The organism is Lutibacter sp. (assembly GCF_041562875.1).
GTDB lineage: Bacteria > Bacteroidota > Bacteroidia > Flavobacteriales > Flavobacteriaceae > Lutibacter.
Map to the genome: position 1 here is coordinate 1 of NZ_JBFFOE010000004.1, position 57,671 is coordinate 57,671.

Here is a 57,671-nt window from a genome sequence, read left to right on the forward strand (position 1 = left end):
AACAACACTCATCGTTCCAGTTTTTGTAACTTTTACAACTCCATTTTGGATGACTCTTAATGTAAAGCTAGACTCAGCACCTTCAGTTACACAATAGTCATAATAATTAACCCAATATTCATAAGTTCCAGATGGAGCGCTACCATTTGCCCAATAAATATTTTCATTTGGACCTTGAGGACAATCTGCGCATAAACAGTCCACATCCAATGTACCTAAATCTGCCTCTGGATTTGAATAATAAATGATTGCTCCGCTAGGAGTTTTAACATATAAATCTAAATCAACATTGTCGGGATTTGTAAATTGTAAATTAAATCTAGGGTTTCCATCCATACCAACCAAAACAGGTTCATCTGGGTCATTGTTTTTGTCTTTACTACAAGAACTTAATAAAAAAGTAAAAGATAAAATAACTAGAATTGATAAATAAGTTGTTTTCATAATAATTAATTTTAATAATTTTGTATCTTAAATTTAATTAAAAATAATTTAATTAGACTATAATTTAATTAAATTATAGTCTAATTTATATTGATTATCAATAGTTTACCAACTATTATTATGATCTATCTAGAATAATTATTAAATTTACTATTTATTGTATTAAACAAAATACTCTCCAAAATTAAATCAGTTTTGGAGAGTATTTTATAATTTATGGTATAAAGTTAAGCTAGTTAATCTTAAATTTTTTCTTTTTAAAATAAGCAGCAACACATAAAATAATAACAGATGCAACAGCATAATAAACCCAATTAGGAATTGGAATCGGATCTCCAGTTGCATACGAATGTAAACCAGATAGGTAATAATTTACTCCAAAATAAGTCATAATAACTGTTGCAAGACCAAATATAGTAGCAACATTATATGAAAATAAACCAAACAATTTTGGTATAATTCTCATATGTACAATAAAAGCATACACAAGTGAAATTACCAAAGCCCAAGTTTCTTTTGCATCCCTTACCCAATTATTTCATTTATTTTGATTAAGCATTCAGATATTAAAATGGCACTCTTGTTATTTTTAAAATTAATATTAAAGTGTAGATTTGTTATTTAATAAATAAAAATGAAAAAAGTACTTTATATTTTAGTTGGAATAAGTTTATTATTCGCATCATGTTCAACAGAAGATCATACCATAAATTTCACTTTTTTGCAGTTAAATGATGTATATGAAATTGCGCCTTTAGAAGGCGGAAAAGTAGGAGGGATGGCAAGAGTTGAAAAATTGCATCAAGATTTATTAAAAGAAAATCCGAATACATTTATGTTTATGGCGGGAGATTTTTTAAATCCATCTTTGCTAGGAACTTTAGAATATAAAGGTCAGCGAATTAAAGGTAAACAAATGATTGAAGTAATGAACGCTATGAATTTTGATTTAGTTGCTTTAGGAAATCATGAATTTGATTTAGAGGAGCAAGAATTTCAACAACGCTTAAATGAATCTACATTTCAATGGATAGCAACCAATCCTATGCATAAATTAAATGATAGCACCACACAACGGTTTGCGGTTATTAAAGATAGTGTAAGAAATGAATTACCAAAAACAGTACTATTTAATGTAAAAAATAAAGATGGAAAAGAAATTAATATAGGTTTTTTTAGTGCTATTTTAAATGCAAATCCAGTAGAGTATGTAGATTATGGAGATTTTTATGAGTCTGCTAAATATGCCTACAATTCCTTAAAACCAAAAACAGATATCGTATTTGGATTGACTCATGTTACAGTTGAGCAAGATAAAATGATTGCGAATATGCTACCAAATGTACCTTTAATTATGGGAGGTCACGAGCATGTAAATATGTCTGTACCTGTTGGAAATGCTAAAATAACCAAGGCTGATGCCAATGCAAAAACAGTCTATGTTCATAGAATTTCATACAATACAAAAACGAAAGAAATAATAATAAATTCTGAATTAGTTTCAATAACTAAAGAAACGGGTATAGATGAAAAAGTAGCTAAAATTGTTCAGAAATGGACTATTTTATTAGATGAAAAAATAAAAGATGTAATACCCAATCCAGATGAAGTAATTTATACCGCAGTTGAACCATTAGAAGGAAGAGATACTCCAATTAGAAGTGAACAAACCAATTTAGGTTTATTAATTGCTAAATCTATGGCTTTTTCTTTTAACAATGAAGTTGATTGCGCAATTGTAAATGGAGGCTCAATTAGAATAGATGATCAATTACAGGGGGATATTACGGGAATTGATATTTTTAGAGTTTTACCATTTGGAGGGGAAGTTTTAAAAGTAGAATTAAAAGGAAGCCTGCTAAAAAAAGTATTGAATTATGGTAGATTAAAAGCTGGAAAAGGTGCTTATTTACAGCATTATAATGTGGTTTATGATGAATCTTCTAAAACTTGGTTCGTCAATAATTCATTAATTATTGACTCAAAAGTATACAAGGTTGCTTTTAGTGATTATTTACTAAAAGGATATGATATTCCATTTTTAAAAGAAGATAATAAGGATATTCTTAAAGTTTATAAAAATGAAAAAACGGATATAGCAAAAGATATACGAAAAGCTATTATTATGTATTTAAAAAGTCTTCAATAAAATAAAAATAGGTATTTAATATAAATAGTGTAAATTTGCTCGCAATTAAATTCTAAGTTAATTGTACTATGATTTCATACTCTTCAAAATTCGTAGGAGAAGGTTTAACCTACGACGACGTATTACTAATTCCAGCATTTTCAGAAGTATTGCCACGTGAGGTAAATATTCAAGCAAAATTCACTAGAAATATCACATTAAATGTACCAGTTGTTTCAGCAGCTATGGATACCGTAACGGAATCTGAAATGGCAATTGCTATGGCACGTGTTGGTGGTATTGGTGTTTTGCATAAAAATATGTCTATTGAAAAACAGGCTAATGAAGTAAAAAAAGTAAAGCGTTCAGAATCAGGAATGATTTTAGAACCAATTACAGTAACCAAAGATGAAACGGTTCTTACTGCAAAAAACTTGATGCGCGAATATAGTATTGGTGGTATTCCTGTAGTTGATAAGAATGGAAAATTAATTGGTATTATTACCAATAGAGATCTACGTTTTGAAGGTGATAATACACGAAAAATTGAAGAAGTCATGACTTCAGAAAATTTAGTGACTGTTGCTGAAGGGACTTCATTAAAACAAGCCGAACTAATTTTACAAGAAAATAAAATTGAAAAATTACCTGTAGTAAATGCAGATTATAAGTTAGTTGGCTTAATTACATATAGAGATATTATTAAAGTAATTGAGAATCCAAGTGCAAATAAAGATCAATATGGCCGTTTACGTGTTGCTGCAGCTATTGGAGTTACCGGTGATGCATTTGAAAGAGCAGAAGCTTTAATTAAGGTTGGTGTTGACGCATTGGTTATTGATACCGCTCACGGACATACAAAAGGTGTGGTTACTGTATTAAAAGAAATAAAAGCAGTATATCCTAATACAGATATTGTTGTTGGAAATATTGCTACAGGCGAAGCTGCAAAATATTTGGTAGAAGCAGGTGCTGATGCCGTAAAAGTTGGTATTGGACCTGGATCTATTTGTACTACACGTGTAGTTGCAGGTGTGGGTTATCCACAACTTTCAGCTATTATTGAAGTTGCTGAAGCTATTAAAGGTTCTGGCGTACCAGTAATTGCAGACGGAGGTGTAAGATATACAGGAGATATTCCAAAAGCTATTGCTGCAGGAGCAGACTGTGTTATGTTGGGTTCTTTATTAGCGGGAACAAAAGAATCTCCAGGTGAAACTATTATTTTTGAAGGAAGAAAATTTAAATCATATAGAGGAATGGGTTCTGTTGAAGCGATGCAAACGGGTTCTAAAGATCGTTATTTCCAAGATGTTGAAGATGATATTAAAAAATTAGTACCAGAAGGAATTGTTGGAAGAGTGCCTTATAAAGGTGAATTACAAGAAACAATGCATCAATTTATTGGAGGTTTACGTGCAGGAATGGGCTATTGTGGAGCTAAAGATATTGAAGCTCAAAAAGGAGCTAAATTTGTAAAAATAACTTCTGCAGGTATGCGTGAAAGTCATCCCCATAATGTTACAATTACTAAAGAATCACCAAATTATTCGAGATAATAAATATCTTCATAATTATACAATTAAAAACCGAAAAGAAATTTTCGGTTTTTTAATAATCATTTTTAATGTTTATGAGTCCTATTTTGGTCAATCCTCTTTTGTATTGGCTTTCAACACACACACACACACACATTTATTGAAAAGAATTCATAATATAGGGTTCAATCCCTAAGTTAAAGAGTACAATATTTTTTAAATAATTTGTTAAAATATAATTAATTTAAAATGTAAAATCACATTTTAGATTGCTTGAAAACTCTCTTTTAAATTAGGGTGAATCACCTAATTAATCACAAAATTGTAACTATTACGATTTCGCATTTTTCTATACTTTATCCATTAAAAAAAGGTGTAAATTCTTAAATTTGTTGACAGTAGTTAATAAAAAAAATAATTTAATCTTTTCAGTTATATTTAGGATTATTTTACTGCTTATATGAAAAATCATGATTGTTGAATCCAAATGTTTCATATGTTAATAATTATTTTTAAACAAGTCGATAAATAGATAATTTATGGACTTAAATTTTTATAGATGAAAATAGATAATAGACTAAGCGAAGAACAAGAGATTAGAAGAAAAAAAGATACTGTTAGATATATAAATCTTCAATTGGCTTCTTTAGGACAGCCAATATTTGGTGATAATGAAGATGATGAACTAAAACTTTGTAACCCTAAATTTATGGAATTGACCAATGGGTTAATTAAAAGTTTTAGAGAAAAATCTAGATTGCTTTCACACCATCTTTCACCAGTAGATTCAAGAATTCAAAACTTTTTAAATGACTATTTAAAAGATGTTAAATTCGAAAAATCTTATGCCTTACCTAATAATACATTGGTTCTAACACAAAAGGGGCATGCAAGAGAGATTAGTTTACCGCCTAATGGAAGCACTTTTATAAGTGAGAATATAACTTCACATAGAATAAAACAAGGAATATTAAATAATCCTATTCATGATAAAAGAACTACTATTGGAACATTTCATATTGTTCAAGGGGATTTACCAGTTCCTTTAGATAAAAAGGAAGTTCCAAAAATAACTTTTGCTCATTTTTTAAATGCAGCTCTAAATCCATCAGATGAATTAAAAACGTTGCCTTTTACTGCCAATCAAAAAGATAAAGCAAAATTAATGGTTTCATTATTAATGCGTCCAACTGTTTGTCCAGAAGCTAAAGGAATTACCTCTAAAAAGAGTTTAGAAGTTCGTTTTTTTGTTCCAGGAAGTTTGGTAAGTAATTTAGACTTTGTAGAGTCTATTTTTGGAAATGCAGGAGATCCAAATTTAGCTCAAAATGATGCTGCATTAGATACGGAACACTGGACAGGGCATACAGGTTGTATTATTTTGGCTCCACATTTAAAAACACTTAAGAAAAAGGATGTTGGCTTACCACATTTTGATTATGCAACTGACCGTCAAAAAAAGGATGGGATGTGTTGGAAAAATGAGAATGAGTTGTATAATGATGGAGGTGCTTTTAAAGTGTCTTGCAGAGATGACCGAGGAGTGGTTGTAACTCTAATTGCGGATAATTATTTTGGATATTCTAAAAAAGAAATTAAAACTCAAATTAGTTATTCTGCAAATTTATTTGGATTGGTTGAGGAAGAACATTCTGGAGGTGCTATCGCATTTTCAAGAGCTATAATGGGTGATATTGTTGATGGAAAAGAATTTTCTTCAAAATTTGGTGATAAATTCAATTTTGAAGGGGTAAAAATGTTTTTGGGGGACAGAATAGATGTTAAGCCAGAATATTATGCTGTGGATAAAAAATATCCAAATATTATCTATTTACCTGAATTTGCTTATATCAATATCAGTACAAATAGTATTACCTGGACACATAACAATCAGGATCAAAAATTAATTTTATCTCCTGATAAAACGTATGTACATCCAACAGGAAATAAATTTAAGTTGGAGAGACATGGAGCCATTTCCATGTGGAGAATTTTGAATACTGCGGCGGAAGGTGTATTTTGCCATAAGCCTTGTACTGTTTCAGGTGGTGGAAAATCAGAAATATCTAAATCTATGCAAAACGCCATTACTTATAGTGCATTTAACATAGTTGATATTGATGAAGATTTTAAAAAGGCCGATGAGTTAATAGAATATAATTATTCAACAAGATGGGCTAACTATAACCCTGAATTAACTCCTTCGAGATCGTTTTTAAGCCCAGAAAGAACTTTGGGATCAGCAGTTAAATTATTAACACCTTCTGATGAAAATAACGAAGAATTTAATGAGTTCCTAAGAAATATACCTGTTCACATTAGATCTTTGGTTTTATTTATTAAAAGATTGTATCGTCAAGACCATGGAGCACTAAACTGGAAAGACTATATGTCGGTTGAAATCATTAACGGTCAAAATGGAACGGGTGTTAGATATAATAATAACCCTGTAATTGGTAGCTATGTTCGTATTGGTTTTAATCAAAAAGGTACTTGGTTACTAAACAAGTTACGATCTGATTTTGCGCCTAGTCAAAAAATACAAATGGAGGATGATATTTCGGCAACTATTACATTGCCAAGAAATAAATTTAAAAACTTAAACGCTCAATATTCAAACAAGAGTTTTAAAGTTGTAGCTAACTGTGAAGCTCATTTGTTTCAGCGACCAGATGAAGCAATTGTGAGAGGCTATGATAAACAAGCTGAACTTGATTTAGTTTCACCAAATACATATTTAACCAATTATGAGCTTTTAAAGAAGAAAGATGCTATTGAAATTTTTGAAGATGCAATAAACTTTGATAAATACACGCAGCCAGTAAAAGATTTAATTTTAGAAGTTTTAGATAGCTCTAATGAAGAAGAATATTTTGCATTACCATCTCATACACGTATTGTTGATGGAGAACCTACAAAAAACCCTCGCTATTTAGAACGTAATATTCAGGTAAATGAAACAGAAAACAGTTATTTAGGTGAAATAGGTGTTCGTTTAGCTAGAAAAATGAAATCAAATGATCCTGTAATAAATGTTGTAAATGCAGTTTTACCAGGAAGAAGAAATAATCCGGTAGATAAAGAAGCAGGCATTCGCCCTTTAGCTGTATATAATCCTATACACTATCAGGAAGCTCCTGAGTTATTTATGGACTTTATTTCTAGTCTTACAGGGAAATCACCATCCACAACAGGAGCTGGATCTGAAGGTGCTTTAACAAAAGGTCCTTTTAATATGCTTTCTCCAACAACCGATTTAAACAATGCATTACTATCACATATTTTAACTGAGTCTGATGCATTTAGTACAGCTGCTGGTAATATTGGAATTGAAAATAAGGTTGATCACGATATAAGTATACTAATTCCAGAAATTTGGGCACGTTTATCTGTAAAAGATAGAGATCCTAAATTACTTATTGAAAATGGTTCTCTTGAAAAACTTAAAGACTTTGACTATAAAGGAAACAAAGTTTTAGCAAGTCGTTTAGGGTATAGAATTACAAGTACTTTTGCCGTATTATGTTTAAATCGCTTATTTGATGAACCAATTGCAGTATTTAATGAGAAAATGTTAAAGCCTGAATTACAAGGTTTAGAAGATTTTGTTGATGGAATTAATAATATTGTTGAAACTCAGAAAAAAGTAGCACTTCGTTATTTTGAAGATGGAAGTATTGATGCTGCTATTCCACCATTAAAAATACTACTTCATGTAATGGCTTATGGTAATTTTGAAGGAAAAGATATAAGTGATTTAGAGTTAAGAAAATATTTTGATAGAGATTATATAATCAATAGCGATTGGTATAAAGAAAGACTGTTATTGAAACAACAAAAGGATGTAGCTTTTTACAAAAAGCAAATAGCATATCTAGAAAACTTTATTTCGAATACGAATAATGCATCAATAGTTTCTGAAATGAACATTTCAGGTAGACTTGAGAATGTTAAAAAAATGTATAAAGAAATAAATTCAACCAATTATTTAGAAAGCTTAATTGGAACAATAGGAGCAGATCCTTTGCATCGAAAATAAAATTAGTATAAAATAATTTATGAAAAGCTTGAAAATTAATTTTCAAGCTTTTTTGTGATTTTAATGTTAGGTTTTAAAAATATTTAGCAAATATAAAGGGAGACAATCAAACAGATTTAATCCTATATTTGCAGCCTTGAAAATAAAATTTATGAAGCAAATAAATGAGGATGTGAATGATAAGGTAAGTCAAGAGCAAATAGAGACTTGTATTTCAATTTTACAAAAACTGGTTGAAGATACAGATCAAGTATTTGAACTTCCTGAAGAAAAACGAATTGCTTTAATGACAGCGGCTGGATTGCTCACTAGACCGAATCGTGATGAATTTTCTCGTAGAAAAAAAGATGCTAAAAAAGCTGTCAAAAGAAAAATGATAGCACGTGATAAGCATTCAAGAAAAGAAACAGGAATTAGAAGCGCTCGTGAAGCAGCTGTTTTTGTAGCTCCTTTATTAATAAATCTTACAGGAGAAAATAACGATAAAGAGTTAAAATTAGAATCTCCTAGGAATTGTTACGTTTGTAAAGCAGTTTACACAAAATTGCATCATTTTTATGATACAATGTGTACTGAATGTGGCGATTTTAACTATGCAAAACGTTTTCAATCAGCTGATTTAACGGGGCAAGTTGCAATTGTAACAGGTTCTCGTTTAAAAATAGGATATCATATTACACTCATGTTGTTGCGGTCTGGAGCTACTGTGGTTGCAACTACAAGATTTCCAGTAGATTCTGCATTGCGATTTTCTCAAGAAGATGATTTTAGCAAATGGGGAGATCGTTTAAAAATTCATGGCTTAGATTTAAGACATATTCCAAGTGTTGAGATTTTTTGTAATTTTATTGAACAGCAATACGAACGATTAGATATTTTAATAAACAATGCAGCTCAAACAGTAAGAAGACCTGCCGGATTCTTTCATCATTTAATGGAAAAAGAAGAATTGCCATTTGAAGCGTTGTCAAAATCTGCAAGAATGTTATTATCTGACCATAATAACTGTTTGGAAGAATTAAAAACCTTATCAACGGGTGCTATAAATAATCAAAATAATGCGTTACCTGTTACTTGGCATGGTCCAGAGCCAGGAATTGGTATACGATCTTCAGCTAAATTATCTCAAATACCTTATAGTTTTGATAATTCATTAAGTGCAAAAGAAGTTTTTCCTGAAGGAGAATTAGATGCAGATTTACAACAAGTAGATTTAAGAAAAACGAACAGTTGGCGTTTAAAATTAGGAGAAATTGAAACAACTGAAATGATTGAAGTTCAGTTAGTTAATTCTATAGCGCCATTCGTGTTAAACAATCGTCTTTCTAATATTATGAAGAAAGAAAATACAGGTCAAAAACACATTATTAATGTTTCTGCAATGGAAGGGAAGTTCCACCGTTTTAAGAAACAAGATCGCCATCCACATACAAATATGGCAAAAGCAGCGTTAAATATGATGACACATACCTCTGCAGCTACACTTGCAAAAGATGGTATTTATATGAATGCAGTTGATACAGGCTGGGTTACTGATGAAGATCCTGTTGAATTATCAAAGAAAAAAGTTGAAATTCACGATTTTCAACCTCCATTAGATATAGTTGATGGTGCAGCGAGGGTTATGGATCCACTTTTAGACGGAATAAATACAGGAAAACATTGGTGTGGTAAATTTTTAAAAGATTACCGCCCAATAGATTGGTAAAATATTAATTATCAATAGGTTAATGTAATTTAATTATTATTGTAATTGTTTAATAAATTTTTATAATTAAACATAATTTTAACTTATTTTTAAGTTTAACAAGAATTTGTTATTTTAAACCTAATAAAGGCGGTACTTTTGCAATCTATCAAAAAATCATTTACGTGTCAGAAAAATTAATAGAATTAGAAGAAAGAAAAGCTGGAAAAGATCTTTATAGCTATCAGAAAGAAGCTATTAATAAAATTTTTAAAAGTTTTGAAGAATCTCCTGAGGATTATCATTTACTGTATCAACTTCCAACTGGAGGTGGTAAAACAGTGATTTTTTCTGAAATGGTTCGTCAATATTTGAAACACCACAAGAAAAAAGCGCTGGTATTAACACATCGAGTAGAATTAAGTAAGCAAACTTCTAAAATGCTAACTGAGTTTGGTGTAACCAATAAAGTGGTAGATAGTAAGGCAAATTTAGATGATCAAAATGAATATAGCTGTTTTGTAGCTATGGTTGAAACGCTTAATAATAGGTTAAATGATAATAAATTTGATATTTCTGATATTGGTTTAGTTATTATTGATGAAGCGCATTACAATTCATTTACTAAATTATTTGAGTTTTTTAATAAATCATTTATTTTAGGTGTTACTGCAACTCCATTGAGTTCAAACATGAAGCTTCCAATGAAAGACAATTACAATGAGTTAATTGTTGGAGAAACAATTGCTTCATTAATTGAAAATGAATTTTTAGCACGTGCTGAAGTTTTTTCATATAATGTTGGGTTAACTTCTTTAGAAGTGGGTGCAAATGGAGATTATACTGTAAAATCTTCTGAAGATTTATATACGAATAATGAAATGCTTAGCATGTTAGTGCAGGCTTATGAATTACATTCCAAAGAAAAGAAAACATTAATTTTTAATAATGGAATAAACACCTCTATTCAAGTATTTGAAACTTTTAAAGCCGCTGGTTATCCTATTGCTCATTTAGATAATACCTATAGCAAAAAAGATAGAAAAATGGTATTGAAATGGTTTAAAGATACGCCACATGCAATACTAACATCTGTAAGTATTTTAACTACTGGGTTTGATGAGCCAACTGTTAAAACAATTATATTAAACAGAGCCACAAAATCATTAGGATTATATTATCAAATGATTGGTCGTGGTTCACGTATTTTAAAAGATAAATCTACATTTTCTGTAATTGATTTAGGGAATAATACACATCGTTTTGGTGATTGGGGAGCAGATTTAGATTGGCAAAAAATATTTAAGTCACCTAATTATTATTTAGATAAAATTTTAAGTGATGAGGAGTTAGAAAGTAATTTTAAATATGAAATGCCTGCTGATTTAAGAGTTCAATTTTCAAATTCTTCTGAAGTTTATTTTGATATTAAAAAGTTCTATGTAGAATCCATTAGTAATGGAGAATCTTCTAAAGTTGTGTTAGAGAATTCAATAATACAGCATGCAAAAATATGTATTGAAAATAGTGAAGATGTTTATGACGCGTATGATTTATCAAAAAAATTAAGTGATGATATTGATTATAGAATAGATAAATATACGAAATGTATTTGCAGAAGTACACATAACTTTGTGACTTGGTTAAAAGAGGATTATAGAACAAAACTTCGCTTGTATTTAAGAGATAATTTTGATAGAGATTTTGAAATTATTCACGGAAGACCACCAGAAGAATAATATACAATAATAGCTTATTTTATAATTACTTTTCTAAATAAACCTATGTTCATATAATGGCAAATAACATTAAACATCAACAGCTTATTTTAGATAAGTTAGGTATTGAAAATTTAAATTCAATGCAAGAAGAGGCCGCATTAGTAATTAATTCTACTAACAATGTTGTCCTGTTATCACCAACAGGAACAGGAAAGACACTTGCTTTTTTATTGCCAATTATTAAAAATTTAGATGCTGATTGTCTAAATGTTCAAGTGCTAATTTTAGTACCTTCAAGAGAGTTAGCAATTCAAATTGAACAAGTTACACGAGAAATGGGAACTGGTTTTAAAGCTAATGCAGTTTATGGTGGACGCTCAATTTCTAAAGATGAAATAGATTTAAATCACACTCCAACAATTTTAATTGGAACACCTGGAAGAATTTCAGATCATTTAAGAAGAGGCACTTTTTCAACAGAAAATATTAATACTTTAGTTTTAGACGAGTTTGATAAATCTCTAGAAATAGGGTTTAAAGATGAAATGATTGAAATTATTGCTTCGCTTAGAATGGTTAAAAAAAGAATTTTAACTTCAGCAACAAAAGGATTAAAAATTCCTGAATTTGTAGGATTAGAAAACCCAAAAACCATTAATTATTTAACAAAAGAAACGACTCTTTTAAACATTAAAACTGTAATTTCTCCAACCAAAGATAAACTTGAAACATTGGTAGATTTGGTTTGTTCTTTAAAAAATGAACCCGCAATAATTTTTTGCAATTTTAGAGACACTATTGAAATGGTAAGTGATTATTTGAACGATAATCATATTAGTCATGGATGTTTTTATGGTTCAATGGAACAACAAGACAGAGAAAGAACATTGATAAAATTTCGTAATGGAACACATCAATTAATAGTAGCTACAGATTTGGCTGCTAGAGGTTTAGATATTCCTGAAATAAAATACATTATTCATTATCAGCTTCCATTAAAAAGAGATGAATTTACACATAGAAACGGACGAACTGCTAGAATGAACAGTAAGGGAACTGCCTATGTGATTCAATGGAAAAATGAAAAACCTTCAGATTTTACTCAAAATTCTGAAATTGAAATGATTGAAAAACATGCTACACCAGAATCTTCTAAATGGAAAACTTTATTTATTTCAGGTGGAAGAAAAGATAAAATTTCAAAAGGTGATATTGCAGGTTTGTTTTTCAAAGAAGGAAAATTAAATAAACACGAATTAGGAACCATTGAATTGAAAAGTGATTGTGCTTTTGTTGGTGTGGCTGCTTCAAAAGTAGATGAATTGATTAAACGTTTCAATAATACCCATCTTAAAAAAAGAAAAATTAGAGTATACGTAATCTAAATTTGGTTAATAAGCGGGTAGAAGTGTATTTCAGAATTTCATTTTGTCTGCAATTATTGATTTTAATAAAATAATTTATTTACTTCAAGTTATTTATTTTTTAGACTAAAGACTCATTACCTTTGCAAAAATTAAAAATATGTCAAAACAATTCTCTGATTTAGGAATTTCAGCACCCATATTAAAAAGTTTAGTTGATTTAAAGTTTTCTGAGCCTACAGAAATTCAAGAGAAAACAATTCCAATTTTACTTACAACAACTGATGATTTTGTTGGTTTAGCTAAAACAGGAACAGGAAAAACAGCTGCTTTTGGGCTACCTGTATTACAATTAATAGATTTGAATAAAGAGTTTGTTCAAGCTGTAATTTTAGTTCCTACAAGAGAATTAGGGCATCAAATATTTAGTAATATGGAAGCATATGCTACATATTTACCTGAAATTTCTATTGCTGCAACTTGTGGGGGAATTCCTATAAAACCACAAATTGAGCGTTTATCTAAAACAACACATATTGTAATTGCAACCCCCGGGCGTTTAATTGATTTGATAAAACGTAATGCAATTGATATAAAACAAACCAACTTTTTAGTTTTAGATGAAGCTGATGAAATGGTCACTTCTTTAAAAGAAGGTTTAGATGAAATTATTGCTGAATTGCCAAAGAAGAAAAGAACTTTCTTGTTTACAGCAACCTTACCTGGTGCGGTTAAACAATTGGTACAGAATTACATGTCTAAACACGTAACACAAGTTAGTGTAGACATGAATATTGTAGGAAATTTAGGTATTGATCACGAATATGTTGTTGTAGAACCTATTGAAAAGTTAGACGTATTAATGCATTTTTTATCTTCAAAAGAAGGAGAACGAGGTATTATATTTTGTAAAACAAAAGCAGCAGTTAATAAATTAGCAAAAAACTTAGCCATTCATAAATTCTCATCAGGTGCAATTCACGGAAGCTTAACACAGCCTATTCGTGATCGGATTATGGGACAGTTTAGAGAAGGTTATATCAATATTTTAGTTGCTACAGACTTAGCCGCAAGAGGAATTGATGTAAAAGAAATATCATATGTAGTAAATTATCATTTACCTGATGTTGCTGAAACGTATGTTCATAGAAGTGGAAGAACAGCAAGGGCAGGAGCAAAGGGACTTTCATTAATTGTTTTACAAAAAGAAGAAACACCTAATTTAGCTGATTTTCAAAAAGAGCTGGGAATAACTTTTAAAGAATTTAAAAAGCCAAATGTACAAAGTATTGAAGAAAATAACATGTTATTATGGGCTAAGAAACTTTTTAAAACGAAACCAAATAATGAAATTTCTCAAACTTTAAAAGGTGAAATAAAAACTATTTTTCATCATTTAACAAAAGAAGAATTGGTAGATAAATTAGTAGCTAATTATGTATTGCAACATAAAAATGAACTAATTTCAAAAACAGAAATTACTCGTAAAAAGAAACAGTAGTTTGTATCTGTTATAGTACGAATTATAATGTTATTAGATAAAGTAAAAACCTCTTTGGAAGATTAATTCTATCTTCCAAAGAGGTTTTTTAAAATATTAATTTCACTTTTAAATATTATCTATCTCCAAAAGACATTCCTATTCCTCTTGCAGTATGTACTAATGATGAATCTGGTTTTACAATATTGTATTTACTAATTGCCTCTAAGAAAGGGACCGCTACAATACTTGGGTGTTGATAAGCTACCATTTTCCCAAAATCTCCTTCTAGCGCTAGTTCCATTGCTTTTACGCCAAATTGAGTAGCTAAAATACGATCAAATGCAATTGGCACACCACCACGTTGTAAATGCCCAAGAACAGTTTCTCTCATGTCCGCATCACAACCAGCAGCTTTTAAATCTTGCAATAATTTATGGGCAACTCCTCCTAATCTAATATTAGCATTCCCAACTTCATCATTTTGTTTAGATAAAATATCACCATCTATAGGTTTAGCACCTTCTGCAATAACAATAATTACATGTCCTTTACCATTTTTGAAGCGTTTATTAATAACTTTAAGAACGTTATTTACATCATATGGAATTTCAGGAATTAAACAAATCTCAGCTCCTCCAGCAATGGCAGAACTTAAAGCTATCCAACCTGCATCTCTACCCATAACTTCAAGTATAATTACACGGTTATGTGAAGCTGCCGTTGTTACCAATCTATCTACAGCTTCAGTTGCAATTTGCACAGCTGTTTGATACCCAAAAGTGTAATCTGTTGCAGATAAATCGTTATCAATAGTTTTAGGAACACCTATAATGTTAAGACCTTTTTCAAATAGTGTTTGTGAAATACGTTGAGAACCATCACCACCAATACTTATCACAGCGTCAATTCCTAAATGTTTTAATTTACGAATCATTTCATCTGAACGATCAATAAAAGACCAAGTACCATCATTTTCTTTAACAGGCCAAGCTAATGGACCTCCTTTATTAGTAGTTCCTAGTATTGTACCACCTTGATAGTGAATTCCTGATACTCTTTTTTCACTTAACTCCATTAATTCAGTAGGTTCACGTAATACGCCATCAAATGATTGTATACTACCCACAACTTCCCAATCTTCTGTTTGAGCAGCACGTTTTACAATTCCTCTTATAACTGCATTTAACCCTGGGCAATCTCCTCCACCTGTTAATACTAATGCTTTTTTCTTCATTATTACCTATATATTTTTATATTATTGACTCTTTTAAATAAAAATTAATCACCAAAACTAACTCCAATTCCTTTAGCCGTGTGGATTAGATTATGTGATAATTCAACTTTATTGTATTGATTAATTACTTGTTTCAATGCGATATCGGATAATTCAGAACTTTGATGAATAGCCATAGTTCCAAATTTCTTTTCTAGCACCAATTCAAATGCTTTAACTCCAAGTTCTGTTGCTAAAATTCGATCAAAAGCTATTGGAGTTCCTCCTCGTTGTAAATGGCCAAGAATAGTTTCTCTAACATCAGCTTCAAAATTTACTTCTTTTAATTTTGTTGCAATTTTTCGAGCAATACTTCCGTCTATAATTTTACCTTCTTCATCTTTAAAATGTGCACCTTCTGCAACTACAACAATTGCATAGCCACGTCCATAACTTGAAAACCTTGAAGTTAATTTTTTTAAAACTTGATCCATCTTAAATGGAATTTCTGGAATTAAACAAACACTTGCTCCTCCTGCAATTGCAGCATTTAAAGCTATCCAACCGGCATCCTTACCCATAACTTCCAAAATTATAACACGATTGTGTGATCTTGCGGTTGTTATTAATTTATCAACAGCATCTGTTGCTGTTTGTGAAGCTGTTTGAAACCCAAATGAATAATCTGTAATAGCTAAATCGTTATTTATAGTTTTTGGAATTCCAACAATATTGACTCCTTTTTGAAATAGTTTAAGAGAAATTTTATGAGATTCATTTCCTCCAATGTGTATTACAGCATCAAAACCAAAAACTTTAAGATTATAAATTAATTTATCGGAAACATCTTCATTTACGATAGAGCCGTCTGGTTGTTTTACTGGATAGTTAAACGGATTACGCTTATTGTTGGTAGATAAAATAGTTCCTCCTTGCGTATGAATACCTTCAACATCTTTTTTTGTAAGTGGTATTATTTCAAGAGGTTCTGATAAAATACCATCAAATCCATTAATACTCCCTATAATTTCCCATTTAGATTCTAGATTGGCACGCTTTACAATGGCTCTTATTACAGCATTCATTCCAGGGCAATCTCCACCACTATTAACAATTAAAATTCTTTTTTTCATTCTGTTTCCCAATTCAAAGGGCAATTTATATGTGAAAATTTATTTTATTTTATTGTAGAAAAATATGATTCTTGAAGAGGGCAAATTTATAAAAATATTAGATTAATAACAATGTTTTTGAGCTTAAATTAGCAATATGATTTATTTTTATAAAACCAACCCTATTATTTTTAAAACTAAAAAATCTAAAATTAGCATTTATTCAAATTTAAATGAGTTATAATCAGTTTGAATTTGTTAATATTGACATCTTTAAAAAGATTAAAAAATTTATGGAAAAACCTCGAAATCTTGTAATTATTATTGTTGCTTTTTTTGCTATTTATGTGATTTGGGGTTCAACATATTTGCTTAATAAAATTGCAGTTACTGAATTGCCTCCATTTATGTTGGCTTCAATGCGTTTTATTACTGCGGGTTCTTTAATTTTTATCATAGCAAAAATTGTAGGATTTAAAATTGCTATAACTCGAAAACAGTTATTTAATACAGCGGTAGCAGGTTTTTTATTTTTAAGTTTTGGGAATGGTGTAATTGTATGGGCACTTAAATATGTTGATAGCGGTTTTGCGGCTCTTGAAGTTTCTGCACAACCTTTAGTGGTTTTATTGATGATGCGTTTTTTTGAAGGTAAAAAAATTAAATTAATGTCTATAGTTGGTACTATTTTAGGAGTTATTGGTATTTTTTTATTGGTAAGTCAAAAAGAGATTGTAACTCAAGAAGGTACTATATTAGGAGTTGTTATGATATTTGCTTGTATGGTAAGTTGGAGTTATGGAAGTTTGTTTGTAGCTAAAGCTGATTTGCCTTCTAATTTTTTTGTAAATACGGGCTATCAAATGATTACTGGAGGTATTATGTTATTAATTGCAAGTTTGCTATTTGGTGAAGTATGGATTTTTCCAACGGAATGGAGTCAGCCAGTTCAATTATCTATGGTGCTACTAATTATTTTTGGTGGAATTGTTGCATTTACAGCTTTTAACTACCTCTTAAAGACGGTTTCTCCTGATAAAGTGGCAACTTCTACCTATGTGAATCCTATTATTGCGCTTGCTTTAGGCTGGTATTTTTTAAATGAACAAATTACTACGCAATCCATTATTGCAGCAACTATTCTTTTAATAGGAGTGTATTTTATTAATACAAAGAAAAAATTGGTTATTTACTCAAGGTTTAGAAAATAATTGTGAGTTTGCCCTTTATAATACTTTTATTAAATAAAAAAGTTAGTAATAATTAGTGTCTTTTATTAAACCCTTTTAAAAGTTAATACCACATATAAATAATATTTATTCATCTTCTTACACAATAATTCTTTAATTTTTTTATGTAAAGAGTTCTTTCATTAATTAAAGATGGAAATTTGGGTCAATATAAGTTGATTTTGCACACTACATTAATTTTTTTAACAAAACAGAAGCACTACAAAATATTTGTGATTCAATAGTTAAGCACTACTATTGTTTTGTAAAATGATACATATCAAGTATCTATAAATATTTTAGACACTACTTAAATTTATCTGAAATTACACTATGATTATTATCATATTATTGAGTATGTTTTATATTTAATTTTGAGTTTTAAGTAATTAAGCAAAATTTATAGGATGATAAATATATTTAAAACTTCAAAATCTGTAGCATTAAGTATTGATGATTTTTTTGATAAAATTGATTTAGGAATTTTAAATTTTAAAAAAGGAATTAATAGTTATATAAAAGGAAATAGCGAAGAATTCGATTTAAATTTAAAGACACTTAATTTTTTAGAAAAGGATGCGGATTCAATAAAAAGAAAAATTGAGAATGAATTTTATCTACATTCCTTAATGCCAAATTATGCAAGTGATATTTTAAATTTATTGGAAAGTGTTGACGATATTATTGATAGAGCAAAAGATGTAATAAATCAATTTGATGTTGAAAAACCTCATTTACCAGAAGAAATTATAAATGATTATTTAGAGCTAGTTACTTTATCTGTTAAATCTGTTGAGAATGTAATTCCTGCTGCTAGAATATTTTTTACTTCTCCAGACCAAGTAAAAGATAAAATTCAAAAAGTACTTTTTTATCATAGAGAAACAGATGTACTATCAAATAATATTAAACGAAAAATATTTCAAGAGCTTGAGACTTTAAAATTAAGTGAAAAAATTCATTTACGCTACTTTACGTTTCATATAGAACAAATTTCTGATGCCTCTAAAATTGTAGCTCAAAAATTATCTTCACTAGTTATTAAAATTAAAATGTAATTAAATACAAAAAGCTATAGAATGTTTTTATTTTTTCTTACAAGCGGACTTTTTTTAGGATGGACATTAGGAGCTAATGATGCTTCAAATGTTTTTGGTTCAGCTGTAGGGTCTAAAATGATTCGTTTTAAGCAAGCTGCCATAATTGCTTCAATTTTTGTGGTGTTAGGAGCTGTTATACAAGGTTATGGAGGCTCTGAAACTTTGGGTAAATTGGGTTCTGTTGATGCTTTAGGTGGTGCATTTACAGTAGCTTTAGCGGCTGGTGTATCTGTGTTTTGGATGACAAAATTAAAACTTCCAGTTTCAACTTCACAAGCTATTGTAGGTGCAATTATTGGATGGAATTTTTTTACTGAAAACCCAACAGATCTTAATTCGCTTACAAAAATTGTAACAACATGGATCTCAGGTCCTATTTTAGGAGGAATCTTTGCCATTTTACTTTTCTTGTTATTGCAATATATTTTAAAGAAAAGTAAAATTCACATAATTAAACTAGATGGTTATATAAAATTTGGATTATTAGTTGTTGGTGCATTTGGTTCTTATAGTTTAGGTGCAAATAATATTGCAAATGTTGTTGGTGTATTTGTTCCATCAGTACCTAATATAATATTAGATTTTGGTTTTTTTACACTGAATGGGATGCAATTATTGTTTTTAGCTGGGGGATTGTCTATTTCTTTAGGTATTATCACTTATTCTCAGAGAGTGATGATGACGGTTGGGAATTCACTTATGAAATTAAACGCCGAAACAGCAATAGTTGTAGTGCTGGCACATTCATTGGTTTTATTTGTTTTTTCTTCTCAAAGTTTATCAGATTTATTTGTAAGAATTGGGCTTCCAGAAATACCACTTGTGCCAGTATCTAGTTCACAAGCAATAGTAGGCGCTATTCTAGGGATAGGATTATTAAAAGGTGGAAAAAATATTCAAATAAATGTGATAGGAAAAATAGCATTTGGATGGGTTGTAACACCAATTATAGCAGGTTTAATAGCGTTTTTTGCGTTATTTTTTATGAGTAATGTTTTTAACTTGAAAGTATCTGAAAATACTTCAAAATTTATAAAAAATGATATAACCATTAGGCATAATAATATAACAGATACTACTGAAACAAAAATCATTGACAATTTTGATGTTGTTTCTAATGAAGTTACTAAAGTCAATATTTATAAACCCCTTGTTATTATAATAATTGTGCTTCTGTTAGTATTGATTCTATATCAACTATATGTCATAAATAATTTAAAAGATAAAGATAAACTTGAAGAATATCAAGAAAGTATTGAAAGATATAATATTCAACAAAAATTATTAGAGAATGAATTAAAAATTACCACTGATGCAAATAGTAAATTAGAAAAAGAAATTGAAGACAAAGAAATAGAACAAAAGAAAATTGCATTAAGTATTATTAGAAAAAATGAAATTTTATCAAAATTAAAGGCTGAAATAGAAAATTTAAAATTAAAACCAGAAGGAAAACTCAAGTTTAGTGATTTAAATAGTTTAAAAATGTTAATACTTGAAAATTTAAATGTAGAAAAAGAACGTAAATCATTCAATAAATATATTAAAGAATTAGACCATGCATTTTACCAAAATTTAATTAAGAAATATCCAGATTTAACAGATAATGAAAAAAAACTTTGTTCTTTATTACGATTAAAATTAACGTCAAAAGAGATAGCTTCTATATTAAATATAACCCCTAAAAGTGTTGAAGTCAATAGATATAGGTTACGTAAAAAAATGAATATAAATAAATCAGAGAAACTTTCTAAAATAATAAGAAATCTATAAGTCTAAAATTAATTTTTAAAAACAAGTATTAAAATAAATATATTATGAGAAACAAATTTTACACATTGCTAGTAGCATTGGTCCTTTATAGTATTGGATCCTTTGCTCAAGAAGACAAAAAAACTGATTCTATCAGGGTTAATCAGTATGGTCAGGAAGTTAATTTTCAGCCTTTAACTGGTGAAGCACAAGATGGCATTTTGAAATTTACTTCAGCTGATAAAAGTTATTCTATTTGGATGGATAACAGAGTTCAATTTGACGGCGCTATGTTTTCTAATAATGTATTAAATCCAATAGGAAATGGAGTAACTATTAGAAGAGCACGGTTTGCTATGAAAGCAATTTTATGGGAAAACTGGTATGGAGAAATAGATTTAGACTTTTCTGGTTCAGCAACTGAGTTAAAAGATGCTTATGTGAAATATACTTTTGATTCTGGGGATTGGAATATTAAAGCGGGTCATTTTAAAGAAAGTTTTGGTATGGAAACCACTTCTACTTCAAGATATCTAACTTTTATGGAACGCTCTTTACCTTCAGAATTTGACCCATCACGTCATCTAGGTGTTCAAATTAATCATTCAGCTGATAAATATTTATTAACGGCAGGTATACATTTTAGTACAGTTGGGGATATAGAGGAAGTAACATTTACACAAGATAATAATAAAGATAATGGAATAGATGACGGATATTCTTTAACTGGTAGAGCTGTATTTATACCAATAAATGATGCTGATAAAGTACTTCATTTAGGTATTGCTGGAACTTATAGAACTCCTAAAGTTGATTTGGAAGTTCCTAATTCTTATAGATTTAGTACAAGATCTCATTCTGGAATTAACAGAAAAAAATATGTGGATACTGACGACATCTTAAATGTTGATAATAATACCATGGTAAATTTTGAATTAGCAGGAAGATATAAAGGATTTATGTTTCAAAGTGAATATAAATTAAATACTGTGAATAGAACTGATGATTTAGACGCTATTAAGTTTGATGGTTTTTATGTGCAAGCTGCCTATTTATTATTTGGAGGACATCATAACTATAATGCAGAAGAAGGGGAATTCACAAGAGTTACAAGAGGAAAAGAGTATGGTGATTTGGAAGTTGCACTAAGATATGATTTTGTAGATGCAAACGATTTTGATAATGAAATTTATGGTGGTTCGGCTGAAGGCTACTCATTTGGTCTAAATTATCATTTTAATCCAAATGTTAAATGTATGCTTAACTATGTTTATAATAACAATGATAGATATGCAAATGGAAAATACAAACTATTTGTTGGAGAAGATATTAATGGTGATTTAACAAAAGATCCTGCAGAAGTTGTTTATACTAAAGGTAACGGTGGTGATGACTTTGGAATGGTTTCTTTCAGAATAGAAATTGATTTTTAATAATTTAAAAAAGCTATACAATGAAAAATATAAAATATTTATTAGTAATAATAGTAACTTTAGCAACAACGTTTAGTTGTGTTGAAGATGAAGTGCTAGTTGATAACTCAGGGCCAGTAGTTGCTGCTGAAGTTAAAATTAATGAAGTAATGTCAACTGGTGATCCAGATTGGGTAGAATTATATAATGCTGGTAGTCAAGCAATTGATTTAACGGGATATGCATTAAAAGATAGTAGTACAAAATGGACAATTCCAAATATTTCAATTCCTGCAGGAGGTTATATTGCTTTTGATTGTGATGGTTTAGACTCAAACGGATCTACAAATTTTAAAATATCATCTGGAGGTGAATCAATTACATTATTTAACTCTTCTGATGATATTATTGATGAAATTATGACTCCGGATATGGCTGCACAGGTAGGATTGACATATGGTAGAGAAGTAGATGGTGGGGATGTTTGGGTTGTTCAAAGTCCTTCAAAAGGAACTGCTAACAGCAATGTAAATAATCCTCCTGTAATTAATGCAGAACCATTAACTGAATTTGACAATCTATATACTGTTACAGTTTCTGATGCTGGAGGAGTAGCAACAGTAAAATTGGTGTTTATGATAAATGAAGGTGTACAATCAATTGATATGGCATTAGTGGAAGGAGAATATAAAACTTCAGTGCCTAAAGCCAATGTTGGTGATACCGTACAATATTATATAGTAGCAACAGACAATACCGGTTTAAAAACCTACTATCCTGAAAACGGCAATAATGTACCTGCAATTTTTACAGTTGTTGGAGGGATTGATGAATTAGAAATAGTAGGGGAAAGTGCTGGTTATAGAGGTGAAGTAACTTTTACAGCATATCCATATTATCCAGAGCAAGTTAGTGAAATTAGATTGTACTACTTATTGCCAGGTGAGTTACAAGATGATGTAAATGATGATAAAACTAAAGTGGTTTTAACTCAAGTTGGTGATACTTTTGTAGGTGTTGTTCCTGAACAAAATACAGATGATGTAGTTAGTTATTACCTTAGAGTTGAATATGTAGATGGTACTCAAACTTATTATCCTGTAGAAAACGGAGGAGATTTTAATCACGATTTAGGTACAACTTGGCCAAGTTATACTGTTGAAGAAATTGTATATGATGAAGTTGTTGAAACAACAGTAAATTCAACAGAAGGACCTTTAACAAGCTTAACGTTTCCAACAAATCCAATACCTGGAACAGATATCAATCTTGTTTTAACATACATTAGTTCAGAAGAAATTATAGAAGCACGTGTTTATTTTGCAGTTGGTGATACGCCAGTTTATATAAAAGAAAATAAAGTTTCGGGTGAAGATGATGCTTCATTTACACAAACGGGAGTAACTATTAATTTAAAAGATGTGGTTACTGATATTGATGGTTTTTCATTAAGTGAAACTGGTGCAAAAATTTCTTTCTATGTGCGTATTGCAACAGCTACAGCTGAGTATTACTATGCATATGATGGAACTATGTATTTAGATAATACTCCAGGAGGAGGAACAACAGATGAGTCTGATACTTTTAAAGCAGACACTTCACTTTGGAATGTATATAATGTTCAATAATTAAAATTTAAATTTCAGCTTGTGAAATGAATCACAAGCTGAAATTTTTAATAAATGCTACAACTAAAAAAAAATATAGTTATTGCTATTTTAAGCATTTTCTTGGTTTTTAGTTCATGCAGTAAAAATAACGATGTTTCAATAAACAATCAGTTAGAATTAATTGCCAGTTATAAAACGAATGTCTCAGAGCCGTCAGGATTAGCAATAAATAGTACCGGAACAGTTTTATATACAGCAAGTGATAATACGAATAAAATATATAAGCTTTCAATAGCTGGAAATATCCTTCAAACATTTAATTATATAGGGAATGACTTAGAAGGTGTTTCATTATTTACTGATACTAAATTATTACTTGCTGAAGAAAGAACGAAGGAAATAGTAGAATATGATATGAGCACAAGTAGTTATCAAAAACATAAAATTGAGTATGAAAACAATGATGAAAACAGTGGTATAGAAGGAGTTTCTTTTAATTCAAATGACAATACCATTTTTATATTGAATGAAAAGAATCTAGGATTGTTAATTAGATTAAGATCCAACTATTCAATTATTTCAACCTATGAATTAAATTTTTCTTCTGATTATTCTGGAATTTTTTATGAAAGTTTATCAAATAATTTATGGATTGTTAGTGATCAAAATAAAACCATTAATAAATGTAATCTTGTAGGAGAACTCATAAAAAGTTATCCAATAAGTGTTACAAAAGCAGAAGGAATTGCAGTAACCAATGATAAAATTTATATAGTAAGTGATTTAGATTCAAAACTATATATTTTTAAAAAACCAATTGAATAATAACCCAACAAAGCAAGAATAAACCTAATTATTATGGGAAAACCAGAAATGAAAATAGGAGAAATATCTAAACCCCGATTTGAGTTTAGAACATTCGGTCAAAATTTTGAAGAATCGGCTAAAAGAATGGCAAGATTATCAGTTCCAATTCCAGAAAAAGTTTGGGAACGGGAATCGGTAGAAATTTATATCTTGTCAAAAACAAATGACATCAACAATACCAAAATACGTGATGGTAAAATGGATATTAAAACATACATAGAAACCGTTGATGGATTAGAACAATGGAATCCTTTAATGAAAGGAGAATTCCCAATTGCAAAAGAAGTATTAGAGAAAGATGTATTTCCTGCATTTCAAGTAAAAATGCCTAAGCTTACAAAAGACACTTATACTGTTGAAGAATTTTTAGCAATGATTGACGCTCATCCAGATTTACAAGGTGTTCGTGTTTATAAACAACGTTTTGGTTATATGGTAAATAATACCTTGTGCGAAGTTGGAAATGTTTTGATAAATGGAGCTAAAGTTGTTACCATTAATTCAGAATCAACTGAAATTGAAGATATTAAAAAAACAATAGCAGATTGTAAATTAGATGGTGTTGAAAACATAAACTATTTACAAGCAATTAAAAGAGTAATAGGTTGGATTAATAAACCATTAGCAAATTAAAATAATATGGCACAAGAAATAGAACGAAAATTTTTAGTGAAAGGTGATTATAAAAATGTAGCAACAAATAGCACGAAAATTGTTCAAGGATTTATTTCAACCGTTCCAGAAAGAACTGTTCGTGTTCGAATAAAAGGAGATAAAGGGTATTTAACCATAAAAGGAATTGGAAATAAAAGTGGCGCTTCAAGATACGAATGGGAAAAAGAGATACCTATTAATGAAGCTAATGAACTCATGGCTATTTGCGAGCCGGGTGTAATTGATAAAACACGTTTTTTAGTTCCAGCAGGTAATAATTTAGTCTTTGAAGTTGATGAGTTTTATGGAGACAATGAAGGTTTAACAGTAGCTGAAATTGAATTACCCTCAGAAGATACAGTTTTTGAGAAACCAAGTTGGTTAGGAGAAGAGGTAACAGGACAAGTAAAATATTACAATTCTATGTTAATGAAAACTCCGTTTAAAAATTGGTAAAAATAAATTAGTAGAAGCTATCTAAAAAGTAAAAATAACTGTCAACCTTAACTTGTTTCAGGTTGAGGGTTCAAGACTTTTAAATTTTTAAAATAAGATAATTATGATAAAAAATGTATTGGATATGAGTAACTACCGAATGGAAAAGCTTCCAATTCGTAAGCTAACCAAGGTAGAAAAAGTATTAAGAATAATTGGAGGACCTTTAGCAATTTTATCATTTATACTTATTATGTTTGTGTTAGATATTTCATTTTTAAAAAATTTTAATGTAGAAAGTTTAAGTAAAAGTGCGTTAAAAAATTATAATGAAATTGGATTGGTAAATTTTATTCAATCAAATAGAGCCATGTTAGCAATATTTGTTGCTTCTCTTATTTTATGGATTACAGAAGCAATTCCAAATTATTTAACTTCTTTAATTTTAATTATTTCATTAGTATTAACTGGTGTTTTACCGGAAAAAGTAGCATATGCTCAGTTAGGACATGAGGTAATGTGGTTAAATATATTGTCGTTTATTTTAGCAAGTATGCTGGTTGCAACAGGTGTAGCCAAGAGATTTGCACTTTGGTTTATTTTAAAATTCGGTAAAAATGCTTCCTCCATATTTTTAAGTTTTATAGTTATTAACGTTCTCTTATCAATTTTTATATCAGCAACTACAGCAAAAGCAGCTATTTTATTGCCAATATTTATGGTAATTGCTGCAGTATATGGTGCTTCAAATGGAAACAGAAATAACTTTGGGAGAAATATAATTTTACAAAATTTATTTCAAATTAACATGGGAGCTAGCGCTTTTTTAACAGGTTCTGGAGCCAACTTATTAGCAGCTTCATTAATTGCTGGGGCTATTGGAAGTGACATATTTTTTGCAGATTGGATGATAGCTGCATTTCCGGGAGCAATGATTTTAATGATTTTAGGTTGGTTTATTGGAACTAAAATAATATTTCCTCTTAAAAAAGAAGAAAGAACACCATCTATTGAAGGAGGGATGGATACTTTAAAAAAAGAATTAGCAAGTATGGGTAAAGTTTCATTTAATGAAATAAAATCTATTGTAATTTTTGTTTCAATATTGGCTTTATGGGTTACCGATAAATACCACGGAATTAGCCCAACAGCTGTGGCTTTTGTGGGAGCAATTGTTGCATTGTTGCCGAAAATTGGGATTGTATCTTGGAATGAAGTTGATATTCCTTGGCATTTATTACTATTCTCCGCAGGTGCTTATACGCTAGGAGCAGGATTTAATGTTACAGATTTACCAAGTATTTCTGTAAACTCAATGTTTGATGGTTTAGGAATTAGTGATCATACACCTTTTTGGGTTTTATATGTAATTTTAACTTTCGGAATGATTTTTAGCGCATTGATATTTCAAAGTAAAACAATGCGTGCCATGATTTTTATTCCAATTGCTATTGGAATTGCACAACGTTTTGGTTTTGAAATTATTAGTTTAGCATTGCCTTTAGCTTTTTTAATTGAACACGTTTATACACTCCCTTTTAATAGTAAACCTGCATTGTTACTGTATTCAACAAATCATTATAGCTGGTCTGATACTTTTAAGTATGGAGTAACGATGCAAATTTTAGCTTGGATACTTTCAATAGTAATGGCAATGACTTATTTTAAATGGCTAGATATTACACCAAATGGACTCTTTTAAAAAGAAATATTAATTATTAAAATATACTTTAATTTAAAAAAGGCACACTGCAAAACTCTTAGGTTTTGATAATGAATAAATTAATATATGTAAATGATTGAAGATAGTGTTAAAATTCATGATAATTTTTCTTTAGAAATTAAATCGATATATGAGAATATTTCAAAAAGAAAAAAAACTAAATATGATACTATTACCTATCTTTTTATTCCTAATGGTTTAAATATTAACAACCAAACCTATTCAAATTCAAAATTTTATAATGATGTAAAAGTTTATATTCGTTATAATGCTTCAGAATATTTATTAGAAGAAATAATTAATTTAAAAACCGGGCCTTTAAATCTTTTCATAAAAAGTGTAAAAAGGATTGTTAAGGAAAAATCATCCAAAAAAAACAGATTAGATTTTGAGTCTAAAGTTAAAATGCTTGGAGCAATTTTAAATAACTCTTTAAAATTAAAAGCTAAATATTTTAAATCTCAAAAACAATCTGATTTACAACTTTCTGATCAGGATTTTTTTATTCAATTAAAAGAAATTTTACAAATTTATAGAACCCAAATTCCACTCATTGAAAACTCTATTTTAGACGAAAATGTAAAAAATATTATAAAATTGGGAGATGAGTATTTAAGTAATATTTCAAACTACTACGCTATACAGTTGCTAGAACATTTTAAAAAATTAAGTACTGAAAAGTCAGATTTAAAAATTAGTATTCAGTTTATAAAAGAAGAACAAGAATATCGTAAAATACAAAATTTCGATGCTTCTAGAGATGATGATTATTTTGATGAAATATTGCTTTATAAAAGAAGTCAGCTTAAAAAATACATTGAAGGAGTTTTATTTTTAAATAGGGATATTAGAAAAGATGGTGCTTTTGTAGAGCAATCTGTTTTTGCAATTGCCGCTGGCTTAGCTATGATTTTTTCAACAGGAATTGCATTTTACTACCAGCAAGTTTATGGAAATTTCACTCTCCCTTTTTTTATTGCATTAGTTGTTGGATATATGTTTAAAGATAGGATAAAATCATCTATTGGTCAATTATTTATAAGTAAAGCAAGTTCGTTTTTTTATGATTATAAAATAAAAATTAAAGATCACGAAAATAATTTAATTGGTATCACAAAAGAGAATTTTGCTTTTGTACCATTTGAAAAATTGGGGCCAAAAGTAAAAAGAAATCGTGTTAAAAATGGATATTTAGATGCAGATTACGATTTTTACGGAGAACAAATAATTCAATATAAAAGAAAGATTGAGATTTATCCGAAAAAATTTGGACAAGAAATTTCTGATAATCGTTTAAAGAGTTTGGTTGATATTACCCGAATTAATTTCTATCGTTTTGTAGCTCAAATGGATGATCCCAAAAAAAGTTATTCTATACTAAAAAAAGGAAAAATTATAAATAGAGTTGGAAACAGAATTTACCACATCAATGTTGTCCAAAAATTTTATACTGAAAAAGGTATTGAGTTTAAAAGATACCGAGTAATTATGAATAGAAAAGGAATTAAAAGAATTGAAACTATAGCGCTTGATATGTTATAGTTTGTAATTTGTTTTTGGAATCTAAAAATCATCATAAAATAAAATGAATATCAAATAAAAAATCGCCTAAAAGTATAGTTTTAGGCGATTTTTTTTATTAATAACTTAATATTACTTCTTATCTTTTGATAAACTATAAGATAAACTAAAAATTATCTGCTCTTGTCTAGAATCTAAAGTATAATTGGACGTATTTGTAATATTTTCATCAATAAATAGAACTTCATTATTACTTAAACCTCTTTCATATCTAACATCAATACCCAATCTTCCTAATTCAACAGAAGCTCCAATATTAAGACCAACAGTGAAATCCTTTTCAATCTTATCAAAACTTAATCCTTTCAAATTATTATCTAAATAGTACTGAAAAGCAGGACCTGCAAATATGTCTACAGGGCCAATTAGTTTAAAACCAACCAAAACAGGCATATCTAATTTTGAAACTTTATAATCTGAAACTGTTGTTGAGTTTAGGTCATATTCACTAGTAGTTTTTGTATATACCAACTCTGGTCTTAAAAAAACAGGGCCTAAGTCTAGTTTTCCATAAAAACCAATGTTAAATCCTGATTTTCCACTTCCTTTATTATCAATGAAAGTGCTAATGTCGTTACCAACATCTTTAAGCTCACCATTAGTGTTATAACTTAAACCTGCTTTAATACCATAACTGCTTTGTGCGTTTACAAAATAAAGTGTTGATAAAAAAACGATTGAAAATAATACAATTCTTTTGTTCATATCTAATTTAAATTTAGGGTTTATAATATATCATAAACGCAATAATTATACCGTTATTTTCTTGAAATTACTTTTTTAACTGCTGCAACAATATCATTATCAGTTAAACCATATTTTTCCATGAGTTGAGCAGGTGTTGCAGATTCTCCAAAACTATCATTTACAGCCACAAATTCTTGAGGTACTGGATTGTTTTGAACTAAAACACGTGAAACACTCTCTCCTAAACCGCCAATAATATTATGCTCTTCAGCTGTAACAATACAACCTGTTTTTGCAATAGATTTTAAAATAGCTTCATTATCTAAAGGTTTAATCGTATGAATATTTATAACTTCAGCACTAATGCCCATTGCTTCTAATTTTTCAGATGCTTGTAATGCTTCCCAAACCAAATGACCTGTTGCTACAATAGTAACATCTTTTCCTTCAGTTAATTGAATTGCCTTTCCAATAATAAATTCTTGATCTTCAGGCATAAAAACGGGTACAGCTGGTCTACCAAAACGTAAGTATACAGGGCCAACATAATCAGCAATAGCAATTGTTGCAGCCTTTGTTTGATTGTAGTCGCAAGGATTTATAACAACCATACCTGGTAACATTTTCATTAAACCAATATCTTCAAGAGTTTGGTGTGTTGCACCATCTTCACCCAGCGTTAAACCTGCGTGTGAAGCACATATTTTTACATTTTTCCCTGAATACGCAATAGCTTGACGAATTTGATCGTAAACTCTTGCTGTTGAAAAGTTTGCAAATGTTCCTGTAAAAGGAATTTTACCACCAATTGTTAATCCAGCAGCAATTCCCATCATATTTGCTTCAGCAATACCTATTTGAAAAAATCGCTCAGGATGATTTTCAATAAATTTTTCCATTTTTAATGAACCAACTAAATCAGCGCAAAGTGCCACTACATTCTCATTAGTATCTCCTAATTCCGCTAATCCTGCACCAAAACCAGATCTGGTATCTTTCTTTTCTGTAAATGTGTATTTTTTCATTTTATTATTTATTAAAAATCGTTCAAAATTAAGGATATTTAATCATACCAAACTACATTTTTAGTAATTCTTCATACAATTTATGCACAGGTAATCCCATTACATTAAAATAACTACCTTCAAGCTTTGTAACACCTATAAAACCTATCCATTCTTGAATTCCATAAGCACCTGCTTTGTCAAAAGGCTTATAATTTTCAACATAAAATTCTATTTCTTCAATTGTTAAATGTTTAAAATGAACAATTGTAATATCAAAAAACACCTTTTGAGAAGTTGATGTTTTAATACAAATAGAAGTTATTACCTTATGGTTAGTTCCTGATAGTTCTTGCAGCATCTCAATGGCTTCTTCCTTATTCTTAGGTTTCTCTAATGGTTTGTTATTAAGCCAAACAATAGTGTCAGAAGTAATAACAATATCATTTTTAGCTAATTCACCTTCAAAAGCTTTAGCTTTCAATTCTGCTAAATAATTGGTGATTTCTTCTTCATTTAAATTGGAAGGATAATTTTCTTCAATAGATTTTACTTTTATAGTGAACTTTAAACCGAGTTCTTTAAATAATTCTTGTCGTCTTGGTGAAGCAGAAGCTAATATAATATGTTTGTCTTTAAATTTTTCTGAAAGCATTTTTATGTATTTAATGAAAATATGATAAGTGCATTAATTCCTAAAAACATACTAATTTTTAAGATGGTACTTAATTTTTTATAATCTTTTATTGATTTTGCAGCTACTAATTTTAAGGCAATATATAGCAATGGAATTATTGTAAATACTACTAAATATAAAGAAGTAAATTTATAGATTGAAGCAAATCTTATAACAATGTATACTGACAAACTTAGTGGAAGAAGACATAATATTGATGCTATTTTTGAAGTTCTTTTTTTTCCAATTAAAATTGGTAATGTGTTTATTTTTAGACTGTAATCTCCATTCACATCTTCAATATCTTTAACTATTTCTCTAATAAAATTTAATAAAAAAGCAAAGATTGATAAAACTATAAGTACATTCGTAATTAACTGTTGATTCGTTGTTTGAATTGTTTTATTGATATCAAAAAGGTATAATATATATATACTAAATGCTGTTAAAAATGAAACAATTAAATTACCAATTAAAGGTTTTGATTTAAATTTTTTTGAATAATAATAGAGTAGAAGAGAAGCTCCAATAAAAATAAATGAGTAAGATGGTCTTTCAATATTTAAAGCTAATCCAATACCTAAAATTATACCCGTAGCATTTAACACTAAATATAACCACTGTGCTTTTTCTATTGAAAAGTTTTTTGTTACAATAACTTTTCGAGGTTTGTTAATTAAATCGGTTTTTATATCAAGTATATCATTAATTACATAACCTGCAGCAGTGATTAAGAGTATTGAAATTAATAAAATTACAAATTGTGCTAAAGAAAGATTGGTAACAATATTGAACGAATTAAATACTAAAAACTTTAATAAAAGTTGAACATAAAGTATGAGTAGTAAATTTTTCCAACGTATTAATTTAAAAAATGCTACTAATTTCATTTAAATTAATTGAAGTCCTTTTTAATTCTAGCTAAATCAATTTTATTATCCCTATCCTTGATTACTTCTCTCTTGTCGTAGTTCTTTTTACCTTTACAAAGCGCAATATCTAATTTAGCCCAACCTTTATCTGTTAAAAATAATTTTAGAGGAATAATAGTTAACCCAACATTTTGAACTTCTTTTTGTAGTTTCTTTAACTCTCCCTTGTTTAGTAAAAGTTTACGTTCACTTTTAGGGCTGTGGTTGTAAGAATGACCATATAGATATTCTTCAATAAACATATTGATTACAAATAATTCACCTTGCTCATTAAATTCACAAAAACTTTCAGTGATACGTGCTTTACTTTCGCGAATAGACTTAATTTCTGTTCCCGTAAGTTGAATACCCGCAGTGTAGTTATCCAATATTTCGTATTCAAAACGAGCTTTTTTATTTCGTATGTTTATTTTCTTCTGCATATTATTGCAAATGTACTACAATTTACGAATTACGAAATGAGATTTTGGATTCTTATTGTAAAATATGAAATGCTAAATTTTAATTAAACTTATAATTGATACCAACCATCCAATAAAATGTTTCATCTAATTCTTCCTTAAAAACTTCTCCATCAACTGCTAATGTAGCCTCATTTTGAGGAATTGCCAATGTTGGTAAAAATGAAAAGGTAAAAGAATTATTTGTATACCACATAGGTAAACTAAATTCAATTGCCATAATATCAAAATTTTCACTTTCCTGTATAACAACTTCAGTAGTTGTTTCTATAGTAGTTGTACTTCCAGAACCATGCCCTTGGCCTGATCTGCTTCCAAAACGATTGTATATGTAATATTCCTCGTAAAAATTTTGAGAACCTAAATAAATACCTGCTGTTGGCGAAACTTGAAAAGATTTATCAGAAGTTATAAAATCATGGCTTATTTCTGAAGATAAAAAGAAATCGGTATTGTTGTTATTGCTGAAATAGGAACTTGCAGCTAATGATACATTAACAATCTTAAAATCATATAGTAAACTGGCAGTTATATCTGCTTCAACTTGAGAAAGTACCGTATAACTATTATCATTGAAAAAATATTTTGTAGCTGAAATATCTCCATAAAAATTTTTTACATTAAAATCAATACCTGCGGTTAGTAAATACAAATCTATTCTGCCTTCATCAGATTTTGTTAGATACGACAAAGACCCTTTTGTATAAAAACCAGATTTATGATGATAAGTAATTGAGGGATATAAATAAGGTGCTGAAATTGAATCTTTTCTACCCATAAAAACAGCATCACTTATATAGTTTATAGCTACAGAAAAGTAACTATTATTTTGACTGGTGTTTTTTTTATCTTGTCCAAAAATTGACACATTACATAAAAAAAGCAGGAGTATAATTACGATTTTAAATTTTAGAACCTTCATTTTACTAATTTTTATATTTAATTAAAAAAAAGGAAACTTTACCATTTGGTAAAGCTTCCTTTTTTTACATTTATTTACCAGAAACTTTTTTCATTGTTTTTTTCTGAACAGGGGTTGTGCTTTTTGATTTAACTTTTTTCTGAACTTTTGTTTGAGTAGCTTTCATGTTTTTTTGAGCCACCATTTTTCTATGCATGTAGGTGTTTTTATACTTTTCACCATCCATATTTAAACATTCACCATCTTGAAGACGTAACTGTTTTCTGTCTCTATTTTGATAGGTTCCATCAGGATTAACAACCACTCCATTATTTAACCTAAGTTGATTTTGCAATCTGCTTTGAGATTGATTCTTAATTTGGTACAATTCACCATCAATATTCATTATGTGAAATCTATTTTGATTACGTTCTTGAATTTGAGATTCAGAAAGCCCTTTATTTTCTTTATTTAGCTTTTGCATATATTTATACTCATCACTATATAAAACACCGTCCATATCTAAACATGAGCCATCTCGCAAACGCAATCTATCTTGATCTTTAATGTATGTACCATCAGCATTTACAACTGTACCATCATTTAATGTAATTTTGTCATGTAAACGTATCTGATCTCTATCTCTAATTTGTAATACATCGCCATCAACTAACATGATACGATCTCGGTCTCTGTCTTGATCTTTAACTTGATCTTTGTCTTGTGCTACTAACCCAATAGTTCCAAAAACTATAAAGGTTAAAAAAATTACTATTTTTTTCATTTTTAACTATTTAAAATTATTATTCAAAGTTATAATTATGCTAAATTTTTAATAATGATGAGAATCATTTTCTTACATGATTCTCATCATATTAATGAGTATTAAATGCTTAACCTTTTAGTATAGCAATAGCATTTAAAATTTATTGAATAAACTATTTATAATTAAACTCAAACGATCTTTTAATTATGATTTATCTATAATCGTTATTATTATAAATGGCTTATAACAAGCTAATTTAAAAGAACATACACTTAAAATTGAACGTTCATATTTATTAGACCCGATTCTTTTAAAAAAGTTTGTTGAAATGAAAAATATTTAAGTTTTCAAACTTAAAACTACTATTTAAAAAGGGCGAATCTTTACAGACCGCCCTTATTAAGTTAAAAAAGAATAAGATTTTTTTAATGTTTAATTAAGCTTTAATGGTGACCACTTCCACCACCAGAACCACTTCCGCCACCAGAACCACCACCAGAACCTGCTCCGCCGCCACCACCGTTACCGGTAGTTTTTCCGATGATTAAAATATCCATATAGGTTAGGTTGTTGTCTACATCAACAATACCTTCTCCTCCTTTAGTACCTTCTTCTGAATCACTATCTTCATCAGAAGTTTTTAAAGCAGCATCTACTACTTCTTCTATAGGTAAAAGAATATTAGTATTTTCATCAAAGAAAGTTTTTAATTCTCTGCCACTATTTTCATCAAAACTAAAAGTTACACGGTAATATCCTTCACCTTCATTCATTTTTTTGGCATTCCAAGTATAACCAAATATAATTTTTCCTTTTACATTTACCTCCGCATTGTAATAACCAGGACCATCACTTGCTTCATGAACAGCCATATTAAATAAAGGGTTATCATTAACTAAATCACCACCTTCATAACCGTCAGCCTCAGTCCAACCATCTCCTTTTCTCCATGTTAAATTACTACCTATTCTATTACCTTCTTCATCCAATTCATATAATTCATCTAAATTATCTACAGATAATTTTTGAATGGTTAATCTGGCATTATCTGTAAAAACTGTTGCTACATCACCTGATCCATAAACTATTTCATCTAACAATGTTGTTTGTAACCCATGATTTTCATCTGCACCCCAACTATCAGCGTGGCGCATGGCATATTCTGTTGTTACGGTTGGATCAACATTTTTATAAAGAACTACTTCTGTTCGTATTTGCGATTTTATACTCCAGTCTATAGATTCTAAGTTGTCTCCCCAATCAATATTGTCTACAATAGTTGTTTCTTCAGGAATCCAGTTAGAAGCTTGCCATTCATTAAGTGGATCTTTTTGTACATATGCTTTGTATTCAGTTTCTGCACAATATTCAGTTTCCCCAAAAATATAAGGACCACAACTATAAAGTGGTGCTTGTGGGTCAATTGGATCTTCACCCCAAACTCCCCACCAAGTACCGGTTGTGTTTACTGTTCCCATAGTTCCTCTTAGAACTTTAGTTGCTCCATCTGACCAGATAACAGGAAACGATAAATTATTCCCGGCTGATTCAGTTGTAGGATTATCTTTTCCGCCTTTAGCGCTCAATTCAGTAACTGATAGACTGCTCTCATTTGGAGTAAATTCATCTTTTTCACATTGTGAAAACACAAAAATAAGCGCAAATATGCTTATTTTTAATAAAAAGTTTTTAGATTTCATAATTGTACATTTTAAGTTATTAATAAAAATTATATTCATTTGGGGTATTATATTCAGCCGAATGATAAATTTTTAAAATTTAACTATACAAAGTAATTGAAATTCTCACTTTTTCGTAATGATTCTGGTCAGTGTCCTATATGAGAGTTGTCATAGAAAAGACAAACATACCTTAATTTTAAAATAGGCAGTTATTTTTATAGTTGAAAAGATTATTTTTCTGAAAAATTATTTAACCATTTTATTTTTTAAGAAATCCAAGTTTGACTTTGAGGTGATTAATTAAACTTTTGAGGTTTAAACGAAGCTAATTAGTATTTTTTATAAATTCAAACTTGAATTTCTTAATTTTTACCTCAATTTAACAATTTTTACTAAAAAAATCATTTACTTTTCAATGTACTAACAATTAGACCTTTTTTTAATAAGAAAGTTTGAAATGTCGAAAAAAAATAGCTATTTTTAAATATAAAGAATTTTAACCTATGGCATATAAGCGTAATTATTACAATATTAGCTAATTAATAAAGTTTGTATGTATAATTTAATAATGAAACTTAAATATAATAAATTAATTTAAAATTTTTGGTTGGTATAAAATTTGTTTTTAATTGAATCCATTTCTTTAATAATCTTTTCCATTCTCTTATTATGAAATTTGAAATGGTTTAAATAAAAATCATCGGTGTAAAAATCATTTATATTAAACGGTGATTTGATTAAAAAATCACTTTTAAAAATTGAATCTATAGATTTAAATTGAAGATCAAAATCATTTTTAAATAGATTAAAAATTTCTCTTTCTAATAGTGTATCATTTTTTATGGTAGAATAGAAATAATAATAGCTAGAGTCTAAACTGATTAAATTTCCTTGGTCATCATATTCTTTAATAACCTTCGTTTTTTCAATTGGCTTAATTGTATCTTTCTTTTCAGATGATAGTTTTTCTGTTTTAATTTGACCATTGCAACTTGTTAATAAAAATATGAATATTGATATTAACATGATTAATTTTTTCATGAGTATACTTTTATTGTTAATAATTGTTAAAGCTATTTTATTAATGAATTATTGGCAATGATATTAATCAATAATATGTATTAAAAGATGCAAACGGTTCATTTTAATTAATGAAATTCTTTATAAATCTATTTTTAAAAGAACATCTGTAATTTTATCATTTGAAACAGTAATAATGTAGAGATTTGAATTGTTATCATCAGCAATATCAGCGTATTTTTCATTTCCTAAAATAGTATTTACAAATATTGGAGTAGTGTCACTATGCCCAACTACTAAAACTATTTTATTGTTGGTTTTTAATTTAAAATCTTCACTATATAATTCTTTTGGATTGTAAAATTGAATTTCTAAACTTTTACTTTCTAAAGTAGGCGTTGCCGTTTGAATGGTTCTATTATAATTAGTTGAATAGACTAAATCAAAATCTACATTTTTAAAAACGGAGCTCCAATTTTCTGCTCTTTGCTGCCCCTTTTCGGTTAAGTTTGGGTTATTATTTGTTGCGTCGTTTCTTTCCTTTTCTGCATGTCTAATAAAATAATAAGTAGTAATTTCACTTTCTTGTGCATTAACTTTTATGGCACTTATTACTATTAGCAATAGGAAAAATATTTTTCTCATCATTATTTATTTAAATTAAAAAAACGAATTTACATAAAAAAACTCCTTAATTTTTCATTAAGGAGTTTTTGATTTTTAAGAATTTTTATTTATTTCTAAACACAATTTTATCGTCAAAAGCATCTAATAAAATATGGCTTTCAGCAGTTACTTTTCCTGATAATATTTCTTTTGAAAGCTGATTCAGGATATCTCTTTGAATAACTCTTTTAACAGGTCGTGCACCAAATTGCGGGTCGTAACCTTTATTTGCTAAAGCTTCAACCATCTCTTCTGTGTACTCAATTTGAATATCTTTTTCTTTCAACATTTTAATTAATCCGTTTAGTTGTAGCCTTACTATTTGTTGAATTTCTTCCTTATTTAAAGGTGTAAACATGATAATCTCATCAATACGATTTAAAAATTCTGGTCTGATAGTTTGTTTTAATAAACCTAAAACTTCAACTTTAGTAGCTTCCGTTATCAAATCGCGTTTTTCCATATCCATTTTTTCAAATTTCTCTTGAATAATATGAGCTCCCATATTTGAAGTCATAATAATAATGGTATTTCTAAAATCTGCAACTCTTCCTTTATTATCAGTTAATCTACCTTCGTCTAAAACCTGTAATAGAATATTAAAAGTATCTGGATGGGCTTTTTCAATTTCATCTAATAAAATAACTGAATAAGGTTTTCTTCTTACTGCTTCCGTTAATTGTCCGCCTTCTTCATAACCCACATATCCTGGAGGTGCACCTACAAGTCTACTTACAGCGTGACGTTCTTGATATTCGCTCATATCAATACGGGTCATAGAATTTTCATTATCAAATAAATATTCAGCCAAAGCTTTTGCCAATTCAGTTTTACCAACACCAGTTGTTCCTAAAAATAAAAAGGTTCCCATTGGCTTTTTAGAATCTTGTAAACCAGCTCTAGATCTTCTTACTGCATCAGAAACAGCCACAATAGCTTCTTCTTGTCCAACTATTCTATGGTGTAATTCATCTTCTAAATGCAATAATTTTTCACGATCACTTTGTAACATTTTAGTTACAGGAATCCCTGTCCATTTTGCAACAACTTCAGCAATATCGTCTCGAGTTACTTCTTCTTTAATTAAAGCAGAATCTTGGTTCTCGGCTAATTCTTTTTGAAGTTTATCCAACTTTTCTTGTTCATCTTTAATTTTTCCATAGCGAATTTCTGCTACTTTTCCATAATCTCCATCACGCTCGGCTCGCTCAGCTTCCAATTTATAATTTTCAATGGCTTCTTTGCTAGCTTGTGCATTTTCAACCAATTCTTTTTCGCTAACCCATTTCGCATTAATTTCGTTTCTGTCTTCCTTAATATTAGCCAATTCTTTTTTGAGAGAAGTTAGTTTTTTTTCATCCTTTTCACGTTTTATGGCCTCAATTTCAATTTCAATTTGCATAATTTTACGATCCAATACATCCAATTCTTCTGGTTTTGAATTTATTTCCATACGTAATTTTGCAGCAGCTTCATCCATTAAATCAATCGCTTTATCTGGTAAAAAACGATTTGAAATATAACGCTGAGATAGCTCTACAGCAGCTATAATAGCATCATCTTTTATTTGAACTTTATGATGATTTTCATATTTTTCTTTAATACCCCTTAATATTGAAATAGCACTTTCTGTATCTGGCTCATTAACCATTACCTTTTGAAACCTTCGTTCTAAAGCTTTATCTTTTTCAAAATATTTTTGATACTCATCAAGTGTTGTTGCACCAATGGCTCTCAATTCTCCTCGCGCCAATGCTGGTTTTAGTATATTTGCTGCATCCATAGCTCCTTGACCACCACCAGCACCAACAAGTGTATGAATCTCATCAATAAACAATACAATTTCACCATTTGAAGAAGTCACTTCTTTAATTACAGATTTTAAACGTTCTTCAAATTCACCTTTGTATTTGGCTCCTGCTATAAGCGCCCCCATATCTAAAGAATAAATTTGCTTATCTTTTAAATTTTCAGGAATATCGCCTTTTACAATTCTATGTGCTAATCCTTCTGCAATAGCTGTTTTACCCGTTCCAGGTTCACCAACTAACATTGGGTTGTTTTTTGTTCTTCGTGATAAAATTTGAAGAATTCTTCTAATTTCTTCATCACGCCCAATTACAGGGTCTAGTTTTCCATCTTTTGCTAACTGATTTAAATTACGCGCAAATTTATTAAGTGAATTATAAGTTTCTTCAGCACTTTGAGAAGTTACTTTACTTCCTTGACGCAACTCATCAATGGCTAATTTCATTCCTTTTTCTGTAACTCCCTGATCTTTTAAAATTTGTGAAGTGGTGTCTTTTGTATTTAAAATTGCTAGCAACAAATGCTCTATTGATACATATTCATCTTTCAAGTTTGAGGCTTCTGTAGCAGCTGTATTCAACATTTTAGAAGCATTCCTAGATAATGATGTTTCGCCACCAGTAACTTTTGCATAACTCTCTAAAGTTTTTTCAATTAAACTTTTTAACAAGTCAATATTTAGTCCTAATTTTTTAAAAATGAAAGGTGTTACATTTTCATCAACTTCAAAAATCCCTTTAAGTATGTGTGAATTTTCTATTTGTTGGTGGTTAAGACTTTCTGCAATTTGTTGACCTTTTTGAACGGCCTCTTGAGATTTTATGGTAAATTTATTAAAGTTCATAACGTTTTGTTTTTTTGTGTATATATTTGTGGCGTCAAAGAATATTCCAATTCATTAAAGGTAATTTAAATAAGTCATATTGTCTTATTTTTAAGGTGATTAACGACATTTTGTCTTTTACTGAAAGGAGTGTTCATATTTGAAGACTAACACATAAAAATAATAGAAATGGGAATATTTAATAGTTTGTTTGGGGGTAGCAGTGAAGGTGAAAATGATAAAAAAATAAATTGGCTTCCACTTACAGAAAGTATTCAATTAGCAACCATAATTTCACAGTCAAACGAAAAGCCAATTTTAATATTTAAACATAGTACCAGATGTGGAATTAGCAGAATGGCGCTTAAAAGTTTTGAAAGAGAATTTAATTTAACTGAAGCGGATGTTGATTTATATTTTTTAGATTTATTGAATTTTAAAGTTCTTTCAAATGAAATTTCAGAAAAGTTAGGTGTTCAACATCAATCTCCTCAGATTTTAGTAGTAAAAAATGAACAGGTTATTTATAGTGATTCGCATTATTCAATTAGTGCGGATGCTGTTAAAAAGGTGTTATCTAAATAGAAAAAGTTATTTGAGATTTCAAATGAGATATATAACCGTCATTCTCGCACAGGCGGTAATCTTTTGAATAGGAACTACATAGTAACATTTAGGTATGGTATGGACAGATCCCCAGTCAAGCTGGGGATGATGAAACTAACTGTTCTACATAAAACGATTGTTAGAAATAATAGATTTAATCTTATTTTTTAAATCTTCGCCACTATCATAAACCATTTGCTCATTACTTGGAAACGGTATGTGTTTATATCTTAAAAAGTCTAAATTATTTTTATCAATAGCGTCTTTATCTCCTGAATAAGTAGCGTAGTTATGCTCAAATACAAATTCACTAGCCAAAGGAAAGGCTTGAATTAATTGATTGGTTTTTAAATTGAAATATTTTACTTGCCCAACAACTTGAACAGATTTAAACTGTGTAAATTTAGTTACTTTACTTTTCAGCGTTTTAAATTTATCAACTTTAATAGTATTTCCTAAACTATCTTTAACTCCATTTCCATTCTTATCAATTAAATATTTCCAACCATCTTTTACTTGTTTTTCTTGAACAATTACTTTTTCACGAATTTGTTCAGGAGAAATATTTATTTCTCGCAGATTTAGTTCTAATTCAAAATCATAAAGTTGCTTAGACTGTTTGTTATTATGGTAAACGGTCCAAAAATCGTTTAAGTTGTAGGTGTCAAAATTTAATAAATCATCTTCTAAACGCATAGGAATTACCTGATTGGTTTTATTTTGCATATATACAAATACAAAATTGGTTCCTTTATAATGTGCTTCTTCTAATAAAGCGAGTGTATTTTTATATTCAGGATTTATAGTATTCAAATATTTTAAATCCTCATACGTATTTCTAAAATCGTTTTTACTTTCAGAGTTTGTTAATGCTTTTTTAGCATTTGTATATAGATAATTAGATAGTTTATCTTTTGTAGTTAAAATGTCATTTGTATAATTTTCAAATTGAAATTTTGCATTTTTCCCTTTATTTAAAATAGGAAGTGGAAGTAAAGGTTTTATACGTTCTTGTCTGTTATTTAGTAAAATATAACCATTATAAATACTTTCTAAATTTGCTGGATTACCATCGTTTTTTAGAAATGTTATTTTTTCTTTATCTCTAATGGTTGCTTTAGCAAACGCCTCTTCAAGCATTAATACATATGATTGATTGCTTTTTTTAGTTTTATGAGTTCTTAAGTTTTTTATTGCAATATCTATGGCTTCATCATAATTGCCATAGTTTATGGCTTCTTGTGTTTTTTTTACACTACTACAACTAACAATTGTGATTGCTAAAATTAAAATGAAGGCTAATTTTTTCATCTAGGGATTTTTTAAATTTAATAAGTTAACAAGAATTACAATATCAATGCCAAAAGTAACTAAAAAACCCTAAAAAATTAATTTTAGGGCTCATTATAATGATAAGTTTAGTTCTTATTTTTTTAATTTAATAGCAGGTAAAATTTTGCCGGAACATTTGCCAAAACCAATGCTGTAATTTTCGTTTTTACAGTAGCCACTTAATATTACGGTATCACCATCATTTAAGAAAGTACGGGAAGTACCGTCTTTTAATTTAATTGGTTCTTTTCCTCCCCATGAGAGTTCTAACATGGAACCATAACTATTTTTTGTAGGTCCTGATATAGTTCCACTTCCCATTAAATCTCCAGATCTCACGTTGCAACCATTAACTGTATGGTGTGCTAACTGTTGCTCCATAGTCCAATATAAATATTTAAAATTAGTCTCACTTAATTCCGTTAAATCTCCGTTTTCAGTTTCTAAAGCAGCCTTCAATTTAATATCAAAACTATTATCTGTTCTGTTTTGTTGAAGATATGGAAGAGGAGTAAGGTCTTGTTTTGGACTTTCACATCTAAAAGGTTCTAAAGCATCCATAGTAACTATCCATGGAGAGATTGTAGACGCAAAGTTTTTCCCTAAAAATGGACCTAAAGGTGCATATTCCCATTTTTGAATATCACGAGCGCTCCAATCATTTAATAAAACCATTCCAAAAATATATTCTCCAGCTTCATTAATAGAAATTGGTTCTCCTAAATTATTCACATCAGTTGTAATAAAGGCTGTTTCAATTTCTATATCCAAACTTTTAGAAGGTCCAAAAACTGGTGTTGTTTCGTTTTTAGGTAATGATTGCCCATAAGGTCTTCTAATTGGAGTTCCAGATACTACTACAGAAGAAGAACGACCATGATAACCAATAGGCATATGTAACCAATTAGGCATTAATGCATTGTCTTCTCCTCTAAACATAATACCAACGTTAGTTGCATGTTCTTTGCTTGAATAAAAATCAGTATAATCACCAACACTTATAGGTAAGAGCATTTCCACTTCATTCATATTAAAAATAATAACTTCTCTATGCTTCGTATTATCTCTTAAAATAGGATTTTCGGCATCAAAAATATCAGCAATTCTATTTCTAACCAATCTCCAAGTTTTTCTTCCATCGGAAATAAAATCGTTTAACGAATCTTGCATAAACATATCATCTGTAAGAGGTATTCCATTAAAATAGCCTAATTGATGAAAAGCTCCAAGATCAATTGCATACTCACCAATTCTTGTACCAATGGTAATAATATCATCTTTAGTAATAAATACTCCAAATGGAATATTTTGAATAGGAAAGTCGCATTTCTTTCCAATCTTTAACCAAGATTTTCTATTTGGATCATTTGCTGCTATTTTCATAGTTTATAAGTTTTATTTCTGTTAATAAAATTCTGAGTAAATATATAAGTTTATTACTAATTGCAAAACGAAATCGTTATTTTTGCGTGAAATTTAACTTTTAAACTAAGTATAACAATGCAACGTGACCAACTAATTTTTGATTTAATACAAGAAGAAAAAGAAAGACAAACTAATGGTATAGAATTAATTGCTTCTGAAAACTTTGTAAGTGAGCAAGTTATGGAAGCTGCAGGCTCTGTACTAACTAATAAATATGCTGAAGGCTATCCAAATAAACGTTATTATGGTGGTTGTGAGGTTGTAGATATTATTGAGCAGATTGCTATTGACAGAGCTAAAGAACTTTTTGGCGCTGAATATGTAAATGTACAACCACATTCTGGTTCTCAAGCAAATGCGGCGGTTTACCAAGCAGTTTTAAAACCAGGAGATAAAATTTTAGGTTTTGATTTATCTCACGGTGGACATTTAACACATGGTTCTCCTGTTAATTTTTCCGGAAAATTATATAAAACATCTTTTTATGGAGTTGATGAAGAAACAGGTGTCTTAAATTATGATAAAATTCAGGAAACAGCTGAAAAAGAAATGCCAAAATTAATAATTGCAGGTGCTTCAGCTTATTCTAGAGATATTGATTTTGAAAAATTTAGAGCAATTGCAGATTCAGTTGGAGCATTGCTTTTAGCTGATATTTCTCACCCAGCGGGTTTAATTGCTAAAGGAATTTTAAACGATCCAATTCCTCATTGTCATTTTGTTACAACTACAACTCATAAAACATTAAGAGGACCTCGTGGTGGAATTATTATGATTGGTAAAGATTTTGACAATCCATTTGGTCAAACATTAAAAAATGGTACTTTGAAAAAAATGTCAAGCTTAATAGATTCTGCTGTATTCCCAGGTAATCAAGGAGGACCTTTGGAACATATTATTGCTGCAAAGGCAATAGCTTTTGGTGAAGCATTAACAGATAATTTTTTACATTATCAAATACAAGTGAAGAAAAATGCTTCGGCAATGGCGGATGCTTTTGTTTCAAAAGGATATAAAATTATTTCAGGAGGTACAGACAATCATTGTATGCTTATTGATTTACGTAATAAAAATATTAGCGGAAAAGAAGCTGAAAATGCCTTAGTAAAAGCTGATATCACTGTAAATAAAAATATGGTTCCTTTTGATGATAAATCTCCTTTTGTAACTTCAGGCATTAGAGTTGGGTCTGCAGCGGTAACTACTCGTGGATTAAAAGAAGCTGATATGATTGCTATTGTTGATTTAATTGATGAAGTAATTGTAAATCATCAAGATGAAGCTACATTAGAGCGTATTGCTGAAAAAGTAAATAAAATGATGGCAGATAAACCATTGTTTAAGTGGTAATTTTAAAAATATATTATTTAAAAAAAAATCCTGCCTTGTGCAGGATTTTTCATTTTCAAATTTTCAGTAATCCAATTGTGATTATAGTTACAATATTATCCTAAATTATTTAATAAATTTAATAGTTAAAGACAGAATCATAAAATTTTAATAAATATAATTATGGAAACAATACAAGAAATTACAGCAATGCCAAGAATTGGAGATAAAGCTCCTGAATTTCAAGCGGTAACTACACAAGGACCTATAAATTTTCCTTCAGATTATAAAGGTGATTGGGTTATTTTATTCAGTCATCCTGCTGATTTCACACCTGTTTGTACATCAGAATTTATGACTTTTGCTACGCAGGAAGAAAAATTTGCAAATGCAAATTGTAAGTTAGTTGGTTTATCTATTGATGGTTTATATAGCCATATTGCTTGGTTACGCTCTATTAAAGATAAAATTGAGTATAAAGGAATGAAAAATGTTGAAGTGAAATTTCCTTTAATTGAAGACATAACTATGAATGTTGCAAAAAAATATGGAATGCTTCAGCCAAACGAAAGTTCAACCAAAGCAGTTAGAGCCGTATTTTTTGTAGATCCAAAAGGTATTATTAGAGCCATTATTTATTATCCATTAAGTTTAGGTAGAAATTTTGACGAATTGTATCGTGTTGTAGTTGCTTTACAAGCGGCTGATGCTTTTGAAGTTGCAACTCCAGCTGATTGGTATCCTGGTGATGATGTAATTATTGGCCCTGCTGGTTCTTGTGGAACGGCAGAAAACAGAATGGCTGGTAAAGAAGATATGGATTGTAAGGATTGGTATTTCTGTACTAAAAAAATTAGTAAAGAAGAAATTCTTAACAAAGTTTTAAAAAAGTAGATTGGTTTTAAGAGGTTATTTGAAGAGTTTATAAAACTCTATTTGTCACATTGAGCGCAGTCCGCAGTCGAAATGTATTTTAATAGATTTCTCGACTGCGCTCGAAATGATAACTTTTTTAACAGCCTCTTTTATTCTATTTATTGCTAATCCTCATCATCTTCATTAGCGCGTTCTAATAATTTATCGTTAAAGTTTTTAGTTCCTTTTGCTCCCAGTTTTTTAATACTTTCAACTTTTTTAATCAAATTTCCACTGCCCGTTAACTTTTTCATAGAAACATCATAAGAACCTTGCACGGTTTTTAGCTGGTTTCCAACTTTAATTAAATCCTCTGTTAAATTTACAAATTGATCATAGAGTCTTCCTGCCTGTAAAGCAATTTCAATGGCATTACGTTGCTGTTTTTCGTTATTCCACATACTATCAATAGTACGTAAAGTAGCTAAAAGGGTAGTGGGTGTTACAATTACTATGTTCTTTTCGAAGGCTTTATTATAAAGCTGATTGTCAGCATTTAATGCAACTGCAAAAGCAGGTTCAATTGGTATAAATAGCAAAACAAAATCTGGAGATTCAATTTTATAAATATCTTCATATTTCTTTTCACTTAATTGTTCAATATGGCGTTTCAGTGAATTTACATGTTCTTTTATAAATTGTGCTTTTTCATTTTCATCATCAGCATTAATATATTGTTCATAAGCTGTTAATGAAACTTTTGAGTCAATTACCATTTTTTTAGCATCTGGTAAATGAATTACAACATCAGGAAGTATTCTTTTTCCTTCATCATTTGTAAAACTTTGTTGCACAAAATATTCTCTATCTTTTTCTAAACCAGATTTTTCTAAAACACGCTCTAATACCAATTCTCCCCAGTTTCCTTGTGTTTTGCTATCACCTTTTAATGCTTTGGTTAAATTAATGGTTTCTTTACTCATTTGAAGGTTTAAATCTTTTAATCCAACAATTTGTTGACGTAAAGCGGCATGATAATCAATACTTTCCTTGTGTGTATCTTCCACCTTTTTTTCAAAAGTTTGAATTTTTGCCTGAAGGGGGTCTAAAATATTCTTTAAGTTTTCTTTATTTTGCTCAGTAAACTTAGAAGACTTTTCTTCAAGAATTTTGCTTGCTAATATTTCAAAATCTTTTGTAAATTTCTCTTGCAATTTTTCAACTTCAGCCTTGTTTTCCTGTAACTTTTCTTCTAAATGTTTTAAATCGGAAACTTTATCAGAAAGCTTTAAGTCTAAAAGATGTTTCTCATTTCCTAAATCAACTTTATCATTATTTAACTTACTGATTGTAATTTCATTAAGTTTCTTATCTTCAAGTAATAGTTTATTTCTTATTTCTAATTCAGAAGTTACTTTTTCATAGTTACTTTTAGTTAATAATTTACCAATTATAAAACCTACGGTTAAAATAACGATGCCAATTAACAGATACAAAACAAATTCACTCATCACAATTTTAGTTTAAATTCAATTTTTAAAATTAAGATTTTTATATTTGTCGCCATAGCCAGACAATTAAAATTAAATCTGAGTTATTAACAACTATATGAAATTATTTGCACGATTTATTTTATACACTGTTTTAGGTTGGAAAACGAAAGGTAGTTTTCCTAAAGAACTAAAGAAATATGTAATTATTGGGGCTCCACATACGCATTGGTTAGATTTTCCGTTAGGGGTTGCTATAAAATTTGCAGAGGGTTTACCCGCAAATTATATTGGAAAAGCATCATTATTTAAACCTCCTTTTGGATTTATTTTTAGATGGTTGGGAGGAACGCCAATTGAGAGAAGTACAAGCAATAACAAAGTAGACGCAATTGTTGATGTTTTTAATACTCATGAAAATTTTATTTTAGCATTATCTCCTGAAGGAACCAGAAAAAAGGTTGATAATTGGAAAACAGGTTTTTATTATATAGCCAAAGGTGCAAAGGTGCCAATTGTTATGTTCACATTTAATTTTAAAGACAAAGAAATTAAAATCTCCGAACCTTATTATTTAACAGATAATATGGAGGAAGACTTTAACTTCTTTTATAAATTCTATGAAGGTGTTCAGGGTAAAATACCTGAAAATTCTTAACCCTTATAAAAAGGTAATTTAACAACTACAGCTTTTAAATTTTTATTTCTAACCGGAATGAATATTTCTGAACCAACTTTTGAATTTTCAAGAGTTACATAGCCCATTCCTATTGCTTCTTTTAAAGTAGGACTCATTGTTCCAGAAGTTACAACACCAATGGTATCTCCTGTAGCATTTACAATAGCATAATCATGTCTTGGAATTCCTTTATCAACCATTTTAAAAGCTACTAATTTTTTAGAAATGCCTTCTTCTTTCTGTTTTTTAATTTCTTCAGCATTTACAAAGTCTTTAGTAAATTTTGTAATCCACCCTAAACCAGCTTCAATTGGTGAAGTTGTATCGTTTATATCATTTCCATATAAACAAAATCCCATTTCTAAACGTAATGTATCTCTTGCGGCTAAACCAATTGGTTTTATTCCAAAATCAGCACCCGCTTTAAAAACAGCATTCCAAACTTTTTCTGCATCTTTATTTTTTATGTACAATTCAAATCCACCTGAACCAGTATAACCTGTAGCTGAAACAATAACATCATCTATTCCGGCAAAATTTCCAATTTCGAAGGTGTAATATTTCATTGCAGCCAAATCAATTTTAGTTAATGACTGAAGTGCTACTGCTGCTTTTGGTCCTTGAACTGCCAATAAAGAATATTCATCAGAACTATTTATCATTTCTACACCTAAATCATTGTGCTGCGAAATCCAATTCCAATCTTTTTCAATATTTGAAGCATTTACAACTAAAAAATATGTTTCGCTATTAATTCTATACACTAATAAATCATCAACTATTCCACCATCAGCATTTGGCAAACAGCTATATTGTACTTTACCATCAGTAAGTACTGAAGCATCGTTTGAAGTTACTTTTTGAATTAAAGCAAGTGCGTTTTTACCTTTTAAATAAAATTCGCCCATATGTGAAACATCAAAAACTCCAACGCTATTTCTAACAGTTTCATGTTCAATATTTATGCCTTCATATTGCACAGGCATATTATAGCCCGCAAATGGCACCATTTTAGCACCTAAAGATTCGTGAATGTGAGTTAAAGCAGTATTTTTCATTTCTTTAAATTTTGTGCTGCTAAAGTACTAAATATTGAATAATTGGATTGGTATTAATTTACCTTTTTATCAACCTATTTGGTAAAAAAATAAATACTACCACTTCATTTTAATGCTACTTTTGTTGCAAATTTATTAGAAAAGATTGCTTAAGTTTAAGTATTGTTTTTGAGGAGTTTACACTAAAGTTTACTTAATATTTAGAGTTATATAGAATTAATCATACTAAATTAACTGTAATTTAGAATCATTTTAAGAACTATTTATATTTAAGATATTACTATTTATACTTATATTTAAAAAAAAATACAAAATAACATGAAAAATAACGGAGTAAAATATTCAGTTAATTTAAGTTTTGAAGAAATAAAACTACCTCCTTTTGAAGAAATATTGGTGTTAGGTAAACATTCACCTCATGGAAAACAAGGAATTTCAAAATCTTTTGATTTGTTAATTCCAAATGGTTTTGAAATTATTGATTCAGATCATGAAAATGTAGACTGCGTATTTGTTAATAAGCGAATTTTAACAAAAATGCCAAAAGGAAGAATATTAAAAATATTAGAAAGCAATGTATTTCCTTATGTTTCTGAAAGGGAAATACTAAAAGTTGATTTTAAAGTTAAAATTTCATATAATATAGTAGAAGACGATTAGTCATGAAAATTGCGCATTTAATACGAAGAGATTTTTTAATAATTAATCCTTTTTATGGTTTAAATGCAATTAAAAAGGAATTGTTAAGACGCACTGCATTGGTTGTTCAAGATGAAAACCAATTTTACGGTGTTTTAACTACTAGTGATATTATTTCAAACCCAAAAGTTTTAGTAATTGACTGTTTATCAATTAAAAAGCTAATTGATTGCGAGCAATCTGTTCAAGAAGTTCTTTTCGAAATGCAGATTACAAATACAGATGTTTTACCCGTTGGTAAAGAGGGAGTTTTTATAGGATTGGTCTTTAAAAATGAACTTTATAAGTATATATCTGAGTACAATTTAGAATTGGAAACTATTATACAAGAACGTACACTAGAGCTAAAAAAAACATTAGAAACTAAAGATTTAATGTTTTCTATCATAGCACATGATTTGAGAGGTCCGTTTAACACGATTTTAGGGTTTACTGATATTTTGAAAGATAATTTACGAAACTTTGAAATTGAAAAATCAGAAAAATTTATTTATGAAATGAATACTCAGGCTAAAAGAACTTATAATTTACTTGAGAATTTATTAAATTGGGCAAAAAATCAAGCTGGTAAAATTGCATTTAATCCTTCTTATTGTAATATTGGTAGAATTTCTGACGAAGTAATTGAGCAACTAAATGAAACGGCTCAAATGAAAAATATTACGTTAAAAAGTTTTTATTCAGGTAATGTAAATGCCAATGTAGATAAAAATATGGTGGAAGTAATTTTAAGAAACCTTATTTCAAATGCAATTAAATTTACTGAAAATAATGGATTGGTAGAGATTTATTCAATGGTAATTGATGATTCTATTGAAGTTACTGTTTCAGATACTGGAATAGGAGTAGATGAAAATGATAAAATTAAGATATTTAGTATTAATGAAAATAAAACCAAACTAGGAACCGCCAATGAAAAAGGATCTGGTTTAGGGTTGGTTGTTTGTAAAGATTTTGTTGAAAAGCATCAAGGAAAAATTTGGATGGAAAATAAAAATGACAAAGGCAGTTTATTTAAATTTACACTTCCCATCCAAATAGATAGAAAAACCTCGCTGGATAAAAAAAATAAACCAATTGATAAAGTTGAACTGTAATTTTTAAGTGAATTATTGAGTACTCTTTACCAAGGCATTTTCCCAATCTACAATTAAATCATCAATATGCTCAATCCCAACAGAAATTCTTAATAAATTAGAAGGAGTAGGACTTTCTTTACCTTCAACAGATTTACGGTGTTCAACTAAACTTTCAACGCCACCTAAACTTGTTGCGGTAGTAAAATATTTTAATTTAGTTGATATTTCAAAGGTTTCTTTTTCATTCCCTTTAATTAATATAGAAAGCATCGCTCCAAAACCATTTTTTAGTTGCCTTTTTGCAATTAAATGTTGTGAATGACTTTCCAATCCAGGGTAATTTACTTTTTCAATCTTCGGATGGTTTTCTAAATATTGCGCTAATTTCAACGCATTTTCAGCCTGCTTTGTAACTCTTAAATGTAAGGTTTGAATTCCACGAGCAATTAGCCAACAATCAAAAGGAGATGGAACTGCTCCTGATAACACTTGAATGGCTTTAATTTTTTCAGCTAAAGTATCATCATTTACAACAACACAACCTCCAATAACATCACTATGACCTCCAAAATATTTAGTTGAAGAATGTAATACAATAGTTGCTCCAAGTTCTAATGGATTTTGAAATACAGGTGTAGCCCAGGTATTATCAACAACACAAAGTATATTTTTATTTTTTGCAATTTTTGAAATCGCTGCAATATCACTTATTTTTAATTGAGGATTAGAAGGCGATTCAATCCAAATTAAAGAAGTTGAAGGTTTAATAGCATTTTCAATCGCTTTTAAATCGGTCATATCCACCAAATCATAGGTTAATTTCCAAGGCTTAAAAACCTGTTCCATCAAATTTTTTATAGCATAATAAATGTCATCAGGTAAAATAATATGATCGCCTGTTTTTAAACTTTGAAAAATAGCACTAACAGCTGCCATACCTGATGAAAATGCAAATGCATGTTTGCCATTTTCTAATTGAGCAATACTATGCTCAACAATTTTCCGATTTGGATTGTCACTTCTTGAATAAACTAAATCATTATTATAAGAGCCATCACTGTTGCGTTTATAAGTACTTGACAAATATATTGGAGTACTCACAGGTTCAACATTAGAAAACTGATTTTCAGTGCTTTTTATAGCAAGTGTTTCAAATTTAGGTTTTGCTTTCATAAAAGTTTAAAATTTCTATGAATTTAACAAAAACTCTTTTAATTTATCATAATTTGATATTTTTATTGAAACTTTTTCTTTATCAATTACTTTCTTAATTTGTTTTGGAAGTTCAATAGTTTCATTTATCACAGGCTCTACAACATCTAAAAATTTTACAGGATGTGCAGTTTCTAAAAATATACCTTGAGCATTCTTTTCAGCTAAATACTTTTTTAAACCCAAATAACCAACTGCACCATGCGGGTCAGCAATATAATTACAGTTCTCTTTAAGGTGCTTCATAGCCGTTCTTGTTTCATCATCCGAAAAAGAATAGGAGGAAAGGTGCTTTTTTAATTCAGAAATATCATTTTTATAGATTTCTAAAATACGAACAAAATTACTTGGGTCACCAACATCCATTGCGTTTGAAATAGTTTGTTTTGATGGTTTTGGAGTGTAAATACCTGTTTCTAAATAATTTGGAACAATATCATTTACATTTGTTGAAGCTATAAACTGTTTCACAGGAAGCCCTAATTGTTGTGCCATCATTCCAGCGCAAATATTACCAAAATTTCCACTTGGAATTGAAAAAACCAACTCTTTATCTTTATTTTTTAATTGTTTGAAAGCAAAGAAGAAGTAAAACATTTGAGGTAACCAACGTGCTACATTAATAGAATTTGCGGAAGTTAAATTTTTGTTTGAAATTAAATCTTCATCCAAAAAAGCTTTTTTAACCATTGCCTGACAATCATCAAAAGTACCATCAACTTCTAAAGCAGTAATGTTTTGACCAAGTGTGGTTAATTGTTTTTCTTGAACTTCACTTACTTTTCCGCTTGGGTATAAAATTACAACATCAACACCTTTTACCCCTAAAAACCCACTTGCAACTGCACCACCTGTATCTCCTGATGTTGCAACTAAAACAGTTACTTTTGTTGTGTTTTCTTGCTTATTAAAGTATCCTAAACATCGTGCCATAAAACGTGCTCCAACATCTTTAAAAGCCATTGTTGGACCGTGAAACAATTCTAATGTTGAAATATTTTCTTCAATATTCACAACAGGAAAATCAAAACTTAAAGTTTCTTTTATAATTTCTTTTAAATTAGCTTCTGGAATTTCATCACCTATAAATTGTTTAATTACTTCAAAAGCAATTTCTTCATTTGAAAAATAATTTATGTTTTTATAAAAACCTTTTACTAAAGGTTTAATTTTCTTAGGAAAATACAACCCTTTATCCGGTGCCAGTCCTTTGATAACTGCATCTTTAAAAGATACATTTGGTGCTATTTTATTTAAGCTATAGTATTTCATGTTTTTATTCTTTTTACTTGTGATTTATGCCTAAGCAGAAATAACAATTTTATTCATTTTCTAATTTAGAATTTTAATTCCCCTTTTATTCACTTTTGACACATGAATATCGTAATTAATTCCTACTTTATTGTATACTAATTTCATTGCTTCAGCGACTTTTAAAGCGGATTTTTCACCTTTGCATAATGCAAATATTGAAGGTCCTGACCCAGAAATTCCACATCCTAAAGCTCCAGCTTTTAAAGATTGTTCTTTAACAGCATCAAAAGAAGGTATCAAAATAGAACGTATTGGTTCAATAATGTAATCTTCTAGTGATCTTCCAATTAGATCGTAATCTTCAGTGTACAAGCCACTTATCAGTCCGCCAACATTTCCCCACTGCTTAATAGCATCTTTTAATGGTACTGTAGTTTTTAATATATTTCTAGCGTCGGAAGTTTTTACTTCAATTTGAGGGTGAATTACAGTTGCAAATAATTCATCTGGTGTATGAATGCTAATAATATCAAGTGGTTCATAACTTCTAACCAATGTAAAACCTCCAAAAAGGGCAGGAGCTACATTATCTGCATGAGCAACTCCTGTTGCTAAGCGCTCACCTTCCATAGCAAAACGAACCAAATCTATATTACTAAATGGTTTTCCAAGCAATTCATTAATGGCCCATACTGTTCCTGCTGAACTTGCTGCGCTACTTCCAATGCCACTTCCTGGTTTTATACGCTTGTCAATTTCAATTTCAAACCCAAATTCAGTGTCTGTTTCAGCTAATAGAGCTAAAGCAGCTACTCCCGCAACATTTTTATGAGTTTCCAAAGGTAAATTCTGACCAATAATCTTTGTAATTCGAACACCTTTTTGTTTCACTTTTCTAACAATCATTTCATCACCAACAGTATCAAGTGCCAATCCTAATACATCAAATCCACATGAAACATTGGCTATAGTTGCTGGTGCAAATATTTTTAGTTCATTCATAGTCTTAATTATTACCAATTCTAATAATATCTGCAAATAGGCCAGAAGCTGTAACTGCTGCACCAGCACCAGCACCTTTAATAATTAAAGGTTGTTTGCTATATCTTTCAGTAAAGAAAAGTACAATATTATCACTTCCGTCTAAATTATAGAACGGATGGTCAGGTGAAATTTCTTTCAATCCTACTTTTGCATTTCCATTGTCAAACTCAGCAACATATTTTAATCTACAATTATGATTTGCTGCTTTTTCTTGAATTTTATTAAAATGAATTGCTTCTGTTTTTAGAGTTTCCATAAAATCTGCAACTGAATTAGCTTCTAAAGAAGATTTTGGCAAAAACGAATCATTTTCAATATCGCTTAATTCCAGTTTAGTTCCGCTTTCACGTGCTAAAATTAATATTTTTCGCATCACATCAACACCACTTAAATCTATTCTAGGATCTGGCTCAGTGAAGCCTTCAATACCTGCTTGCTGAACAACATCATAAAAAGATGTTTGCTCATTAAAGTTGTTAAATATAAAGTTTAGGCTACCAGATAGAACTGCTTGAATTTTAGATACTTTATCTCCTGAAGCAATTAGATTCTTTAGCGTATCAATTATTGGTAAACCAGCACCAACATTTGTTTCAAACAAAAATGGCGCATTGTATTCTCTTGCTAATTTTTTTAGGTTTAAATAATTAGAATAGTTAGATGAGCACGCTATTTTATTACAGGTAACAACAGCAACACTTTCTTTTAAATAATCAGCATATAAATTAGAAATGCTTTCATTGGCTGTATTGTCTACAAAAATGCTATTTCTAAAATTTAAAGCAGTTACTTTTTCATGAAATAAGTCCATATCTAAGTTTTCTGCATTCTCTAAGGGCAATTTCCAGTTATCTAAATCTATTCCATCTTCATTAAATAGCATTTTTTTGGAGTTAGTAAGTGCAATAACTCTCACTTGAATTTTTAAATTTTCAATTAAATAGTCTTCTTGTTTTTTAATTTGTTCCAATAATTTTCCTCCAACATTTCCAACTCCAACAATAAATAAGTTCAATTCTTTAGTTTGGTCTTCAAAAAATGCTGCGTGCAATGAATTTAATGCTTTTTTAATGTCTTTATGTGAGATAACTGCTGAAATATTCTTTTCAGAAGCGCCTTGCGCAATTGCTCTGATGTTCACATTGTTTTTTCCTAAAGTACTGAACATCTTACCGCTTATACCTTGGTGACTTTTCATATGATCTCCAACAAGTGCAATTATTGCATTGTTTTTTTCAACAATTAGTGGCTGTACTTTATGTTGGTCTATTTCATAACTAAATTCTGAATCAATGGCTGTTTTAGCGTTTTCAGCATCAGAATTATTTATTGCAATACATATTGAATGCTCTGAAGATGCTTGCGTAATTAATGATACATTAATTTTTTCTTGAGATAAAGCTCCAAATAAACGCTTGGAAAACCCAGGAATACCAATCATTCCACTTCCTTCTAAAGTTATAAGTGTCATATCTTCAATATGGCTAATTCCTTTAATTGGATTTGTATTTGAAGATATTTTAGTAATTAAAGTTCCATCAGCTTTAGCATCAAATGTGTTTTTAATAACAATTGGAATTTCTTTTTCTAATACAGGTTGAATAGTTGGTGGATACAATACTTTTGCACCAAAATGAGACAATTCCATAGCTTCTTGATATGAAATATCTTTTATTGGAAACGCTTGTTTCACTATTTTTGGATTTGCAGTGTACATTCCACTAACGTCTGTCCAAATTTCTAAAATTGAAGCATTTGTGGCTGCAGTAATAATGGCCGCAGTATAATCTGAACCACCTCTTCCTAAAGTTGAAACTTCACCCTTTTCAGTTAAAGAAACAAAACCAGGTAAAACCACTATTGCATTATTATTTTCTTTAAAAAAAGATTCAATTAAAACATTTGTTTTTTCAAACTTTACAGCAGCATTTGAAAAATTTTCATTGGTAACTATTAAATCTTGAGTATTTTTTAAAACAGCATCTAATTGGCTGAATTTCATTGCTTCCGAAATAATATAGGATGATAGCAACTCACCAAAACTTACAATTTTATCAGATGTTTTATTGGATAGTTCATTAATTAAAAAAACACCTTCCAATGTGCTTTCTAATTTATTTAACATATTTTTTATAGTACCTAAAACGCTACTTTGATTATTTACAGGAATTAACTCTCTAGCAATCTGCAAATGACGATCTTCAATTATTTTTATACTGTATTTATAATTTTCATCACTATTACAAGCTAAATTACCAGCTTCTAATAGCAAATCTGTAATACCTCCTAAAGCAGAAACTACAACAGCTATTTTGTGGTTAGAAGAGTTTTCTTTAACAATATTTATTACTTTATTAATGTTTTCTGAGGATGCAACTGACGATCCTCCAAATTTCAATACTTTCATGTGTATTTATTTTACGTACTATTTTTTATTTTGTCAACTAATATTCCTTGCTTCATTTTTTATGAAAACGAATATTTATACGGATAATATGAATAGAAAGAAACCCTAAAGGGTAATGGTACTTGTAGTAGTGGTAGCCATAACAAAGTGACGCAAAGTGTTTGCGTTTTCAATGAATTGATATGATTTTGTTATTTGCATAAAGCAAAAATAACTAATTTTTCAAAACAACAAAGCTTTTATCTTAATTTTAATATTTTTTTTGTTTTAAGTTGAAAATGCTGCATAATTAACATGATTTCAATGTACTTGTTACGAATAATAAAAACTCCGAAAATGATTTTCGGAGTTTTTGCTTAATCTAAATCTATAATAACTTGATTCTTTAATAAATCATCAAATGTTTCTTGTTTCCTAATTAGATAATCTTTTTCATTGTAAACTAATACTTCAGCCGGTTTGTAGCGTGAATTATAATTTGAAGCCATTGAAAAACAATAAGCTCCAGCATTGTTAAAACACAAAACATCACCTTCACTAATTTCACTTATTCTACGGTTAGAACCAAAAGTATCTGTTTCGCAAATATAGCCTACTACAGAATAGTATCGTTCACGACCATTTGGATTTGAAATATTGTGAATATGGTGATAAGAGTCGTACATCATTGGTCTGCCTAAATG

Annotated in this window: 46 protein-coding genes and 1 pseudogene (1 of these 47 running past the window's edge); 23 read left to right on the top strand and 24 right to left on the bottom strand. The window is 29.4% G+C overall.

Features of this window, described 5'->3' with window-relative positions:
* Both ABY863_RS01115 and ccsA read right to left on the bottom strand, forming a co-directional pair.
* On the bottom strand, nucleotides 1-444 hold a 444-nt coding region (locus tag ABY863_RS01115; protein ID WP_372792412.1), incomplete at its 3' end, for a YfaP family protein.
* A gap of 232 nt (nucleotides 445-676) precedes the next feature.
* Nucleotides 677-967: pseudogene (gene ccsA / locus ABY863_RS01120) on the bottom strand (cytochrome c biogenesis protein CcsA); the annotation flags it as partial.
* Between the two features lie 111 nt (nucleotides 968-1,078).
* Here ccsA and ABY863_RS01125 point away from each other — a divergent pair.
* The 7 genes from ABY863_RS01125 (at nucleotide 1,079) to ABY863_RS01155 (ending at nucleotide 14,422) form a co-directional block, all read left to right on the top strand.
* A complete protein-coding gene (locus ABY863_RS01125) occupies nucleotides 1,079-2,593 on the top strand; it encodes a bifunctional UDP-sugar hydrolase/5'-nucleotidase (RefSeq protein ID WP_372792413.1) in 1,515 nt (504 codons plus the stop codon).
* A 68-nt stretch (nucleotides 2,594-2,661) separates the two neighbouring features.
* Nucleotides 2,662-4,131, top strand: a complete 1,470-nt coding sequence (gene guaB / locus ABY863_RS01130) for an IMP dehydrogenase (RefSeq protein WP_372792414.1) — start codon at nucleotides 2,662-2,664, stop codon at nucleotides 4,129-4,131.
* Nucleotides 4,132-4,669: 538 nt separating this feature from the next.
* A complete protein-coding gene (locus tag ABY863_RS01135; RefSeq protein ID WP_372792415.1) occupies nucleotides 4,670-8,149 on the top strand; it encodes a hypothetical protein in 3,480 nt (1,159 codons plus the stop codon).
* A 151-nt stretch (nucleotides 8,150-8,300) separates the two neighbouring features.
* A complete protein-coding gene (locus ABY863_RS01140; RefSeq protein ID WP_372792416.1) occupies nucleotides 8,301-9,857 on the top strand; it encodes an SDR family NAD(P)-dependent oxidoreductase in 1,557 nt (518 codons plus the stop codon).
* Nucleotides 9,858-10,021: 164 nt separating this feature from the next.
* Nucleotides 10,022-11,575, top strand: a complete 1,554-nt coding sequence (locus tag ABY863_RS01145; RefSeq protein ID WP_372792417.1) for a DEAD/DEAH box helicase — start codon at nucleotides 10,022-10,024, stop codon at nucleotides 11,573-11,575.
* Between the two features lie 56 nt (nucleotides 11,576-11,631).
* Nucleotides 11,632-12,942 (top strand): DEAD/DEAH box helicase, encoded by a 1,311-nt coding sequence (locus ABY863_RS01150; protein WP_372792418.1) that lies wholly within the window; start codon nucleotides 11,632-11,634, stop codon nucleotides 12,940-12,942.
* 139 nt (nucleotides 12,943-13,081) lie between these two features.
* Nucleotides 13,082-14,422: a DEAD/DEAH box helicase gene (locus ABY863_RS01155; RefSeq protein WP_372792419.1), complete on the top strand. Its 1,341-nt coding sequence runs from the start codon at nucleotides 13,082-13,084 to the stop codon at nucleotides 14,420-14,422.
* Nucleotides 14,423-14,537: 115 nt separating this feature from the next.
* On the opposite strand, the gene ABY863_RS01160 is transcribed toward ABY863_RS01155, so the two are convergent.
* Both ABY863_RS01160 and ABY863_RS01165 read right to left on the bottom strand, forming a co-directional pair.
* A complete protein-coding gene (locus tag ABY863_RS01160; RefSeq protein WP_372792420.1) occupies nucleotides 14,538-15,638 on the bottom strand; it encodes a 6-phosphofructokinase in 1,101 nt (366 codons plus the stop codon).
* Nucleotides 15,639-15,682: 44 nt separating this feature from the next.
* Nucleotides 15,683-16,750, bottom strand: coding sequence for a 6-phosphofructokinase (locus ABY863_RS01165; protein ID WP_372792421.1), 1,068 nt, complete (start codon nucleotides 16,748-16,750; stop codon nucleotides 15,683-15,685).
* A gap of 272 nt (nucleotides 16,751-17,022) precedes the next feature.
* On the opposite strand from ABY863_RS01165, the gene ABY863_RS01170 reads away from it, so the two are divergent.
* The 10 genes from ABY863_RS01170 (at nucleotide 17,023) to ABY863_RS01215 (ending at nucleotide 29,053) form a co-directional block, all read left to right on the top strand.
* Nucleotides 17,023-17,940 carry an EamA family transporter gene (locus tag ABY863_RS01170; RefSeq protein ID WP_372792422.1) on the top strand — a complete coding sequence of 306 codons (918 nt, stop codon included), beginning with the start codon at nucleotides 17,023-17,025 and terminating at the stop codon, nucleotides 17,938-17,940.
* Between the two features lie 425 nt (nucleotides 17,941-18,365).
* Complete coding sequence (locus tag ABY863_RS01175) at nucleotides 18,366-19,016, top strand: DUF47 domain-containing protein (protein WP_372792423.1); 651 nt, start codon at nucleotides 18,366-18,368, stop codon at nucleotides 19,014-19,016.
* Nucleotides 19,017-19,037: 21 nt separating this feature from the next.
* A complete protein-coding gene (locus tag ABY863_RS01180) occupies nucleotides 19,038-20,831 on the top strand; it encodes an inorganic phosphate transporter (RefSeq protein WP_372792424.1) in 1,794 nt (597 codons plus the stop codon).
* Nucleotides 20,832-20,875: 44 nt separating this feature from the next.
* Nucleotides 20,876-22,243: an OprO/OprP family phosphate-selective porin gene (locus ABY863_RS01185; RefSeq protein WP_372792425.1), complete on the top strand. Its 1,368-nt coding sequence runs from the start codon at nucleotides 20,876-20,878 to the stop codon at nucleotides 22,241-22,243.
* A 20-nt stretch (nucleotides 22,244-22,263) separates the two neighbouring features.
* The gene (locus ABY863_RS01190; RefSeq protein ID WP_372792426.1) at nucleotides 22,264-23,850 is read left to right on the top strand and encodes a lamin tail domain-containing protein; all 1,587 of its coding nucleotides are present in this window, start codon (nucleotides 22,264-22,266) and stop codon (nucleotides 23,848-23,850) included.
* Nucleotides 23,851-23,904: 54 nt separating this feature from the next.
* Nucleotides 23,905-24,657 (top strand): SdiA-regulated domain-containing protein, encoded by a 753-nt coding sequence (locus ABY863_RS01195; RefSeq protein WP_372792427.1) that lies wholly within the window; start codon nucleotides 23,905-23,907, stop codon nucleotides 24,655-24,657.
* Nucleotides 24,658-24,690: 33 nt separating this feature from the next.
* The gene (locus ABY863_RS01200) at nucleotides 24,691-25,332 is read left to right on the top strand and encodes a hypothetical protein (protein ID WP_372792428.1); all 642 of its coding nucleotides are present in this window, start codon (nucleotides 24,691-24,693) and stop codon (nucleotides 25,330-25,332) included.
* A 6-nt stretch (nucleotides 25,333-25,338) separates the two neighbouring features.
* Nucleotides 25,339-25,809: a CYTH domain-containing protein gene (locus ABY863_RS01205; RefSeq protein WP_372792429.1), complete on the top strand. Its 471-nt coding sequence runs from the start codon at nucleotides 25,339-25,341 to the stop codon at nucleotides 25,807-25,809.
* Nucleotides 25,810-25,912: 103 nt separating this feature from the next.
* The gene (locus ABY863_RS01210; protein WP_372792430.1) at nucleotides 25,913-27,490 is read left to right on the top strand and encodes a DASS family sodium-coupled anion symporter; all 1,578 of its coding nucleotides are present in this window, start codon (nucleotides 25,913-25,915) and stop codon (nucleotides 27,488-27,490) included.
* A gap of 93 nt (nucleotides 27,491-27,583) precedes the next feature.
* Entirely contained in the window at nucleotides 27,584-29,053 is a 1,470-nt protein-coding gene (locus ABY863_RS01215) for a hypothetical protein (RefSeq protein ID WP_372792431.1), read from the top strand.
* A gap of 111 nt (nucleotides 29,054-29,164) precedes the next feature.
* Here the strand turns inward: ABY863_RS01215 and ABY863_RS01220 are convergent, their stop codons facing one another.
* From ABY863_RS01220 to clpB, 11 genes are all read right to left on the bottom strand, one after another.
* Nucleotides 29,165-29,797, bottom strand: a complete 633-nt coding sequence (locus tag ABY863_RS01220; RefSeq protein WP_372792432.1) for an outer membrane beta-barrel protein — start codon at nucleotides 29,795-29,797, stop codon at nucleotides 29,165-29,167.
* Between the two features lie 53 nt (nucleotides 29,798-29,850).
* Nucleotides 29,851-30,804 carry a transketolase family protein gene (locus ABY863_RS01225; protein WP_372792434.1) on the bottom strand — a complete coding sequence of 318 codons (954 nt, stop codon included), beginning with the start codon at nucleotides 30,802-30,804 and terminating at the stop codon, nucleotides 29,851-29,853.
* Nucleotides 30,805-30,856: 52 nt separating this feature from the next.
* On the bottom strand, nucleotides 30,857-31,438 hold the full coding sequence (locus tag ABY863_RS01230; RefSeq protein WP_372792435.1) for a Maf family nucleotide pyrophosphatase: 582 nt from the start codon (nucleotides 31,436-31,438) through the stop codon (nucleotides 30,857-30,859).
* Nucleotides 31,439-31,440: 2 nt separating this feature from the next.
* Nucleotides 31,441-32,349, bottom strand: a complete 909-nt coding sequence (locus ABY863_RS01235; RefSeq protein WP_372792436.1) for a geranylgeranylglycerol-phosphate geranylgeranyltransferase — start codon at nucleotides 32,347-32,349, stop codon at nucleotides 31,441-31,443.
* 5 nt (nucleotides 32,350-32,354) lie between these two features.
* Nucleotides 32,355-32,813 (bottom strand): SsrA-binding protein SmpB, encoded by a 459-nt coding sequence (gene smpB, locus ABY863_RS01240; protein ID WP_372792437.1) that lies wholly within the window; start codon nucleotides 32,811-32,813, stop codon nucleotides 32,355-32,357.
* Between the two features lie 79 nt (nucleotides 32,814-32,892).
* A complete protein-coding gene (locus ABY863_RS01245) occupies nucleotides 32,893-33,774 on the bottom strand; it encodes a hypothetical protein (RefSeq protein WP_372792438.1) in 882 nt (293 codons plus the stop codon).
* 70 nt (nucleotides 33,775-33,844) lie between these two features.
* Nucleotides 33,845-34,537 (bottom strand): DUF6799 domain-containing protein, encoded by a 693-nt coding sequence (locus ABY863_RS01250; RefSeq protein ID WP_372792439.1) that lies wholly within the window; start codon nucleotides 34,535-34,537, stop codon nucleotides 33,845-33,847.
* Between the two features lie 425 nt (nucleotides 34,538-34,962).
* A complete protein-coding gene (locus tag ABY863_RS01255; RefSeq protein ID WP_372792440.1) occupies nucleotides 34,963-36,219 on the bottom strand; it encodes a hypothetical protein in 1,257 nt (418 codons plus the stop codon).
* Between the two features lie 576 nt (nucleotides 36,220-36,795).
* Entirely contained in the window at nucleotides 36,796-37,242 is a 447-nt protein-coding gene (locus ABY863_RS01260; RefSeq protein ID WP_372792441.1) for a hypothetical protein, read from the bottom strand.
* A gap of 120 nt (nucleotides 37,243-37,362) precedes the next feature.
* Complete coding sequence (locus ABY863_RS01265) at nucleotides 37,363-37,866, bottom strand: histidine phosphatase family protein (protein WP_372792442.1); 504 nt, start codon at nucleotides 37,864-37,866, stop codon at nucleotides 37,363-37,365.
* 85 nt (nucleotides 37,867-37,951) lie between these two features.
* On the bottom strand, nucleotides 37,952-40,540 hold the full coding sequence (gene clpB, locus ABY863_RS01270) for an ATP-dependent chaperone ClpB (RefSeq protein WP_372792443.1): 2,589 nt from the start codon (nucleotides 40,538-40,540) through the stop codon (nucleotides 37,952-37,954).
* Nucleotides 40,541-40,708: 168 nt separating this feature from the next.
* Between clpB and ytxJ the strand changes: the two genes are divergently transcribed.
* Nucleotides 40,709-41,104 carry a bacillithiol system redox-active protein YtxJ gene (gene ytxJ, locus ABY863_RS01275; RefSeq protein WP_372792444.1) on the top strand — a complete coding sequence of 132 codons (396 nt, stop codon included), beginning with the start codon at nucleotides 40,709-40,711 and terminating at the stop codon, nucleotides 41,102-41,104.
* Nucleotides 41,105-41,248: 144 nt separating this feature from the next.
* Here ytxJ and ABY863_RS01280 read toward each other — a convergent pair whose 3' ends face one another.
* Nucleotides 41,249-42,436 (bottom strand): hypothetical protein, encoded by a 1,188-nt coding sequence (locus tag ABY863_RS01280; RefSeq protein ID WP_372792445.1) that lies wholly within the window; start codon nucleotides 42,434-42,436, stop codon nucleotides 41,249-41,251.
* Nucleotides 42,437-42,550: 114 nt separating this feature from the next.
* Nucleotides 42,551-43,840 carry a fumarylacetoacetase gene (fahA, locus tag ABY863_RS01285; protein ID WP_372792446.1) on the bottom strand — a complete coding sequence of 430 codons (1,290 nt, stop codon included), beginning with the start codon at nucleotides 43,838-43,840 and terminating at the stop codon, nucleotides 42,551-42,553.
* Nucleotides 43,841-43,957: 117 nt separating this feature from the next.
* On the opposite strand from fahA, the gene glyA reads away from it, so the two are divergent.
* Nucleotides 43,958-45,232 (top strand): serine hydroxymethyltransferase, encoded by a 1,275-nt coding sequence (gene glyA, locus ABY863_RS01290; RefSeq protein WP_372792447.1) that lies wholly within the window; start codon nucleotides 43,958-43,960, stop codon nucleotides 45,230-45,232.
* A gap of 162 nt (nucleotides 45,233-45,394) precedes the next feature.
* Nucleotides 45,395-46,105 carry a peroxiredoxin gene (locus tag ABY863_RS01295; RefSeq protein WP_372792448.1) on the top strand — a complete coding sequence of 237 codons (711 nt, stop codon included), beginning with the start codon at nucleotides 45,395-45,397 and terminating at the stop codon, nucleotides 46,103-46,105.
* Between the two features lie 146 nt (nucleotides 46,106-46,251).
* Here ABY863_RS01295 and rmuC read toward each other — a convergent pair whose 3' ends face one another.
* Nucleotides 46,252-47,577: a DNA recombination protein RmuC gene (gene rmuC / locus ABY863_RS01300; RefSeq protein WP_372792449.1), complete on the bottom strand. Its 1,326-nt coding sequence runs from the start codon at nucleotides 47,575-47,577 to the stop codon at nucleotides 46,252-46,254.
* A 97-nt stretch (nucleotides 47,578-47,674) separates the two neighbouring features.
* Here rmuC and ABY863_RS01305 point away from each other — a divergent pair, with 97 nt between their 5' ends.
* Entirely contained in the window at nucleotides 47,675-48,214 is a 540-nt protein-coding gene (locus ABY863_RS01305) for a 1-acyl-sn-glycerol-3-phosphate acyltransferase (protein WP_372792450.1), read from the top strand.
* Here ABY863_RS01305 and gcvT read toward each other — a convergent pair.
* Nucleotides 48,211-49,293: a glycine cleavage system aminomethyltransferase GcvT gene (gene gcvT / locus ABY863_RS01310; protein ID WP_372792451.1), complete on the bottom strand. Its 1,083-nt coding sequence runs from the start codon at nucleotides 49,291-49,293 to the stop codon at nucleotides 48,211-48,213. The two genes, ABY863_RS01305 and gcvT, sit on opposite strands and share 4 nt — an antisense overlap.
* A 318-nt stretch (nucleotides 49,294-49,611) precedes the next feature.
* Between gcvT and ABY863_RS01315 the strand changes: the two genes are divergently transcribed.
* Both ABY863_RS01315 and ABY863_RS01320 read left to right on the top strand, forming a co-directional pair.
* Nucleotides 49,612-49,953, top strand: coding sequence for a hypothetical protein (locus tag ABY863_RS01315; RefSeq protein ID WP_372792452.1), 342 nt, complete (start codon nucleotides 49,612-49,614; stop codon nucleotides 49,951-49,953).
* 2 nt (nucleotides 49,954-49,955) lie between these two features.
* On the top strand, nucleotides 49,956-51,089 hold the full coding sequence (locus ABY863_RS01320) for an ATP-binding protein (protein ID WP_372792453.1): 1,134 nt from the start codon (nucleotides 49,956-49,958) through the stop codon (nucleotides 51,087-51,089).
* Between the two features lie 12 nt (nucleotides 51,090-51,101).
* Here the strand turns inward: ABY863_RS01320 and ABY863_RS01325 are convergent, their stop codons facing one another.
* The 5 genes from ABY863_RS01325 to lysA form a co-directional block, all read right to left on the bottom strand.
* Nucleotides 51,102-52,244, bottom strand: coding sequence for a PLP-dependent aspartate aminotransferase family protein (locus ABY863_RS01325; RefSeq protein ID WP_372792454.1), 1,143 nt, complete (start codon nucleotides 52,242-52,244; stop codon nucleotides 51,102-51,104).
* Between the two features lie 15 nt (nucleotides 52,245-52,259).
* Nucleotides 52,260-53,555, bottom strand: a complete 1,296-nt coding sequence (gene thrC / locus ABY863_RS01330; protein ID WP_372792455.1) for a threonine synthase — start codon at nucleotides 53,553-53,555, stop codon at nucleotides 52,260-52,262.
* Between the two features lie 60 nt (nucleotides 53,556-53,615).
* A complete protein-coding gene (locus tag ABY863_RS01335; RefSeq protein WP_372792456.1) occupies nucleotides 53,616-54,539 on the bottom strand; it encodes a homoserine kinase in 924 nt (307 codons plus the stop codon).
* Nucleotides 54,540-54,543: 4 nt separating this feature from the next.
* Complete coding sequence (gene thrA / locus ABY863_RS01340) at nucleotides 54,544-56,988, bottom strand: bifunctional aspartate kinase/homoserine dehydrogenase I (protein ID WP_372792457.1); 2,445 nt, start codon at nucleotides 56,986-56,988, stop codon at nucleotides 54,544-54,546.
* Nucleotides 56,989-57,344: 356 nt separating this feature from the next.
* A protein-coding gene (lysA, locus tag ABY863_RS01345) for a diaminopimelate decarboxylase (RefSeq protein ID WP_372792458.1) crosses the window boundary here: on the bottom strand, nucleotides 57,345-57,671 show its final stretch. The gene runs 882 nt beyond the window's last position; only the last 327 of its 1,209 coding nucleotides appear in the window; the start codon falls outside the window, past its right edge; the stop codon is at nucleotides 57,345-57,347.

Excerpts from the sequence above, each read along its gene's own strand:
- smpB (WP_372792437.1), bottom strand. The coding sequence starts at position 32,813 with ATGCAGAAGAAAATAAACATACGAAATAAAAAAGCTCGTTTTGAATAC.
- ABY863_RS01245 (WP_372792438.1), bottom strand. The coding sequence starts at position 33,774 with ATGAAGGTTCTAAAATTTAAAATCGTAATTATACTCCTGCTTTTTTTA.
- fahA (WP_372792446.1), bottom strand. The coding sequence starts at position 43,840 with ATGAAAATAGCAGCAAATGATCCAAATAGAAAATCTTGGTTAAAGATT.
- clpB (WP_372792443.1), bottom strand. The coding sequence starts at position 40,540 with ATGAACTTTAATAAATTTACCATAAAATCTCAAGAGGCCGTTCAAAAA.
- ABY863_RS01150 (WP_372792418.1), top strand. The coding sequence starts at position 11,632 with ATGGCAAATAACATTAAACATCAACAGCTTATTTTAGATAAGTTAGGT.
- ABY863_RS01260 (WP_372792441.1), bottom strand. The coding sequence starts at position 37,242 with ATGAAAAAATTAATCATGTTAATATCAATATTCATATTTTTATTAACA.
- ABY863_RS01295 (WP_372792448.1), top strand. The coding sequence starts at position 45,395 with ATGGAAACAATACAAGAAATTACAGCAATGCCAAGAATTGGAGATAAA.
- ABY863_RS01170 (WP_372792422.1), top strand. The coding sequence starts at position 17,023 with ATGGAAAAACCTCGAAATCTTGTAATTATTATTGTTGCTTTTTTTGCT.
- ABY863_RS01200 (WP_372792428.1), top strand. The coding sequence starts at position 24,691 with ATGGGAAAACCAGAAATGAAAATAGGAGAAATATCTAAACCCCGATTT.
- ABY863_RS01210 (WP_372792430.1), top strand. The coding sequence starts at position 25,913 with ATGATAAAAAATGTATTGGATATGAGTAACTACCGAATGGAAAAGCTT.
- glyA (WP_372792447.1), top strand. The coding sequence starts at position 43,958 with ATGCAACGTGACCAACTAATTTTTGATTTAATACAAGAAGAAAAAGAA.
- ABY863_RS01135 (WP_372792415.1), top strand. The coding sequence starts at position 4,670 with ATGAAAATAGATAATAGACTAAGCGAAGAACAAGAGATTAGAAGAAAA.
- ABY863_RS01140 (WP_372792416.1), top strand. The coding sequence starts at position 8,301 with ATGAAGCAAATAAATGAGGATGTGAATGATAAGGTAAGTCAAGAGCAA.
- ABY863_RS01320 (WP_372792453.1), top strand. The coding sequence starts at position 49,956 with ATGAAAATTGCGCATTTAATACGAAGAGATTTTTTAATAATTAATCCT.
- ABY863_RS01195 (WP_372792427.1), top strand. The coding sequence starts at position 23,905 with ATGCTACAACTAAAAAAAAATATAGTTATTGCTATTTTAAGCATTTTC.
- thrA (WP_372792457.1), bottom strand. The coding sequence starts at position 56,988 with ATGAAAGTATTGAAATTTGGAGGATCGTCAGTTGCATCCTCAGAAAAC.
- ABY863_RS01160 (WP_372792420.1), bottom strand. The coding sequence starts at position 15,638 with ATGAAGAAAAAAGCATTAGTATTAACAGGTGGAGGAGATTGCCCAGGG.
- ABY863_RS01335 (WP_372792456.1), bottom strand. The coding sequence starts at position 54,539 with ATGAATGAACTAAAAATATTTGCACCAGCAACTATAGCCAATGTTTCA.
- ABY863_RS01315 (WP_372792452.1), top strand. The coding sequence starts at position 49,612 with ATGAAAAATAACGGAGTAAAATATTCAGTTAATTTAAGTTTTGAAGAA.
- ABY863_RS01305 (WP_372792450.1), top strand. The coding sequence starts at position 47,675 with ATGAAATTATTTGCACGATTTATTTTATACACTGTTTTAGGTTGGAAA.
- ABY863_RS01190 (WP_372792426.1), top strand. The coding sequence starts at position 22,264 with ATGAAAAATATAAAATATTTATTAGTAATAATAGTAACTTTAGCAACA.
- ABY863_RS01265 (WP_372792442.1), bottom strand. The coding sequence starts at position 37,866 with ATGAGAAAAATATTTTTCCTATTGCTAATAGTAATAAGTGCCATAAAA.
- rmuC (WP_372792449.1), bottom strand. The coding sequence starts at position 47,577 with ATGAGTGAATTTGTTTTGTATCTGTTAATTGGCATCGTTATTTTAACC.
- ABY863_RS01325 (WP_372792454.1), bottom strand. The coding sequence starts at position 52,244 with ATGAAAGCAAAACCTAAATTTGAAACACTTGCTATAAAAAGCACTGAA.
- ABY863_RS01225 (WP_372792434.1), bottom strand. The coding sequence starts at position 30,804 with ATGAAAAAATACACATTTACAGAAAAGAAAGATACCAGATCTGGTTTT.
- ABY863_RS01155 (WP_372792419.1), top strand. The coding sequence starts at position 13,082 with ATGTCAAAACAATTCTCTGATTTAGGAATTTCAGCACCCATATTAAAA.
- ABY863_RS01230 (WP_372792435.1), bottom strand. The coding sequence starts at position 31,438 with ATGCTTTCAGAAAAATTTAAAGACAAACATATTATATTAGCTTCTGCT.
- ABY863_RS01165 (WP_372792421.1), bottom strand. The coding sequence starts at position 16,750 with ATGAAAAAAAGAATTTTAATTGTTAATAGTGGTGGAGATTGCCCTGGA.
- gcvT (WP_372792451.1), bottom strand. The coding sequence starts at position 49,293 with ATGAAAAATACTGCTTTAACTCACATTCACGAATCTTTAGGTGCTAAA.
- ABY863_RS01175 (WP_372792423.1), top strand. The coding sequence starts at position 18,366 with ATGATAAATATATTTAAAACTTCAAAATCTGTAGCATTAAGTATTGAT.
- ABY863_RS01250 (WP_372792439.1), bottom strand. The coding sequence starts at position 34,537 with ATGAAAAAAATAGTAATTTTTTTAACCTTTATAGTTTTTGGAACTATT.
- ABY863_RS01255 (WP_372792440.1), bottom strand. The coding sequence starts at position 36,219 with ATGAAATCTAAAAACTTTTTATTAAAAATAAGCATATTTGCGCTTATT.
- ABY863_RS01205 (WP_372792429.1), top strand. The coding sequence starts at position 25,339 with ATGGCACAAGAAATAGAACGAAAATTTTTAGTGAAAGGTGATTATAAA.
- ABY863_RS01280 (WP_372792445.1), bottom strand. The coding sequence starts at position 42,436 with ATGAAAAAATTAGCCTTCATTTTAATTTTAGCAATCACAATTGTTAGT.
- ABY863_RS01180 (WP_372792424.1), top strand. The coding sequence starts at position 19,038 with ATGTTTTTATTTTTTCTTACAAGCGGACTTTTTTTAGGATGGACATTA.
- ABY863_RS01235 (WP_372792436.1), bottom strand. The coding sequence starts at position 32,349 with ATGAAATTAGTAGCATTTTTTAAATTAATACGTTGGAAAAATTTACTA.
- ABY863_RS01220 (WP_372792432.1), bottom strand. The coding sequence starts at position 29,797 with ATGAACAAAAGAATTGTATTATTTTCAATCGTTTTTTTATCAACACTT.
- guaB (WP_372792414.1), top strand. The coding sequence starts at position 2,662 with ATGATTTCATACTCTTCAAAATTCGTAGGAGAAGGTTTAACCTACGAC.
- ytxJ (WP_372792444.1), top strand. The coding sequence starts at position 40,709 with ATGGGAATATTTAATAGTTTGTTTGGGGGTAGCAGTGAAGGTGAAAAT.
- ABY863_RS01215 (WP_372792431.1), top strand. The coding sequence starts at position 27,584 with ATGATTGAAGATAGTGTTAAAATTCATGATAATTTTTCTTTAGAAATT.
- ABY863_RS01125 (WP_372792413.1), top strand. The coding sequence starts at position 1,079 with ATGAAAAAAGTACTTTATATTTTAGTTGGAATAAGTTTATTATTCGCA.
- thrC (WP_372792455.1), bottom strand. The coding sequence starts at position 53,555 with ATGAAATACTATAGCTTAAATAAAATAGCACCAAATGTATCTTTTAAA.
- ABY863_RS01185 (WP_372792425.1), top strand. The coding sequence starts at position 20,876 with ATGAGAAACAAATTTTACACATTGCTAGTAGCATTGGTCCTTTATAGT.